A 57671-nucleotide genomic window follows, 5' to 3' on the forward strand; every position below is an offset into this window, starting at 1 on the left:
AAACTTCAGTTAGGTGAGCAAAGTACACGCGGTCTAGGTGCAGGTGCTAACCCTGAAGTAGGCCAGGTAGCAGCAGAAGAAAGCCGTGAAATTATTCGTCAGCACCTTGAAGGGACTGACATGGTGTTTGTAACCGCTGGTATGGGTGGTGGTACAGGTACTGGTGCAGCTCCGGTTGTTGCCGAAGTTGCTAAAGAAATGGGGATTTTGACTGTTGGTGTTGTAACAACTCCATTTAACTTTGAAGGCCGTCGTCGTCAAAAGTCTGCTGAGCGTGGTATTGAAGCGCTGGAAGCTCATGTTGATTCATTGATTATTATTCCTAACCAACGTTTATTAAGCGTTTATGGTGATATTTCAATGAAAGATGCCTATAAAAAGGCAGATGACGTATTGTTAAACGCTGTACGCAGTATCTTTGATCTTGTAGTTAACCGTGGTCACATTAACCTTGACTTCGCGGACTTGAAAACTGCAATGAGTACTCGTGGTTACGCAATGATGGGTGCTGGTTTGGGTCGTGGTGAAGACCGTGCGCGTCAAGCAGCTGAACAAGCTATCCGTAGCCCATTGCTTGATAATGTAAATATTATTAATGCGAAAGGTGTGTTAATTAACATTACTGGTGGCGATGACATCACATTACGTGAAACAGAAATCATTACTGACGTTGTTAACCAGATTGTTGACCTCGATGAAGGTGAAATCTTCTACGGTACAGTATTTGACCCAGATGCGCGTGATGAATTACGCGTAACTGTGATTGCAACTGGTTTAACACGTAATGCAGCTGATGCAGAGCCAAGAAAGCGTAATACAGTTAGCCATACATCAACTCAATCTGCACAATCTGTAGATGAAGATGACGTTCCTGCAATTAATAAACGCCAAAATGCTGAAAATGACGTGAATAATGCGCCAAGTTCAACACCGCGTTCTTCGCCAATGAGTATTCAAGATTACTTGAAAAATCAGCAACGTAAGTAATTTAGCGTACAATCTATTGAAAGGCAGTGTATAAACACTGCCTTTTTTTATTTTTGATCAATGACTAAATATGCTAACGTATAGCGGTTTTAAAAAAGAAGTTACAAAGCATGGTGAAACAGCGTACTCTCAATCGTGTGGTAAAAGCGAGTGGAATAGGTCTTCATAGCGGTCAAAAAGTGATGATCAATTTCATTCCACATACCGTGGATGGAGGTATTGTATTTCGCCGTATCGATTTGGATCCACCTGTCGATATTCCTGCTAATGCATTGCTGATTCAAGAAGCATTTATGTGTTCAAATCTTGTCACTGGCGATATTAAAGTCGGGACAATCGAACATGTGATGAGTGCGATTGCTGGTTTAGGAATCGATAACTTAATTGTGGAAGTGTCCGCATCCGAAGTTCCAATTATGGATGGTAGTGCTGGTCCATTTATTTATTTGCTCATGCAAGGTGGCTTGCGTGAACAAGATGCTCCTAAGAAATTTATAAAAATATTAAAGCCAGTTGAGGCTTTAATTGATGATAAAAAAGCAATATTCAGCCCGCATAATGGCTTTCAGCTTAACTTTACGATTGATTTTGATCATCCTGCATTTGCCAAAGAATATCAGTCTGCAACCATCGATTTTTCTACTGAAACGTTTGTGTATGAAGTCAGTGAGGCACGAACTTTTGGTTTTATGAAAGACTTGGATTACCTCAAAGCAAATAATTTAGCTTTAGGAGCAAGTCTAGATAATGCAATTGGCGTAGATGATACGGGTGTGGTGAACGAAGAAGGTTTACGATTTGCCGATGAGTTTGTTCGTCACAAAATTTTAGATGCAGTTGGTGATTTGTATTTACTTGGTCATCAAATTATTGCCAAGTTTGATGGCTATAAATCAGGACATGCCTTAAATAATCAGCTATTACGCAATGTTCAAAGCGATCCGAGTAATTATGAAATTGTAACATTTGATGACGAGAAAGACTGTCCAATTCCATACGTGAGTGTGACATAAGTCATTGTCTTTATTTGGCTATGTTATAATGTAACATTAATAAGTGTGATTTTTATCACATATTAAGAACGATTCTAATTAAGAAATAGAAAGCTCATCATTTTTTATTGCTTGCCAAACGTAGTAAAGCTTGGCTAAGCTTAGGGTCGCTCACGAAGTCGGCAGCACTACGTAACATTTCTTGTGTTTCCGGGGGGATGGATTTAGAAGGCTCAGATGAGGTCGTTACAGGAATAGTTTTATTTCTTAAGCGAACTTGAATTCTTTGTAGGTCTTTTAATCCTTCAAGTTGAGATAATTTAGATACATATTGGCTCTGTAAATAGCTGAGTTGACTAATCATTGCCTGATTTTCACCAGTAATAATTAAAGAGCCATTTTGATAACACACGACTTGCCATTGTTCCGGTTGGGGCAATAAGGGTTGGATTATTTTCGTAAGTCTTTGCCATTGCGCGACTTGCGTTGTTAGAAACGTAAGGTTTCCTGTTTTTATGTGTTTTCCGGTTTGTTGAAAAACGTTATCGGGTTTAGACATTGATCATTCTCAAATGGTTTCTTGTCCTAATCTTAAGCGTTCATTTCAACCGATATCAAGGAAGAGATCATAAGGAACTTGAGTAAGAACAGTTTCAAGAGGTTTTTATGCACACGCGTCGTATTTTATTAGCGTTTTCACTTGCCGCTTCGGCAGCATCGGTTGCTTTTGCAGATTATCAAAATATTAACCAATCTACTGATTCAGATCGATTGGAACAGTTATCAAAAACACTATCTCAAGGCTCATATACTCATCCTGATGATTTAGATCTTCCGGCGAGTGCAAAAGTTTCAGTGACTTTACGTGAGAAAACAGTTGAACTCAACAATGATTCACTGGCAAAGAAATACGGCACAACGACAGCTAAAAACTCATTTAAAACCTCTTCTTCAAATCCTTATTCTTGGTTAGTTTCTCATCCTCTTCCTGATACAGTACGTGTTTCTTCTAACTTTGGTGGTCGTACCATGGGTGGTCGTGCAGAGCATCATGGTGGTTTAGATATGGCTGCACCAAGTGGTACGCCAATCTATGCGACTGGCCCGGGTATTGTGACTAAATCAGGCTGGGGCACAGGTTATGGCCAATATGTTGAAATTAACCATGGTAATGGTTATTTAACACGTTACGCGCATGCTTCACGCTTAATGGTTCGAGTAGGTGATCAGGTTTCTGCTGGTGACCATATTGCTAATGTTGGTTGTACAGGTCGTTGTACTGGTCCACATTTACATTACGAAGTAGTTAAAGATGGTCAACGTAAGAATCCATCAACATACTTAGCAATGTTGCCTTAATTGCATTGCCTCAAAGGTCAAGGTTATTAAATTTATGAATTTGAAATTAACTTAAACCTTTTTTAACGTAATGATTGTATAAAAAAACGCCTTTATTGGCGTTTTTTTGTTATTTTGTTTACTGCTCGGTCAATGACTATTCATTCAGAAAATAATAGGCCCCCCCCACATTCACCCGTGGCAATAACTTGAAAGGGGTAAAACGTGGTAAAAATACAAAGTAGATTAGAGAACAAGGAACAGGTGAATTATGGCGTTTTACGGTGACTCCGACGCACAAGAAACCCAAGAATGGCAAGATGCATTCGATTCAGTTTTACAACACATGGGAACTGAGCGAGCGGCATTCTTGTTGGAAAAACTTTACCAACAAGCAATTGCTAAGCATGTTCCAATTCAACGTCTCAATACACCTTACTTAAATACAATTTCTGTTGAAGAGCAACCTGCAATGCCAGGCGACCAAGATATGGAACGCCGTATTCGTGCATTGATTCGTTGGAATGCCTTAGCAATGGTACTTCGCGCGAATAAAACAGGTGATGATTTAGGTGGTCACTTAGCGAGCTTCGCATCAAGTGCAACATTATATGACGTAGGTTTTAACCATTTCTTCCGCGCTAACAGTGATAACTTTGGCGGAGATATGATTTATTACCAAGGACACTGTGCTCCTGGTATTTATGCACGTTCATTCCTTGAAGGACGTTTAACTGAAGAACAGTTAAGTAATTTCCGCCGTGAAGTTGGCGGTAACGGTTTACCAAGCTATCCACATCCATATTTAATGCCAGACTATTGGCAATTCCCAACTGTATCAATGGGTCTTGGTCCAATCATGTCGATTTATCAAGCGCACATTCAAAAATATTTGATGAACCGTGGCTTGATCAAAGAAGAAGATCGTAAAGTTTGGGCATATCTCGGTGATGGCGAGATGGATGAGCCAGAAAGCTTAGGCGCGATCTCACTTGCTGGTCGTGAGAAGCTTGATAACTTAATTTGGGTAGTTAACTGTAACTTACAGCGTCTAGATGGTCCTGTACGTGGTAACGGTAAAATTATTCAAGAACTTGAATCAATCTTCCGTGGCGCAGGCTGGCGTGTCATTAAAGTAGTATGGGGCCGTCATTGGGATCCATTACTAGCTAAAGACACAAGCGGCGCATTAAAAGCACGTATGGAAGAAGCTGTTGATGGTGACTATCAGCGTTATCAAGTAAAAGGCGGCGCATAGCGAAAAATTCTTTGGTAAATACCCTGAAGCTGCGGAACTTGTAAAAGATTTAAGCGATGAAGATATCGATAATCTTAACCGTGGTGGTCATGACCCTTACAAAGTTTTTGCTGCATATGCAGAAGCGATGAAAGCAAAAGGTCAACCAACAGTAATCTTGGCGAAAACCATTAAAGGTTACGGTTTATCTGAAGAAATCGAAGCGGTAAACAAAACTCACCAAATCAAAAAGATGCAAATCGACTCTTTAAGATATGTACGTGACCGTTTCAACCTTCCATTCACAGATGAGCAATTAGAAGAGCTTCCATTCTATCGCCCAAGTGAAAACTCTCCAGAAATGAAATATATGAAAGCGCGTCGTGAAGCGTTAGGTGGTTACTTACCTGCACGTCGTCGTGAGAGTGAATCTTTAGCGATTCCTGATTTATCTGTATTTGATGCAGTGTTGAAAGGTTCGGGTGGCAAAGAGCAATCAACCACTATGGTGATGGTTCGTTTAATTGCTGCTTTACTTAAAGAAAAAGCAATTAAAGACCGCGTAGTGCCAATCGTTCCAGATGAAGCACGTACTTTTGGTTTAGAGGGTATGTTCCGTCAGCTTGGTATTTATGCCGCTCATGGTCAAAAATATACACCGGAAGACCAAGAGCAGTTAATGCATTACCGTGAAGCAAAAGACGGTCACATGTTACAAGAAGGGATTAACGAAGCAGGTGCGATGAGTGCATGGGCTGCGTTAGCGACAAGTTATTCAACCAATAACTTGCCAATGATTCCAATGTACATGTACTACTCAATGTTTGGTTTCCAACGTATTGGTGATATTGCATGGGCTGCGGGTGATGCACAAGCTCAAGGTTTCTTGTTAGGTGCGACTGCGGGTCGTACAACATTGAACGGTGAAGGCTTACAGCACCAAGACGGTCATTCTCACATCTTGGCGAACACGATTCCAAACTGCGTATCTTATGACCCATGTTTTGGTTATGAGTTGGCTGTCATCGTACATGACGGTTTACAACGTATGTATGTGAATCAAGAGCGTGTGTTCTATTACTTAACTGTAATGAATGAAAACTACGAGCATCCTGCAATGCCAGAAGGTGTTGAAGAAGGCATTAAACGTGGTATGTATTTATTCGAGAAAGATGAAAAAGCAACTGTTCAGTTACTTGGTTCAGGTGTAATCCTTCGCGAAGTGATTAAAGCTGCGAAAATCTTACGTGATGAATACCAAATCCATTCAAACGTTTGGAGTGTAACAAGCTTCAATGAATTGGCACGTGATGGTATGGCATGTGAAGAATACAACCGCCTACACCCACTTGCTGAAGAAGTTAAAGAATCTTGGGTATCTAAACAATTACGTGGTACGGAAGGTATCGTAGTTTCTGCGACCGACCATATGCGTGCTTACAGTGAACAAATCCGTGCTTATCTTCCAGATGGTCGCCCATTTGTTGCATTGGGTACAGATGGTTACGGCCGTTCAGATACACGTGCGAACTTACGTAGTTTCTTTGGTGTTGATGCTGCACACATCGTTGTTGCTACTTTGAAAAAATTAGCTGACGAAGGTGAAGTAGACGCACGTTTAGTGAAAGATGCGATTTCTAACTTTGAGCTAGATACTGACCGTCCGGTTGCATGGGCGCCGCAAGCACATCCGGAAGTTCAGCCAGTTGCTGAATACAATGAAACGCAAACAGGTGAGGGGAACTAAGCATGCAAATTAAGACCCCTGATATTGGTGTAGATAAAGCAAATGTCGCTGAAATTTTAGTAAAAGTTGGCGACCGTGTTGAAGTTGACGACAGTATCGTTGTGCTTGAGTCTGATAAAGCAACTGTTGAAGTGCCTAGCACTTCAGCAGGTGTTGTAAAAAGTATCTTGATTAATCAAGGTGATGATGTGACTGAAGGTGTTGCTTTGATTGAGATCGAAGCAGAAGGTGCGGCACAACCAGCACCGGAACCAACACCAGCTCCTGCGGCTGAAAAGCCAGCTGCTCCAGCACCTGCGCAACAAACTCAAGCTTCAGCTCAACCTGCTGCCGCTACATCAAGTGCAACTGTTGAAGTGACTGTACCTGACATCGGTGTTGAAAAAGCATTGGTTGGTGAAATCCTCGTTAAAGTGGGTGACCAGATCGATGTTGAACAAAGTATTGTGGTTGTAGAGTCGGATAAAGCAACTGTAGAAGTTCCAAGTAGTGTTGCTGGTACTGTAGAAAGTATTCAAGTGAAAGAAGGCGATACCGTTAAAGAAGGTGTTGTTCTTATTCAAGTGAAAACAGCAGCTGCATCTAATGCGCAAGCAGAAGCTCCTACTACTACACCAGCTCCAGCTGCGGTAGCAGAACCGGTTGCTGCAAAGCAAGAAACTGTGGCAGCGGTTCCAGCTCAGTCTGGTTCAGTTGATATCAATGTTCCTGACTTGGGTGTAGACAAAGCTGTTGTTGCTGAAATCTTGGTTCAAGTTGGCGATAAAGTTGATGTAGACCAAAGCCTTGTTGTTGTTGAGTCAGATAAAGCAACTGTGGAAGTTCCAAGTACCGTTGCTGGTGTTGTAAAAGCAATTCACTTGCAAGCAGGCCAACAAGTTTCACAAGGTGTATTGCTTGCAACAATTGAAGCTGAAGGCCAAGCACCTGCTGCTGCACCAGCGGCAAAAGCAGAAGCAGCCCCAGCTCCACAGGCAGCAGCACCTAAAGCAGCCGCTCCTGTTGCAACTCAGTCTGCACCTGCGGCGTCTACATCTGGTACTGATAAGTTAACGAAAGAGCAAGAAGCAGAAAACGCTAAAGTGTATGCTGGTCCTGCTGTTCGTAAGCTGGCTCGTGAACTTGGTGTGATCTTGTCACAAGTTAAAACTTCTGGTGAGCATGGCCGTGTTGTTAAAGAAGATATCTTTGCTTATGTGAAGAGTCGTTTAACTGCACCGCAAGCTGCACCAGTAGCTCAAGCTACTGCTGCTCCGGCTGGATTGCCGTCATTACCTGACTTTACTGCTTTTGGTGGCGGTGAAGTAAAACCAATGACGCGTTTACAGCAAGTTTCTGTACCACAGTTGTCTTTAAACAACTACATTCCACAAGTAACTCAGTTTGACCTTGCGGATATTACTGAGCTAGAAGCTTGGCGTGGTGAGTTGAAAGACGGCTTTAAGAAACAAGGTGTGAGCCTAACAATTTTGGCATTTATTGCAAAAGCAGTAGCACACTTGTTGAAAGAAGAGCCTTATTTCGCGGGTCACTTAGCAGATGATCAGAAATCTGTATTACTCCGTAATGAAATCCATATGGGTATTGCGGTTGCAACTCCAGATGGTTTGACAGTGCCTGTACTACGTAATCCTGACCAAAAATCAATTAAGCAAATTGCTGTTGAATTAGGTGAGTTGAGTAAAAAAGCGCGTGATAAGAAATTAACACCGAAAGATTTACAAGGTGCTAACTTCACGATCACAAGCTTGGGCTCAATTGGCGGTACAGCATTTACGCCACTAGTTAACTGGCCACAAGTTGCAATTTTGGGTATTTCACCTGCAACGATGCAGCCTGTATGGAATGGTAAAGACTTTGATCCACGCTTAATGTTGCCGTTGTCATTGTCTTATGACCACCGTGTAATTAATGGTGCGGATGCAGCGCGCTTTACAAATAAACTTACGAAACTTCTTAAAGATATTCGTACTTTATTAATCTAATGCTTTGAAAGAACATACTAAAACCTCGCTTCGGCGGGGTTTTGTTTTAATGTCTATTTGACTTAATTTTAGGTTAATCTACAGATTAAGCAGGACTTATCGAGAGTGAGGAGACATTTCTCGTTATTACGTAAAGGAGAAATAGTAAATGTTGGGTTTTCTGAAAATTATGTTGCCCTTGTTGTTGGTTGTATTTTTATTGATGGGAATATGGGTCAGTATTTTGCACTTCCCTTGGGAGTGGATGACTTATGTTGTCATGGGGATTGAAGTGTTTGTCGCTACTCTGATTTTACCCCTTGAATATCAAACTGGAACAAGTAGCAGCCATATTGGTTTTATCAGTATAAGTGCTTGTTTTGCAGTACTGTTAGGAATAGCCCGTTTATTCGTGTGGACATGGGTAAAATTTTTTGCCTGAATATTTGAAAAATAGATTTAGTCGAATATAATAAGCCCATACTTCATTGGGGAGTAGCCGCTATTCACAGCAAATGTGAATAGGTGATGGTCAACATAATTGTTCAACAGAACATGGTCATCATAGCTTAAACGTCTCATCGTTCCTGAGTTGGCAAGACCTTTGATTTACCACTCTGCAATCATTTTATGATATTTGGCTAGCAGGAGGGGTAGGTCATAGGCATTTATGCTAGCCAGAGAACCGACATGCAAGAATTTCTGATTTCTACCTCGATTGTTGCCCTCGCTGAAATGGGCGATAAAACTCAATTGTTGGCACTTTTATTATCTGCACGTTTTCGTAAGCCAATCCCTATTTTAATCGCGATTCTTTTAGCAACTTTAATTAACCATGGTATTTCTGCTGTGCTTGGGCAGTGGATTACAACGGTTTTAAGCCCTGAAATCTTAGTCTGGGTACTTGCGGTTGGTTTCATTGGTATGGCGTTCTGGATGCTTATTCCGGATGAGCTTGATGATGAAACAGCGAGTATTAATAAATGGCAAAAGTTTGGTGTTTTTGGCGCAACTTTTATTTTGTTTTTCTTGGCGGAAATTGGTGATAAGACCCAAATTGCAACAGTCGCTTTAGCTGCACGTTATGACAGCATTTTCTGGGTAATGTTAGGCACAACTTTAGGAATGATGATTGCCAATGCACCTGCTGTATTTATTGGCAATAAGTTGGCTGAACGTTTGTCTATTGCGCTCATTCATAAAATTGGCGCTGCTATTTTCTTCATTGTAGGTGTTTCTACGCTCGTACAGCATTATTTCTTCTAATGCATTTTAAGCTGCCAAAAAAACGCACTCGAATGGAGTGCGTTTTTTCTATAGGTAATTTTAATAGTTAAATTTCACAGTAAAGTTAATTTGGCGTGGATTGCCGAGTGTTACCAAATTTTCGTTGAGAGCTCCCGCATAGTAATCTTTATCAAATAGATTACGGATCGCAAGTTGAGCACCCCAATGCTCAGCATTATAACCAGCTTCTGTATCAAATACGGTATAGCCTGGAATATGGACATCTAGCTTATCCATAGTTTTATAGGTTTCACCTCGGAATCCACCGCCGATATACCAACCAAGTTTTGAGGCAGGGTCAAATTTGTAACGAGCTGACAAGCTATAAGCGTGTTCAGGAATATTGTCGAGCGCTTTCCCTACATTGCTTGCATTTGCATCTTTACTAATTTCTGCATCAATTGTGTAGGTATATGCAGCCGTTAATTTTAAACCTTCTAAAATTACTGCACTAAGTTCAGTTTCAATACCGCGAGTTAACTGTTCACCACGTTGTACTTTTTCATTTGGATTTACTGAATCATTAACTACAACATTCTGACGTTTTAAATCATACCAAGCGATAGCACCTTGAATTCGTTGATCGGGACTTTGTAGTTTCATCCCGACCTCAACCTGCTTTCCTTTTTCTGGCTTAAATGGGTTGCTATTTACATCAGTACCACTATTTGGGGTGAATGAAGTAGCGTAGCTCACATAAGGTGCCACAATGTCATTGAGGGTATACATGACAGAAGCACTGCCCGTAAATGCATTATCTGATTGTTTACTCGTATTGCTATTAACCAAACTTCTAGTTTGAGTTTGTGCCCAGTCTTGACGACCAGATAAGCTTAAAAGTAATTGATCATTAAGCTGAATGCGGTCACGTAAATAAAGTCCTAGATATTTGAGACGGTTGATATTACGTACATTTTCCGTCAATTCCACAGCTTGACCATAAACGGGGTCATAGATATTTAAATTACCAATATTATATTTATCATTGGTGTAATCACTTTTTTCCTGAAAAGCATCAACTCCAATATTAACGTCATGTTGCATGCCATATAGATCAAATTGTTTATTTAAACGGTTATCAATGGCGAAGCTTAAGTTATCAATAACTTGGTGTCGGCTGTTATTTCTACGGCTGATAGTCGTGTAATCAATTTCACCTTGTTTATCTTTTGCCCAAAAGTTACTACCTGTACGAGCAAAGACTGCTTTGCCATCCATTTCGGTTTTTTGTACGGCAAAATTCTGGTTAAAGTTCCAGCCATTATCAAAAGTATGTTTAAACGTATAACCAGTGCGATAAACATCTGCCTCATATTTACCGAAATTAGGATCGCCAATATATAAACTACGATCTATAGGTCCATTAGGGTTGTCTTTTAGTGTACCAATTACAGGTAAACCTTGCTGACGAATATATTCGCGGTGTTGATAGCTTGCGATTATAGAGAGGTCGGTGTTATCACCGAGGTCAAAATTATAAGAAGGCGAGATATAAAAATTTTTAAAATAAACATAATCGGTCGGATCATCTTGATCAGAGATACGTCCATTTAAACGGAAAGCACCTTTTTCACTATTGTTTGGGCTGTAGTTTAAATCGAATGTTCCTTCTTTAAGGCTGTAACTACCATAAGTCATGCTAGCACGTGCAAAGCTTTCTGCTTCCGGTCTTTTAGTCACTAAATTGACCATACCACCCGGAGCAACTAAACCGAAATTAATAGAAGCAGGACCTTTTAAAATTTGTACCTGATCCATTCCCGAAATTTCAGCAGCTACAGAAGGGGTAGGAGAACTTTGCCCAATTCTTAAACCATCGACATAAACCGAATCAGAAGAAGTTTGGCCTCGAATAATAAAGTCGTCCCAACCACGACGACCAAGTTTCCCAGCTTCTACGCCTGCAACACCTTCAAGCGCATCCGTAAGAGTTCTTGCTTGTTTTTGGTCAAGTTGTTCACGGGTGACGACAGAAACTGATTGAGCAGTTTTAAATAGAGGTGCATCTGATTTTAAAGCTGAATTTGCTTTTGTTGCGACATAAGAAGTGGGGTTTTCTTTTTGTGCTTGAATAGAAATAGTGGGTAACACATTGGTTGAATTTTGCTGTTCTGCCGTTTCTTCAGCATGACTTGTTGTCATTGAAGTAAAAATAGCAACTGCTAACAAAGTTTTTGAAGTTGAAAAAGCAAAGCGTTGAGTCATGGGAGGCCTAAACAGCACAAAAAGTAAATTTGATAATGAGAATTATTTTAATTTATTGCAGTTTAATTTTAAATAACATTATGATTCATTTATAAAATAAGAAAAGCAAAATCAATTTTAAAATATTATGAGAAAAATAGAGTAATTCATTGCATGAGTTATTGAATCCCATTATTTTATTATGGAAATAAAAATATCTAATATTTAAAGTTTTTTTGGGGAATTTTATGGGGTTTGAAAAAACAACATCACAGATATTATTTGATAATGGCGTACACAAATGTATTAGTTTTACCAGTTTGGTCAAAGGGGAAGGCATACAAGCCAATCAATTTTTAATTATTGATCATGAGCGTGCTGCCGTGATCGACCCGGGTGGTGATTTGACCTATGTTCCGCTGACAATGGAACTTAATAAATATACGCGCCTTAAAAATCTTGATTATGTGATGGCTTCGCATCAGGATCCAGACATTATCACCTCAATGCCCCGCTGGTTGGTTTATACCGATGCTAAAGTGGTGGCCTCAAGATTATGGGCACGGTTTTTACCTCACTTAAATTCATCATTTATGAGTGAGCGTATGAAAGGGAATTGGGAAGACCGTTTGATTGAGCTGCCTGATCGTGGTCAAGTGATTCAATTAGGTGAATCGAAACTTGTAATCATTCCAGCGCATTTCCTACATTCGGTGGGTAATTTTCAGTTTTATGATCCCGTTGCTAAAATTTTATTTTCTGGTGATATGGGGGCATCCATTGTAGATGATGCAAGTCAGCCTCTAAAAGATTTTGATAGCCATGTGATGAAAATGAAGGCTTTTCATCAACGTTATATGTGTTCAAATAAAGTCATTCGCTTATGGGTCAACATGGTCCGTCAGATGGATATTGAAATGATTGTCCCTCAGCACGGTAGTCCATTTATTGGTAAAGAGATGATTAATCAGTTTTTAGACTGGATTGAAACATTGCCATGCGGTGTAGATTTAATGACAGAACAAATTTTTAGCTGTCCAACATAAAAAATAATGTTCGACATATTGAGTCCAATTTGAAATTTTTTTAGGATTTCGCGTCGCAGAAAAATTTTTGATGACGAGAATTTGAATAAAAATGTTATCTCAAGTTGCGACTCCAGATGAATGCCTACGCTGTGGGGCATGTTGTGCACATTTTCGGGTTTCATTTTACTGGGCTGAGGCCGAGTTAATGGAAGAACATCTAGTTGAACCTTTGACACCTGTCTATTCATGTATGCGTGGAACCAATCAGCCTGAGCCCCGATGTCAGGCTTTGACGGGTGAAATTGGTAAAGAGGTGGGTTGTTCTATCTATGCGGTGCGTAGTTCTACCTGTAGAGAAGTGCAGATTGCGGATGAGCAGTGTAATAAAGCTCGTTTAGCGCACCAGCTTATTCCTCTTATTCAAGTTAGCCCGGCAGATTCAGAGAATGATCACGACTATGATCAGGTGAGTTAAATATAAGCTAACACAATAATAAGTGGGAAATATTTAGAGTAGGCGAATATCTATTGCTGAAAAAGGCAAAGATAATATGAAAATTGCATCGAAATTTGTTTATAATAGCTCACGGAATTTACCAGTGAGATTGTTATGCTGACCATCGTTCAAGAAGCGCTAACCTTCGATGATGTCTTATTACTTCCTGCCTACTCTACTGTTCTCCCAAAAGATGTCTCTCTAAAGACACGTTTAACTCGCGGCATTTATTTAAATATCCCATTAGTTTCAGCTGCAATGGATACAGTGACTGAGTCACGTATGGCGATTGCAATGGCGCAAAATGGTGGTATCGGGATTTTGCACAAAAACATGGATATTGCTGCTCAAGCTGCAGAAGTACGCCGTGTGAAAAAATTCGAAGCGGGTATGGTGAAAGACCCTATCACTGTAAGCCCTGAAACTACAGTACGTGAACTGATTGCAATTACCTCTGCTAATAACATTAGTGGTGTACCTGTTGTTAAAGACGGCAAGGTTGTTGGTATTGTGACAGGCCGTGATACGCGTTTTGAAACCAATTTAGAACAACCTGTTAGCAACATCATGACAGGCCAAGATCGTTTAGTCACTGTACGTGAAGGCGAGTCTAAAGAAAATATTCAAGCATTATTGCAAAAACACCGTATTGAAAAAGTCTTGGTCGTTGGTGAGAGCAACGAACTTAAAGGCTTAATTACAGTAACTGACTTCCGCAAAGCCGAGAGCTATCCAAACAGTTGTAAAGATGATCTTGGTCGTTTACGTGTTGGCGCTGCGGTAGGTACAGGTGCTGATACACCAAGTCGTGTGGAAGCATTGGTTGAAGCTGGTGTTGACGTCATTGTTGTTGATACAGCACATGGCCACTCTGCTGGTGTAATTGAACGTGTACGTTGGGTGAAACAAAACTTCCCTCAAGTACAAGTGATTGGTGGCAACATTGCAACTGGTGATGCTGCATTAGCATTATTAGATGCAGGTGCAGATGCTGTAAAAGTGGGTATTGGTCCTGGTTCTATCTGTACAACACGTATTGTGGCTGGTATCGGTATGCCACAAATTTCTGCAATTGACAGCGTTGCTAGTGCATTAAAAGATCAAATTCCTTTAATTGCAGATGGCGGTATCCGCTTCTCTGGCGATATGGCAAAAGCGATCGGTGCGGGTGCAAGTACGATCATGGTTGGTTCATTACTTGCAGGTACTGAAGAAGCGCCGGGCGAAGTTGAGTTTTTCCAAGGTCGTTACTACAAAGCATATCGTGGTATGGGTTCATTAGGTGCAATGGCGGGAGCAACTGGTTCTGCTGACCGTTATTTCCAGGATTCAAAAGCGGGTGCTGAGAAGTTAGTACCAGAAGGAATCGAAGGCCGCGTTCCATATAAAGGCCCAATGGGTAACATCGTTCATCAAATGATGGGTGGTTTACGTTCATCGATGGGTTACACAGGTTCAGCTGTGATTGAAGATCTTCGCCAAAATGCGAAATTTGTGAAAATTACTTCAGCAGGCATGTCTGAGTCACATGTTCATGATGTAACGATTACTAAAGAAGCTCCGAACTATCGTGTTGGTTAGATTTTGGTAACCAAAACAATCAAGAAAGCCGTCAGTACACTGACGGCTTTTTGTTTTTGGTGTAAAGTAAATCCGATGAAAAGAGATATGGCGGAATAGCCATATATGAAATGAGCCACGGCTGAAGTGGCGTAAAAATGAGATAAGCTATGAGTTATTTTGGAACGGATGGTATTCGTGGAAAATTTGGGCAAATGCCGATTACGCCAGAGTTTGCTTTAAAACTCGGTTTTGCTGCAGGGAAGGTATTAAAACGAACGAGTCCGAAAAATAAACCACTTGTTGTATTAGGAAAAGATACTCGTTTATCCGGTTATATTTTAGAGTCTGCTTTGCAGGCGGGATTAAATGCTGCTGGTGTATATGTTCACTTACTTGGGCCATTACCGACACCGGCTATTGCACATCTTACCCGTGCTTTACATGCACATGCAGGGATTGTTATTTCTGCATCACATAACCCATATTTTGATAACGGGATTAAGTTCTTCTCAAGTGAAGGTAAAAAATTACCAGATTCATTGCAGGAAGAAATTAATAAAGAATTAGAAAAAGATTTATTTATCGAAGACACTGCAAACTTAGGTAAAAGTGTTCGTGTGACCGATGCAAATGGTCGTTATATCGAATTTTGTAAATCTACATTCCCATATCATTTTGATTTAAATAATTTAAAAATTGTTGTGGATTGTGCGCATGGCGCTGCTTACAGCGTTGGCCCTTCAGTTTTCCGTGAACTCGGCGCTAAAGTTGTCGCTTTATACAATGAGCCAGATGGTTTAAATATTAATGAAAACTGTGGTTCAACTCATCCAGAGAGCTTACAAAAAGCGGTTGTGGAACATGGGGCTGACTTAGGTATTGCCTTTGATGGTGATGCTGACCGTGTAGTGATGGTTGATAAGTTCGGTAACTTAATTGACGGTGACCACATCTTATATATTTTAGCGACTCAGGCAAAAAATAAACCAGCAGGTGTTGTTGGTACGGTAATGAGTAACATGGCACTTGAAGTGGCACTTGAAAAAGCAAATGTTGGCTTTGTTCGTGCAAAAGTCGGTGACCGTTATGTGTTACAGGCCCTAGAAGAAAATGGATGGGTAACAGGTGGTGAGCCTTCTGGTCATATTCTGACTTTAGACAAGAGCACAACAGGTGATGCGATTATTGCAGCATTACAAGTGTTAACCGTGATGGTTGAGCAGAACAAAGCGCTGCACGAATTGGTTCACGACTTTAAACTGTACCCACAAGTTCTTGTAAATGTACGTTTGGAACAAATGCTTGATCCATATTCTATTCCTGCATTAGTTGCTGAGTTCAATAAAGCTGAAGAGCAGCTCAAAGGACGTGGACGTATTTTAATTCGTAAGTCTGGAACTGAGCCAGTCATTCGTGTCATGGTTGAAGGTGATAACGAGCAAGAAGTGAAAACTTTAGCTGAACATTTAGCAAATGCAGTTCGTTCACAGGCACAAGTCGCATAAGGTGTATGGCATGAGTGATGTCATTAAAGACTTAAGTGAATTGCGCTTAAGCTATGAACAAGGTGAGTTGTACGAGACTCAAGTTGCTAGCAATCCCCACGAGCAATTTCTAGGTTGGTTTAATCATGCTTTAGCAGCTAACTTGCATGAACCGTATGCAATGTCATTAGCAACTGCGAGTGCTAGTGGTCGTCCGCATGTCAGAACTGTGTTGTTACGCGGTGCGACAGAAGCGGGCTATGATTTCTATACCAACTATGACAGTCAAAAAGGTATAGATTTGGCAGAAAATCCATATGCTGAATTGTTATTTTATTGGCCAAGTCTAGAGCGTCAGGTACGAGTAGGTGGGCATGTTGTAAAAATTCCTGAACAGGAATCTACAGACTACTATCATAAACGTCCACGTGATAGCCAGATCGCAGCTCATATCAGTACCCCCCAAAGTGGCAAAATTGAAAGTCGCGAGTTGTTACAACAGCGTTTTCAAGACTTGCAACAACAAGTTCAAAGCCGTGAAGTACTCGATAAGCCGGAGTTCTGGGGCGGATATCGTCTACAGCCGGATTATTATGAGTTCTGGCAAGGGCGACCAAATCGTTTACATGACCGCTTGAGTTATGAAAAAATCGACGGTCAATGGACGTTGCACCGACTGATGCCTTAAATGACAAAAATACAAATTAAACAAAGACCTTTATTGACACGCCCTGAACAGTTTCAGGGCGTGCCTCCGTTTATTGCCGAGATTTTGGCAAGACGGGGCGTACAATCCGAGCAAGAACTAGAGTTAAAGCTTAAGAATTTACTGGCTCCTGAACTCAAGGGGTTGGACGCTGCTGTAGCATTAATGGATCAAGCCATCGATGAGCAGAAAAAAATAGTTATTGTGGGGGACTATGATGCTGATGGCGCAACCAGCACTGCTTTAATGATGCTCGTGCTTCGCGATATGGGAGCACAAGTCGACTATTTGGTACCGGATCGTTTCAAATATGGCTATGGTCTTACTCCTGCCATTGCTGAGCTTGCTCATCACACCTATCAACCCGATCTATTAATTACAGTAGATAATGGAATTTCTAGCCATGCTGGGGTTGATGCAGCACATGCTCTAGGCATGCAAGTGATTATTACTGATCATCACTTAACGACCAAAGAAACACCACTTGCAGAAGCAGTTGTTAATCCAAACCAATTAGGATGTGAGTTTCCAAGTAAGGCACTTGCCGGTGTTGGCGTTGCTTTTTATGTACTTGCCAATTTGGCGAGTCTACGCAATAGACAGGGTAAAAGCACAAGTAAAGTGACTCAATATTTAGATTTAGTCGCTTTGGGAACTTATGCCGATGTTGCTGTTTTGGATTATAACAACCGTATTTTGGTTGATGCCGGTGTAAAACGTATTCAGCAACATCAATGTCGAGTGGGAATCTTAGCCTTACTCGATATCGCTGGTCGGGAAGCTACTTCAATACGTGCTCAAGATTTAGGTTTTGTGCTCGGACCGCGCATTAATGCTGCTGGACGTATGGAGAGTATGCGTATTGGGATCGAGTGTTTATTAGCTGACACGATGGAAACTGCATACCCCATTGCCCAGCAATTAAATCAGTTAAATATTGATCGCCGTCAAATTGAAGGGGAGATGAAGCAACAAGCTTTATCTGCTTTAGACAGTTTACAACTCTCACAACAAGATATTCCCGCGGCGCTTGTTCTGTTTGAAGAAAACTGGCACCAAGGTGTCATCGGGATTGTCGCGGGACGTTTAAAAGAACAGTTTCATCGCCCAACGATTGTGTTTGCTCCAGATGAAGATGGTATTCATATTAAAGGCTCAGCACGTTCCATTGATGGGGTGCATATTCGAGATACCATTGAACAAGTTGCCGAACAACATCCTGAGCTGGTGAGTCATTTTGGTGGACATGCGGCAGCGGCAGGCTTAACGATTCGTAAAGAAAACTTTGAAGCTTTTAAAACCGTATTTAATGATTGTGTAGCTGCTATGGATGAATCAATCTTTCAAGCGACATTATGGACCGATGGTGAGCTACCTGTCTCTGCTTTGCAATTAGATACCTTAAACTGGATTGAGCGATTAGGTCCGTGGGGACAAAAATTTCCACTGCCTCAATTTGAAGGATATTTTAAAGTTATCGATTTTCGTTGGCTCAAAGAGACACATTTAAAGCTTAGATTAGCGATAGACCAATATAGTTTCGATGCTATTGCTTTTAATGCAGCAGGTCGCTTCGAGTTTGATCCGATGCGAGACCATGTGCATTTGGTTTATGAAATAGACCGTAATGTCTTTAATGGTAATGTGAGCTTACAGCTACGCATTGTGCATTTAAATCAATAAAAAAATCCGCTCAATTGAGCGGATTTTTTTTAATCTAGCTTAGATTAGAAGCGGTATGCTGCACGAACACCATAAGTGTTGTCGTTATCACCGAATCCAACACGACCTTCAACACTTACTTGCTGATTTAAGAATTTTTTAGCATTGATACCAAATTCATCTTTATCAGTTAAGTCGTTATTGTAGTAGTCCACACCTAAACTTAAAGTTTTATCGATGTAGTAGTCACCACGAACTTTATATTCGTCAAGGTCACCAAACGCACCATAAGCTTCAAGGTTTACGTCATGTTGACCAACTTGGGTTACATACTTGGCACGAACGGTAGGATCTGCACCGTCTTTACCGTCTTTCTCGTCGTAACCTTTAACACCTAGAGCAAGTAATAAACCAGGAGCTGGTAAATAACCTACTTCTGCAGCATAAGTAGTCACTTTACTGTCGATATTAGTGTTGTCGATTTCACGTTCGTTTCTGCCTACATCACCGCTAAGGTAAAAGTCAGAGTTAGGAACGAAGTACTCAACGCCTACGCCATATTGAGTGTCTTTTGTGCCGCTGTTATCGCCATAGTTAACATGTGCGTTAACGTTACTTGCACGGTTTAAGAATGCTGCTTCTGCAAGCGGTGCATTACGTGTTTGAACAGGGTTGAAATAATAAGTCCCATCAACACCGAATTTGCTTACGCTGCTGCCGTTATCTGGATCAAGATAATTGTAAGAACCACCAACTTCAGCTTGGTAAGCGTTTGCTGCGCCACTTACTGCAAGAGCAGATAAAAGAGCTGATGCAATTGCTAGTTTTTTCATGGAATCTCTCCCCTCTAAAAACGATTTTATAAATGTTTTGTTACAACTTTCAGTCTAGAGCAAAATCATTCACCGTCAATCTTGTCCAAGTAACTGGACTGTAACCATGTGCTTTTTATGTAACTATATTTAATTTAATATATTGATTTTAAATAATAAAAAAACAATGTTTTATTTTATTAAAAATGAGGAGATTTTGTGTAGAAACTTAAAAATGCTGGAAAAGTACCCAATTTTGTATGGGGATGTTACGAGTTAAGCTTAAAATCTACTGAAAGAAAATTAGCAAACTTATTCATTGAAATAAGAGTTAGCGATTAAAGCAGGTTCGAAGATAACCGTAGCTATGATAAAATATTCGACTGTTTATCTGCTTTTATGGGAACACTCGCGTGGAAATTAATCCTTATCTAAACCAATTGAAAGACTTAACTGATCGTAGCCAAACACTACGGGGGTATCTTTGACTACGATCTAAAAAAAGAACGTTTAGAAGAAGTTTTACGTGAGTTAGAAGACCCTGCGATCTGGAACGATCAAAACCGTGCTCAGGCAATGGCGAAAGAAAAGGGCGAACTAGAAAACGTTATTAATGTATTAGATGGCTTATCTACACAGCTTGAAGATGCAAAAGCAATGTTGGATTTGGCTGTAGAAGCTGATGATGAAAGCTTACTTGAAGATGTTCAGTCTGAACTGAGTACTGCTGAAGAAGAATTAGCAAAACTTGAATTCCGCCGTATGTTTAGCAATCCAATGGACCCGAATCCTTGCTATGTCGAGATTCAGGCGGGTTCAGGTGGTACAGAAGCACAAGATTGGGCTTCAATGCTATTACGTATGTATATGCGCTGGATTGAACGTCATGGTTTTAAAGCAGAACTTATGGAAGTGTCTGACGGTGACGTCGCAGGTATCAAATCTGCAACGATTCGTGTTGAAGGTGAATATGCGTATGGTTGGTTACGTACAGAATCTGGTGTACACCGTTTAGTACGTAAATCACCATTTGACAGTGGTAACCGTCGTCATACTTCTTTCTCTGCGGTATTTATTTCTCCAGAAGTCGATGACAATATCGAAATTGATATTAATCCTTCAGATGTTCGTACTGATACTTACCGTGCATCTGGTGCAGGTGGTCAGCACATTAACAAAACCGATTCGGCAGTACGTTTGACGCATATTCCGACTGGTATTGTAGTGGCATGTCAGAACCAGCGTTCACAGCATGCGAACCGTGATCATGCATGGAAACAGTTACGTGCAAAATTGTATGAATTAGAAATGCAAAAACGTAATGAAGCCGCTCAAGCACTTGAAGACTCGAAGTCTGATATTGGTTGGGGTAGCCAAATTCGTTCTTATGTACTTGATGACTCTCGAATCAAGGATTTACGTACGGGTGTTGAAAATTCAAATACTGGTGCGGTTCTTGATGGTGACCTTGATCGTTTTATTGAAGCGAGTTTAAAACAGGGGTTATAAGAGTCTTTTGAACTTTTAATTCTCTATGACTCTTAAATTTTTAGCGATTAAAACGGCAAAGCAGTTCAGTGTTTGGAGGTTAATCGGAAAAATACGATATGAATATCGAAAAAAATAGATATGAATATCGTTAAAATACGATATTATGTTTTCGAAATGCTGAACAAAGCTTTGTTCGTTTACAAGACGTGTTGAGCCTATGGATATTGATGCAATTAGCAAAGCCCTAGCCAATCCTCTGCGTCGGCAGATTCTGCAATGGTTAAAAGAACCGGAGCATTATTTACCGGTAGAAGAGTGTGGTGGTAGTTTTGAAAAAGGGGTTTGCGCAGGTCATATTGAACGTTTGGGTAAAGTAGCTCAGTCTACAATGTCCAATCATTTGTCTGTATTACAGCAGGCGGGTCTCATTCAGGTCCAAAAATATGGACAATGGTCTTATTTTTCACGTAACGAAGCTTTGATTCAGCAATATATCGAACATTTAAAACAAACACTTTAAAACAAATAAAGTGTAAGTCGAGGCGATCATGGCTGAACTCAATACTCCCTTAACAGTTGGTGATTTTGAAATTAAAAATCGACTGGTAATGGCCCCATTAACACGTGCGCGTAGTGGCGAAAGCCGTGTTCCAAACGAGTTAATGGTGGAATATTATCAGCAACGTGCAAATGCTGGTCTCATTCTCACTGAAGCAACAGTGATTGGTTCAAAAACCGTAGGTTATGCAGATACACCGGGACTATGGTCACAAGAGCAAGCACAAGCATGGAATAAGATTATTAAAGCAGTTCATGCTCAAGGTTCAAAAATTGTAGTTCAACTGTGGCATGTGGGTCGTATTTCACATCCAGAGCTTTTAGACGGCGATATTCCTGTTGCACCGAGTGCGATTCAACCTGCGGGTGAAGTAAGTTTATTACGCCCTAAACGTCCATATGTAACGCCACGTGCGCTTTCAATTGAAGAAATTCAGGAAATTGTTGCTCAATATAAACATTCAGCTGAATTGGCTAAAGCAGCAGGTTTTGATGGCGTTGAGCTACATGCAGCAAATGGTTATTTAATTGACCAGTTCCTTCAAAGTAATACTAACCAACGTGATGATGAGTATGGTGGTCCGGTTGAAAACCGAGCTCGCTTGTTATTAGAAGTGGTTGATGCCTTTATTGAAGTGTGGGGCGCTGGCCGAGTAGGTGTGCATATTGCACCGCGTGGCGACTCGCATGATATGGGTGATGAAAACCCGCTAGCGACATTTGGTTATGTGGTTGAACAACTTAGCCAACGTAATGTGGCTTTCATTTTCTCTCGTGAATATGAAGCAGCTGATAGTATTAGCCCACAATTACGTAAAAAATTTAATGGTGTATGGATTGCCAATGAAAATCTGACACCAGAGTCAGCAAAACGTATCTTGCGTGAAGGTCAAGCAGATGCTGTATCTTTTGGTAAAGCATATATCGCTAATCCAGATCTTTTACAGCGTTTAGAACAAGGCTTACCATTAAATGAACTTCAACCAACGACTTTATATGCTAAAGGCGCTGAAGGATATACAGACTATCCGGCTTTAGAAGCTTCATAAGTTCATAATATTATTTAAATTTACTATATACTGAACTTGCTCTTTTGTGAGTTCAGTAAATAACTTTTCTTGTATATGGTAGAGTTTAGGTATCGAAACTCTGCCATTTTTTTTATCTATGTTATATTTTCCGCAGTTTTTGAATTTTGACTATTTGAGGCAAACCGCTTGGCGACCCCATTTTGGTACAACACCGCACTTCATTTATTAAAACCGTTTTATCGTTGGCGGATAAAAAGACGTGCAGAAAGTCTAGAATTATATCAGCAGGAATGTCTGGAAAGATTTGGGCCGTTTGAAGCACCGAAGAATGTAAAAGCGATCTGGTTTCATGCTGTTTCAGTCGGGGAAACCAATGCTGCACAGCCCTTAATTGAATATTACCTAAAACTTGGGCAGCCAGTCTTAGTGACCAATACCACGAAAACAGGTCAGGCTCGTGCCAAGTCACTTTTTCTAAAAGAACCATATTTAGATTTATTTCAAGCCGTTTATTTGCCTGTAGACCAGAAGCCTCTTTTAAAAAAATTTTTTGAGTTATATCAGCCAAAGCTTTTAGCACTGGTTGAAACTGAACTCTGGCCAAATTTAATCGATCAAGCCAAATTACAGCATGTACCTTGTTTGCTGCTTAATGCTCGGTTGTCAGAAAAATCTGCAAAAGGATATGGCAAAGTCTCGGGTTTAACCGCAGGTATGTTAAAACAGCTGGACTGGGTGTTAGCGCAAGATAGTGCAACTCGTCAGCGTTATGTTGAGCTTGGTTTAGACGAACACAAAAGTCAGGTCGTTGGTAATATTAAGTTTGATATTCATGCGCCAGAGGCTTTTATTAAACAAGCTGCCCAATTGCATCAGCAATGGTATCTGGAAAATCGGCAGGTTGTGACGATTGCCAGTACACATGCACCCGAAGAACAACAAATTTTGGAAGCACTCGCACCTTATTTAAATTCAGATCGTGAGTTGGTGTGTATTGTGGTGCCTCGTCATCCTGAGCGTTTCGATGAAGTATTTGAAATTTGCCAAAATTTAAATTTAATTACGCATCGTAGAAGTATGGGCCAAAGTATTCATGCCAGCACGCAAGTTTATCTCGCTGACAGTATGGGTGAGCTCTGGTTATGGTATGCCTTAAGTCAGGTGTGTTTTGTAGGCGGTTCTTTAAATGAGCCGGGTGGTGGGCATAATATTTTAGAACCTATGGTTTTAAATGTACCTACTGTAGTTGGACCGCGTTATTTTAACTTTCAAACGATTGTCGATGAGTTCATTGATGAAAATGCTGTGCTTATTGCTCAAGATGCACAGCAGGTCGTTGATATCTGGTTAGCATGTCTGGCAGAACCTGAGGCGACTGAACAGTTAGTGGCACAGGCGCATAAAGTGTTGCAACGTAATCAAGGTTCCTTACAAAAACATATCGGGGTGATTAATCGCTATCTGGCCGAAAAATCATGAATATTGTTTTACTAGAGCCTGAAGATGTTCAATCGGATACATGGTCTATCCATTCAAAACGTCAATTACAGCATTTGCGTGAACATCTTGATATTACAGTCGGCCAGAACCTGAAAGTTGGTATTCGCAACGGCGCCCGTTATATCACTGAAATTGTTTCGATGAATGAGCATGAAGTCCGTATACGGCCTATTCGCGAAGAACCACTACCAGCAAAACTTCCGGTTCATTTAATTGTAGCTTTACCAAGGCCTAAAGTTTTACGCCGTCTAATTATGGACAGTGTGACCTTAGGTGTTGAAAGGATAAGCCTGATTCATAGTTATCGTGTTGATAAAAGCTATTGGCAAACACCTTTTTTACAGCAAGTAGACAACTACGTTACGCTGGGACTTGAGCAAGCAGGCGATACAATTGTTCCTGAAATTCAACTTTATAAACGTTTTAAACCTTTTGTTGAAGACGTCTTGCCAAGCTTAATTACGCAGGAAACACCTGTCTATGTGGCTCATCCTTATGCTGAGCAGCGTATGCCAATTAATATTAGCCATGCTTGTAGTGTAGTGGTCGGGCCGGAAGGAGGATTTATTCCTTACGAAGTAGATTTGCTCATAAAAAACGGTTGCCAAGCTATGAGCTTAGGCAACCGTATTTTAAGAACCGAAACGTCTATTTCTTATATTTTAGGTCGTTTGTTTAACTGATGTTTCAGGGTTTAAAGTTGGTGGATTAGACACCATTTTTAATTCCTGAATTGGGTAAGGAATATCAATATCATTTTCATTAAAAGCTTGTTTTACTTGAGCTTGAATATTACTAATAGATGAAGAAATATCAGTTTCAGTGGTATCAACCCACCAGCGTACAGTCAGGTTAACCGAGAAATCTGCTAAAGCTGTGACATTAACCGAAAATGCAGGCTGACTCAGTACATTTCGGTCATTGTTGAGAATATCTAAAATAATCTGTTTTGCTTTTTGCTCATCATCATCATAGCCAATTCCGACTACAAACTCACAGCGTCGTTGTTGATAAGCAGTATTAACAGTTAAGGCACTTGTATAAACCGTTGCATTTGGAATAACAATACGGCGACCATCCGGTGAGCGTAGGAAGGTTGCACGGATCTGGATGTCTTCTACAGTTCCTTCAAGTGAATTCACCACAATTGAATCGCCAATACGGAATGGCTCGCTCAATAAAATCAAAATACCTGAAAGCAGGTTTTGGAAAATATCTTTAAATGCAAAACCAATGGCGACCGAACCGATACCTAGCGCACTCATGAGCTGGCCTGGTGTGAACCCCGGAATCATAATGACGAGAGCTATTAAGAAACCAAAGAATAAAATCGCTGTACTACCGACACGGTTTAAAACTAAAACTAGATTTTGACGAGTATAAGAGCGATTTTCTAAAGTCTTACGAACAAAGAACTTAAATAATTTGGTCAGTAGCCAAAAAATAAGAAAAACAACAATTGCAATGCAGATATAAGGTACACGTTCCCAAAAACTATCTACGATTTTGTCGATAGTGGTATAGGCATCATGGTATTTCTCGGTATGCGCTAAAACTGTTTGAGTGGTTTTAGTACTTGCTTCTTGCAAAAGTTCGCCTGTATTTTTTGCAACATCCGTTAAGGATTTTTGTTCATCAGCCACGACAAGTCTCTAATTGAATAAATTCAGAAAGCCTTTTCAGCTTCCATCATAGTAGGAGATAAAATGTGCGCCTACTATAATGAGTTCATCTAAATAATAAAGTGTTTTTTAATTAAAAGTATTCCGTTCCTTTTTGTAAGATTTGTGTCGGGGTTTGAATAGTATCGGTACCAGAGAAGTAGTAAAAAAAGCCTGCTGTAGAAATAAGGCTAATTAAAATAGCGATTAAAATAAGCCAAGCCATCAGTTTTTCTATAAACGTTGAAGGCCGAACAGGACCATATTGATTAGTGCCGGCTGTACCAGAAGCAAGCAGTAAATAAAGCATAAAAAAGAACTGAACGACTGGAATAAATAACAGTAGTCCCATCCAGCCACTTTTATTTAAATCGTGTAGGCGTCGAACGACCAGAATAATGTTGAGATAGATCAGAAATAGCCAGAAAGCCCAGACCATTAAAGCACTTATACCGGAGAGAGAGCTGTAAAATTCAAAATTAAATAGATCACTTGAAAGCTGAAAACTTCCAAGAAACGAAGCCAGAATAAAATAGCCCACGATTGTGACTAAATAAATCAGACCATATCCACCTAAATAACTCATTCGGTTAAAGCGGCCATGAATTGAAAAAGGGCTGTCTTTAAACGGGAGTTGAGGTGGACGTGAAGAGGGAGTTTCGGCAAACATCTTATTTTATTCCTGCACTGCTTCTAAAAGCTAAAATAATCTTTGTTGATGGTCAAAACCATCAAAACTTAAAAAAATTATAAAAGTAAAAGCTATAGACAAATGTTTTAAATCAACTTAATTTTATAAAAATATTCACAATTTCGTATGCTTGAGTAAGTGATTAATATATGACCAAAGTCGCATTGTCTAGGCTTTGAAAGAGTCATCATACTGAAAAGGCAAACAAATAAGATCCAGTAAAATAATAGCCACAGTCTCGAGATGGGATGCACAAGATCAAGGAAGTTGCGTATGAATGAGATCTATCCAGTACCAGAGGAATTTAAAAAAACTGCTCGTACTGTTGAAGCAGACTACTTTAAACGTTATCAACACTCTATCGAGAACCCAGATGAATTCTGGGCAGAGCAAGCTAAAATTGTCGATTGGATAAAGCCATTTACCCAAGTTAAAAATACCAGTTTTGACAAAGACAATTTCAAGATTGAATGGTTTGCTGATGGTGAGTTGAACGTATCAGCAAACTGCTTGGACAGGCATCTTAAAGAACACCCTCACAAACCTGCAATTATTTGGGAAGGTGACCATCCTTCTCGTCATAAAATCGTTTCTTATAAAGAATTACATGACGAAGTCTGCCGTTTCGCCAACGTTTTAAAGAAATATGGCATTGGTAAAGGTGACCGCGTTGTGCTGTATATGCCAATGGTGACTGAGGCTGCAATTGCCATGTTAGCCTGTGCCCGTATTGGTGCGGTGCACTGCGTGGTATTTGGTGGTTTCTCACCAGACTCGTTGGCGAGTCGTATTGAAGATAGCCAAGCTAAACTTGTGATTACGGCTGACTCAAGCCTACGTGCCGGTAAGTTGTTACCACTTAAAGAAAATGTTGATTTGGCATTAGCATTGCCAGGCACAGAGTGCGTTGAAAATGTGATTGTGGTTTACCGTAATGCAAACCCGATCGAGATGAAACCGGGTCGTGATTTGTGGTATCACCTTATTATTATGGAGGTGGATGCAAACTGTCCTCCAGAACCAATGAAGGCCGAAGACCCTTTATTTATTCTTTATACCTCTGGCTCGACGGGGAAACCTAAAGGAGTGTTACATACTACAGGTGGTTATCTGGTGTACGTAGCGAGTACCTTTAAAGAAGTTTTTGATTTAAAACAAGATGATGTGTACTGGTGTACCGCTGATGTCGGCTGGATTACAGGCCATAGTTATCTAATCTATGGACCATTGGCAAATGGTACGACGACCTTAATGTTCGAAGGTGTGCCTCAGTATCCAACATGGGCACGTCTTGGTCATGTGGTCGATAAACATAAAGTCTCTATTTTATATACAGCGCCAACCGCGATTCGTGCCATGATGCGAGAAGGTGATTCGTATGTACGCGAAAGTAACCGTAGTAGTTTGCGTTTGTTAGGTTCAGTGGGTGAACCTATTAACCCAGAGGCTTGGAACTGGTATTACAACGTTGTTGGTGAAGGCCGCTGTCCAATTGTTGATACATGGTGGCAAACCGAAACAGGTGGTATTTTGATTGCGCCATTACCGGGGGCAACAGCTTTAAAACCAGGTTCGGCAACGCGTCCTTTATTTGGTATTCAACCAGCTATTGTAGATGGTGAAGGCAATGAACTAGAAGGCGCTGCCGAAGGTAACCTTGTGATTAAAGATTCATGGCCGGGCCAGATGCGTACCATTTGGGGTGACCCAGATCGCTTTATTGAAGCTTACTTCTCGACCTTTAAAAATACTTATTTTACAGGTGATGGCGCCCGCCGTGATGAAGATGGCTATTACTGGATCACGGGTCGTGTTGACGATGTCTTAAACGTTTCAGGCCACCGTCTAGGTACGGCTGAAATTGAAAGTGCTCTTGTATCGCATGAAGCGGTGGCAGAAGCTGCTGTTGTGGGTATGCCGCATGATATTAAAGGGCAGGGTATTTGTACTTTTGTGACTTTGCAGGCGGTTCCAGAGTCGGAAGAACTGCGAAAAGAGTTAATTAGCTGGGTACGTAAAGTACTTGGACCAGTGGCTTCACCAGATGCACTGCACTGGGCGCCGGCATTACCTAAAACCCGTTCGGGTAAAATCATGCGCCGTATTTTAAGAAAAATTGCAGCGAATGAACTGGATAGTTTGGGCGATACCTCAACCCTAGCTGAACCTGCTGTGGTGGATCAACTGATTGCGACAGTTTATCCTGATAGACAAAAATAACGTTTTAATAAAAAAGCCCCGATAGGGGCTTTTTTATTAAGCCTGTTTAAGATTTTGCAAGAAAGTCAGCAGTATTTTGTACGCTCGCAAACATACCAAGAGCAGCTAAAAAAGCAGTTTGTACATCTTCGGCTTTAACAGTTTTTCCGTTATGGCTTAAATCACGGGTCGCAGTGGCATCTCCAATTAAGATGGGTTGATAACCTAACTCTTTGGCTGCACGTGTGCCAGAATCAATACAAATATGTGTCATCATGCCTGTGATCACGAGTTGTTCAATTTGATGTGCTTTTAAAAGTTCTTTTAAATTGGTTTCTAAAAAACTGTTTGGATAATGCTTTGTCACGATTAATGAATCACCGCCAGCACTAAGTTCTGGATGAAGTAAAACACCTTCAGTATTTTCTTGAAAGAAGCTGGCTTGTGGCGGGTTAATATGTTGCACATAAATAATCGGTAAATCTTTTTTATTAAAATATTGCTCGAGCTGTTTTATTTTATCGAGCGCTTGATCTGGTCCAACCAATTCCATTTTGCCATTTTTAAAATAATCATTTTGTACATCGATAACTAATAGTGCTTGTTTCATGAGAATACTCTTGTTGGTATAAGATAAAACAAGGTTATTCTCTGCCCGCAAAATCGGCTATAGTCCTATGAAAGCATTATCGCCAGTTTTCTTTCGTTATGAAAAATGAATATTGAATTAGACCCTATTGATCTAAAAATTATTGCATTGCTCAAGCAAGATTCTCGCTTAACAAATAAAGAAATTGGGCAGCGTGTTCATCGGACAGGGCAGGCAGTAGGTGCTCGAATTGCTCAGTTAATGGATGCAGGTGTTATTAAAAATTACACCATTGCCGTGCAATACAGGCATAAACAATTTATTCATTTGCATTTAAATGAACTGCGCTCCTTTGAAGAAATTGAAAATTTAGTAAAGCAATATGAACAAATCGATGAGTGCTTTAAGGTTATGGGTAATGCGTGTTATATGATCGTTAGTCATTTCGAACCAGCAGAACTCAATGCTTTTATTGAAGTCCTCTCAAAATGGTGTCGTTACTCAGTTGAAACTGTTATTCGAGAAGTAGAGAAAGCTTAAAAAATAAAAGCTCCAAGCCGAGTCTTGGAGCCAATATGTCTTTATTTTTATTTATTGTTTTTATTGTCTTGCGCTGTTTTAACTGGAGGTTTTAGGCTGATTTAGCTTGAATTTCTACCTCCTTTTCCTGTTGTAGTTCTAACTGGCGAACGAGCGGCAGAACTTTTTCACCAAAGTATTCCACCTCTTCAATAAAGTGTAAGAAACCTGAAAGAATCAAGTCGACACCTACATTTTTAAGCGCCACAATCCGCTCTGCAATTTGCTGAGGTGTACCAATTAAATTGGTTTTAAAGCCATCATTATATTGAACTAAATCTTCAAAAGTTGATTTTGCCCAGTTGCCTTCTTGTTCTGGTGAAGCAGCACCCGCTTCGCGAGTTGCATCGCCAAACGCATTTACTGCTTCAGTATTGGCTTTATCAATAATTTCTTGAAGTACCGCTTTTGCTTCTTCTTCTGTATCTCGAGCAATAATGAAAGCATTTACCCCAATTTTAACTTGATGGTTATTGGCTTTCGCTTTATTACGAATGTCTTCGACCTGTTTTTGAATTTCTTCGACAGTATTACCGTTGGTAAAATACCAGTCAGACACACGAGAGGCCATGTCACGTGCGGCACGTGAACTACCACCTTGAAAGACTTCAATATGGGGTTTTTGCAGAGGTTTTGGTTTAAGAGTGTAATTCTGAAATTGGTAATACTTACCATCGAAACTATAGTTATCGGTGGTCCAGATTCCTTTTAGCGTGCGAATAAACTCTTCAGAGCGAACATAACGCTCATCATGCTCAGGCCACTCTTCACCAATCGCATCAAACTCGCCTCTGAACCAGCCACTTACCACATTAATGGCAATACGACCTTGAGTTAGATAATCAATCGTAGCCAACTGTTTAGCTGCAAGTGCCGGTTTCCAAGGGCCGGGCAGAATAGCCGCAATCACTTTGAGTTTCTCAGTTTTTGCAAGTAATGCATGACTGAAACTCACAGACTCATGCTGGTTTTCTGCCCCATAGCCCGCCGTAAAACGAATTTGGGTGAGCGCATATTCAAAACCATTGTTTTCGGCTGCCTGTGCAAGTCGAACATTGTAGTCATAACTCCAGTCTGTACGCTGTTCGATGTTACTTACGACAAGGCCACCGCTTACATTTGGTACCCAATAAGCAAATTTAATTGGTTGTTGTAATTGCGTCATGGTGCTCTCTCCCCATTCGTTATTTTTATTTAGCTATATTGCGCTTAGGCAACATGCGTTAATGATTTACCGGACTTATGATGCAAACGAGATTCTGCTGCATCGAGATTTGGTACAGCTGCTGAAGGCAATACTTCTTCTTGCTCAATTTGCTTGTTAATACCGAGCTCTTGATTCGCTTGCTGAGATTTAGGTTTAACCACTTCAGCACGTTTACCTTTCGCTGGCGCCCATTCTAAAATTGGCAATGCACGCGCTACGGCTAGCGTAATACGGTCAGATAACTGTTCACTTTTCACCGTATATTCAGGAGTAAAGTCGCGATCTGTTGCGTATACGCCAATTGGTAAAGTTTGTGCCTGAAAGAAGCTAAACAATGGGCGAAGCTGATGCTCTAGTACGAGTGCATGACGATCACTACCGCCTGATGCAGCTAAAAGTACAGGTACATCTACTAATGCAGTTTGTTCAACAAAGTCAAAAAAGTGTTTGAAAAGGCCTGTAAAAGAAGCACGGTAGACAGGTGTACCAACAATTAAGGCATCTGCTGCTTCAACCGCTGCAAGGTCATCTTGTACGCGCTGCGGGAGCTGGTTGCGATAAAATGCGCCGCCTAATAAGGGCCCGATTTCACTCAATTTAATAAAGTGAACTTTAATATCAATTGCTTCAGATAACTCATCAAGAATGGCCTGAACCAGACTTTCGGTTTTAGATGGCGTATTCAAACCACCAGAAACAGCAACAATATTTAAGGGTTTTGATGATGCGATACCAGTCATGATTTGGTTCCTAAGCCTAAAAAAGAAGATTGGACTTATTAATCAACAATGCTGGCGAACTGTAAAATAACGAAATTGGTCAACCTTATCAGTTTTAAATATAAAACCCGAATCGTTGATTTTTATTATTTAATAGCGAGTTAAATAACTGTTTTTATTTTATATAATTATTGACGATATATTTTTTAGAATAAAAATAAAGCTTATATAAAAAACAGATTAATTTTGATTAAAAGATAAAAAACATCTGAAAATCGAAGCAAAGGTCTGTATTTAACAACATTTTGCATAAAAATGGATAAGATGAGCATATCTTTCATCTAAATAGTAGGGTTACAATAGGCCATACTTATGCTCAAGATTACTTTAATCGCTTATGAATATTTTAATCGTTGATGATCATCCTTTGTTTCGTCATGCTTTGATTCAAGCAGTACGTTATAGCCTGCCGCAGGCACAAATTCATGAAACAGCTTCGGTTGATGAGTTTTATGAGCGTTTGGAAAATGGGGCAGAACCTGATCTGGTATTACTTGATTTAAACTTACCGGGTGCTTCAGGCTTTTCGGCTCTGGTCTATGTAAGAGCACAATATCCATCTATTCCTATTATTGTGGTTTCTGCACACGAAGAAGCGTCAATTATTCAACGTGCAATTGCGCATGGTGCAATGGGTTATATTCCTAAATCGGCTCATCCAAGTCATATTGGCGAAGCAATCCGTCAAGTGTTAGATGGGGAAATCTGGCTACCGCCAAACTTGCCATCAAATATTAATCTTGATCCGAGAGCGGCAGATGAAACTGCTTTGGCTGAACGTATTCAGTCGTTAACGCCTCAGCAATTCCGAGTTTTGATGATGGTTGCAGAAGGTTTATTAAATAAACAAATTGCTTATGAACTCGATGTTTCAGAGGCTACCATTAAAGCGCATGTAACGGCTATTTTTAGAAAACTAGGCGTACAAAATCGTACACAGGCTGTATTGGCAATTAGTGCATTAAATATTGAAGATAAAAAAATCTAAAATAAAAAAGACCTCAATTGAGGTCTTTTTTATATGTTCCCCTTAGGCAAGGCAATCTTGCTTAGGTGTTAGGCTGTCGCAGTACAGTGGGTTAAGAGCACATTGCAAATCATCAATTTGTTCTTGGGTCACATAGCCTTTGCTTTTTAAATATTCAGCCACGCGGTCATCACGCAAGCTTAAGAAAGCCGCATCATAAACACCTAAATCAACAAAGAGAGCTGCGGTTTCTAGGCTATTGAACCGGTCAAGGAAAATATCATTGCCATACATTAAGAAGATATGGTCAAGTTTTGCTTTTTCATCTACATGCAAACGTTCAGCAAGTTGATGTGGAGGTGTCTTAATAAACAGCAAGTCAGAAAGCTCATCGAACTGAGTCATATCTAACTGGTTTTCTCCGAGTTTGACATGACCAAGCCAAGCCTTGAAAACCAGAACAGCACCACCGCGTAGAAGCATACTCCAGATTTGATGGCGTGTCTCATGGTCAAGGTTTTCACTTTCAGCAGTAAGAACTTTTAAGAAGTTCTCTTCTTGTTGGGCTAATTTATCAAATAAACCCAAGCCTTGCGGATGATAGGCAGCAGGCGCAAATACATCAAAATTTAGATCATGAAATACATTAAGTGCGAGAGGTACAGCACACTGATAAATAGTATTGAGTGCTTTGATATGTGCTTCGCTAAGCTTGCTATGCGGAAAAATACTTTGCCAATCTAACTCAGGAAGTAAGGCATTGGCACTGTATTGACGATAAAATTGTTGAGACGAGAGTTGCCCTTGGGGGGTGTTATCAGAAATATTCATGGCAGTTATCCTTTGCATTCATTCTAGAGCAGTGAAACTATATAGATTGGAAATCGATTTGATAATTCGTTATACAATTTAAAAATTCGTTTTGAATATTTATGTGTCATGAAGAATGCAAGTAGAATACGACTAAAGTCGTATAAGGTGATTTTTCGTAAATAATCTATAATAAAAACAATTAATTATTAAATTGTAACTAAGTATACAAGTGTTCACTTACAAAAAAGGTGGGCTTTGCCATAGAAAAAAAGGCATTGGAAATTTTGGTCAATGATTTACCGGGTAAAAGTAGACTTTTTGAGCAGTTCTGCCTATTGGCTTAAATTCAGTCAAACATTTTTGCCAAGAACCGCTCCCCAAACTTATCAAAGGTTGGGAAGCGATAAATGATTAGTCTGTCGTGCTGGCAATTTTAAGCCCAGATAACCATGCTCTTAATGAAGCTGGTTTTAACGGCTTTTTGAGTAAAACAATATTCAGTTCTTTTAATTGCTGCGGTAACTCTGGGTGCGAGTCCGCTGTGATTAAGGCAACAGGAACATCTTCTTGACGATTTTGAGTAATAAAATCAACCCCAAGTTGATTGTGGTTTAAATGCTGGTCAATGAGCCAAACCTGAATATTCTCTTTTTGAATAATTTCTAGCGCCTGTTCAGGTTCAGTCGCTTTGAAAACTTGATAACCCCATCGTCCTAATAAACTACTCATTCCTTCAAGAATAGTTTCATCATTGTCTAGGCACAAAATACGGTAAGCTTTAGTTTTTAAAGGTACGGCTTGTACAGCTGGTGTTGCAACTTTTGGTGGCTCGACAACAGGTACTTCAATCATAAAGCATGAGCCTTTGCCCAACTCTGAGTAAACATGAACAGGGTAATTTAGCAAACCTGTCATACGTTGTACGATGGCAAGTCCTAGCCCTAAACCTTGTTCACCCCAAGGTGATAAATGCCCGCAGCGCTCAAACTCTTGGAATAGCTTAATTCGTTGTTCTTCGGCAATACCTGGTCCAGTATCCCAAACCCCAATTCGAATATGTCCAGACTGCTGCGCAGAGCGGAGTACACCCACCACCACTCGACCTTTAGCGGTATAACGCAAAGCATTACTGACAAAGTTCTGAATAATACGACGAATCCACTGCGGGTCGGTATCGATCCAGAAAGACACATCGTGGACTTTCAGTGAGATATTTCGCTGAGCAGCGATCGATTTAAACTGCAACTCAAGATCACTGAGCAAATCATGCAACGGATAAGGTTGTCTCTTTGGTTGTATGGTGCCGCCTTCCAAACGTGCAATATCGAGTAGGGCAGAGAGCATACTTTCTGCTCCATAGAGTGCTCGGTCAAGCTGTTGTAGGGTCTGGCGGTCTTCTTCGGTCGAAATACTTTGCTCAAGAACGGTACTAAACAGACGAGCAGCATGCATAGGCTGTAATAGATCGTGACTTGCCGCGGCAATAAATCGACTTTTTGACATATTGGCCATATCAGCTTGTTCACGTGCAAGCTGTTGTTCAGTTAAGGCATCGGCAAGCTGTTGTGTTCTATCTTTTACGCGGGCTTCAAGCACGGCTTCGTTCGCACGGAAGGCCGTAATATCGGCAAATGTCGTTACAAAGCCTCCACCTGCAATCGGATTTCCTCGCATTTGAATTACACGGCCATCTTTACGAATACGTTCAAATTCGTGAGCACTTCCCACTTTCATCCAGTGAAGGCGTTTACGCACATGTTCTTCAACTGAACCGGGACCACATTCACCGCGTTCGGCGTTATAACGAATGAGGTCGGCAATTGGGCAGCCCACATAAACGAGGTCTTTTGGGTAACCAAACAGTTTTAAATATTGATTGTTCCATGCGACCAAACACATATTTTTATCCACCACGCTTACCCCTTGAGTCATGTGGTCAATCATGGTCATAAGAAGGTTCTGATTAAAACGTTGCCACTGCGATGCTTGGTCTAAAATATTAGCCACTTGCCCTAAAGCGAGGCCGTTATTAATCATTGCTGTTGTGAGCAACGTACGTGCAGAAGCGGCACCGATAATACCGGCCAGATATTGCTCGGTAAAACGCCACCACATGCCATTGGCAATACTATTCGGGTTGAGGGTGAGGTGATTTTGCTCACAAAAATTTTCGAACGCTTGCGTAGTGGGTTGCTCACCCGTAATTCTTTTGGCTAGGGCAAATAAATCACCCACTTTTAAGCGGGCCGCATCATGAGGAAGATAGGTTAAATCAGTAGAGGTGTGCGGTGATGGTAAAGGCTTTGTTTCATAATAAAAGAAGCTTTCTGCCTGAATTTGCTCAGCGACGCTTGGCCGATAAATTTTTGAAATCCAGATATATAAAACAATATTTAAACCGAGTGACCAAATAACACCATGAGTTAAAGGTGCAAATGACTCAAAACCAAATAAAGATTCCGGGCGTAGGGCATTAATGCCGAAAGGACCGAAAAGTAAAATACTTTGAGCAGTTTCCTGATAGGCTTCAGGCAAGCTACGCAAAATAGTTGGAAATAGTAATGTATAACTCCACATTAAAAATCCAATAATAAGTCCTGCATAGACGCCTTGACGGCTTCCGCCACGCCAATACAAACCACCAATCAGTGCAGGTGCAAACTGTGCTACAGCACTAAAGGCCAATAAGCCGAAAACTGAAAGTTGGTTAATGTCATTAAAGAAATGGAAGAATAAAAAGCCAAGTAGCATCACCGCAACAATACTGATACGGCGGCTAAATTTAAGAACTTTAGGTAAATGCTTATCGTGACGTGACAGCAACTTAAATCGCCATAGAGCAGGCATAATCAAGTCGTTACTGAGCATAATAGACAATGCTACTGATGACACCAGTAACATACCTGTTGATGCAGAGAACCCGCCTAAAAAGGCCAGTAATGCCAGCCACTCTTGGTTATAACTTAAAGGCAATGACAGCACAGCCACATCAGGCACGGTCAGAAACTTCGGTGCGGCATGTAAAGCCCAGCTTGCAATCGGAATAATGGCAAGAATAGTTAAAATGAGATAAACCGCGAACCATTTACGGGCACCGCGAATATGCTTCTCATCGCGGAGTTCGACCACCGCCACGTGGAACTGACGTGGTAAGCAAATAATGGCTAAGCCCGCCAATAATGTTTGAATCCAGAAGGTTTCGGGTACACCAAAGAGCTGAACTTCCTGAAAAGTTTGGTTTACATCAGAGGTCATTTGGCTCAGGTTGGCCGGTGATTCAAAAATAAAAAATAAAGCGACACAAAGTAAGGCAAATAACTTCACAAATGATTCAAATGCAACCGCAAGCATGAGGCCGCCGTGTTGCTCCGTGTTTGCAATCTGCCTTGTACCAAAAATCATGGCTAAAATCGCAAGCACACTGGTGAGCAATAACACACTGTTGGTCGTCGTATGAATATGCGAGCTTTGCTCCATAATGACCGAGGTACTTAACGCAATCGCACGGAGCTGTAACGCGAGGTAGGGGATAATCGCAATAACTGCAAGAATAGTCACCAACGATGCGAGTACACCACTTTTACCATAGCGTGCCGCGACAAAGTCAGCGATTGACGAAATCGCATGATGCTGACGAACTCGACCTAGACGCCGCCAGATGTCATAACCAAACCAGACAAATAACAGTGGACCTAAATAAATAGGTAAGAAGATGACGCCTTCACGTACGGCAGCCCCAGTTGCGCCATAGAATGTCCATGAGGAACAATAGACACCTAAAGTTAAGCTAAATAAAAACATACGGCCACGCGTGCTAAGACGACTGGCATGCTTCTCACCAAAAAAAGCACAGACAAATAAAAGCGCAATATAAAGAGTGAGCACCCCAATAATCAGCCAGCTGTTCATATGACCTACATAAGTGAAACCTTATGCCTATCATAACCCAAGCTGAAACAAAGCTATAAATTGATTAAATTTTAACGACCAAAGTCTAAGTTACGACTGAGCTGGAATCTTGCTAACTTTAATAATGAAAAAATACATTAAAAAAAAGTGACCAAGGTTGGGCACTATGTAAGGAGTTTGGTTATGGATCAAAGCCAAGTAGAACAGATTCTACGTAATCCAAAGTTTCAAAAAATGGTCAAGAAAAAAAGTGCATTAAGCTGGACGCTCACAATCATCATGTTAGTGCTTTATGTGGGCTTTATGCTACTTGTGGGCTACAACAAAGAATTTTTGATGAGTTCCTTTAGTGGTGGTGTAACGACATGGGGGATCCCGCTAGGTTTAGGAATTATTGTTTTATCTTTCCTACTTTGTGGTGTGTATTCCTATATCGCAAATAATACCCTTGACCAATTGAGTGAAGAAGCGTTGAAGGAAGTTGAAGCCATCACGCATGAGAAAGGACTACACTAATATGAAATGGAATTCATTCAAAGCGAAAGCCTTATTGGCAGCAGCATCGCTATATTCAACTGTTGCTATGGCAAGCCCGGACTTAGGTGAAGCAGAACAGCAAGCTACCAACTGGCATGCCATTATCATGTTTATCATCTTTGTTGGCTTTACCTTGTTTATTACCAAATGGGCGGCTAAACAAACTCAATCGGCGCAAGACTTCTATACTGCTGGTGGTGGGATCAGTGGTTTCCAAAACGGTTTGGCGATTGCGGGTGACTATATGTCAGCAGCGTCATTTCTTGGTATTTCTGCAATGGTGTTTAGCTCAGGTTTTGACGGCTTGCTCTATTCACTCGGGTTCATGGTCGGTTGGCCAATCGTTTTATTCTTGGTGGCAGAACGCTTACGTAATCTTGGTAAATATAACCTTTCAGACGTAGTGTCATTCCGTCTTGAAGAAAAACCAGTTCGTACTTTAGCTGCTTTCAGCTCGCTTGTTGTAGTCGCGTTCTATTTGATTGCACAAATGGTAGGGGCAGGTCAGCTCATCAAACTATTATTTGGTTTGAACTATAACATTGCAGTTGTGATTGTCGGCTTGCTCATGATGGCATACGTTATTTTCGGCGGCATGCTAGCAACCACATGGGTACAAATCATTAAAGCAGTGATGTTATTAAGTGGTGCAACTTTCATGGCCTTTATGGTGATGAAAGCGGTTGGTTTCAGCTTTAGTAATATGTTCACCCAATCAATTGAAGTGTTCAGTAAAGTTCATGATGTAAGCTTTGAAGATGCTGCAAAAATTATGGGACCAGGTAAACTTGCCGCAAACCCGATTGATGCCTTATCTCTTGGCTTGGCACTCATGTTTGGTACAGCAGGTCTTCCACACATTCTTATGCGTTTCTTCACGGTAAAAGACGCAAAAGAAGCGCGTAAATCGGTTGTCGTTGCAACAGGTTTTATTGGTTACTTCTATCTTTTAACTTTCATTATTGGTTTCGGTGCGATCCTTTTCGTATCAAATAACCCGCAATTCCTTGATGTTGCGAAAATGGCAATGACCGGCAAACTTGAGCTTGTTGGTGGTAACAATATGGCAGCCGTGCATTTAAGTGACGCTTTAGGCGGTGACTTATTCATGGGCTTCATTTCAGCAGTAGCGTTCGCAACGATTCTTGCTGTTGTTGCTGGTTTAACGCTTTCAGGTGCATCTGCGATCTCACACGATTTATACGCTAACGTATTTAAAAAAGGTCAAACCACGCCAGCTTCTGAGCTTCGCATGTCAAAAATCGCGACGCTTGGTTTAGCAATCTTTGCCATGATTTTAGGTATTTTGTTTGAAAAGCAAAACGTAGCATTCATGGTAGGTTTAGCATTCTCTGTAGCGTGTTGTGCAAACTTCCCAATTCTTGTTCTTTCAATGTTCTGGAAAGGTTTAACAACTCGTGGTGCGGTCATTGGTGGCGTAGTTGGTCTTGTAACAGCGGTTGTACTCATTATTCTGTCTAAAGCAGTATGGGTAGATACTTTAAAAATCTCTGACACCCCAATTAACCCGTTCAATGGTCCTGCATTATTTGCAATGCCTTTGTCGTTCCTTTGCTGCTGGTTCTTCTCGGTAACTGACAGCTCAGCACGTGCGAAAAAAGAACGCGCTTCTTTCGATGCTCAATATGTTCGTTCAATGACAGGTATTGGTGCTTCTGGTGCATCAGACCACTAAAATCAAAACCACTTGAACATCTCAAAAAAGCCCTACGGGGCTTTTTTTATTTATCTCATAAAGTGTATTGAAAGAAGCTCCTTAATAAAGAACAACTTGTTTATCCTATTTTTTGTACAGTATGATTTTCTATAATCCAAAACATAATGAAAAAATGGAAAATAATTAAATGCGATCTATCATTGAATTCTGGTCGAGCTTTCGATTGTTGCCTTCTGCATGGCTGCTGTTGGTACAATTCATTTTACTTATTCTGGCTATGCTGACTTTTGATAACGAGGCTTATAGGACCTTAACTTGGGCGCTAGGGGTACTTGCATTACTCATTATTGCTAAAGTTATTCGCCAAACGCCCATGTTCACTTTTCTCGGTCTCGCATTTGTCAGTGGGGCAATTATAGCTTCGGTCTTTATTTTATTAGGCTATAGCAATTTAACCATCCAGATTTTTGCCCATAGCTGTGAAGCCTTAGCTTACTTTTCGGCTGCTTATGGTTTATTTCGCTATATGTTTGCCGACCGATATTTAACCCGCGATGAGTTGTTTGCAGCTGCCGCAGTTTTTACCTTGCTGGCTTGGGGATTTGCATTTTTATATAACATTTGTCAGTTACTCATTCCTAATAGCTTTCAAAATCCAAACCACATCCATCACTTACAAACTTGGTTAGATTTACTGTTTTTAAGCTTTAGTTTGCAGTCAGCTACGGGACTGTCTGACTTAATGCCCCTTAGTCCACCAGCACGTGTTTTAGCGATGTTACAGATGTTTTGTGGAGTGATGTATTTAGCCCTAATAGTCACGCGTTTAATCGCTTTACAATATATCAAGCACACGCCTAAAAAGAATTCTGATAAATAAAGAAGGAGGTGTTTTAATTTATTTACACCTTTGTAACTGCAATATTATTTAAGTTTATTTAAAGTATTATCGGCTTTCTCTATTGAAAGATATAACTTTGTTCATTCCTGAATGTCTTTATTGGCTTTAAGCCTGTCATTTTCATTAAAATAACATGGAGGATTTATGCCTTCCAAACAAGCGAGTTGGTTCGCAAATGTTAATCCCAATGTCTTTTTGGGTACGGTCATTATTATTGCTTTGTTCTTAGCAGTTGTTGTGATCGCTCCGAGTTCTTTTGAACTTCTCACGCAACAGTTAAAGCAGTGGATCACTGATTCTTTTAGTTGGTTCTATGTCTTATCGGTTGCCTTCTTTCTTATCCTACTCATTTATATTGCCTGTTCTGCGATTGGACGTATTAAATTAGGCCCTGACCATAGCCAGCCCGAATATAGTAACGGATCATGGTTTGCCATGTTGTTTACTGCGGGTATGGGTATTGGCTTAATGTTCTTTGGTGTGGCTGAACCTGTCATGCACTATGTCAACCCACCAAGTGGTGAGCCACAGACAATTGAGGCAGCACAACAAGCTTTACGTGTAACCTTTTTCCACTGGGGCTTACATGCATGGGCAATTTACGCCGTGGTCGGTTTAGCATTAGCTTATTTTGCTTATCGGCATAATTTACCGCTAAAAACCCGTTCAGCACTGTATCCACTGATTGGTAAAAAGATTTATGGACCGTGGGGCGACAGCATCGATATATTTGCGACCATTGGTACGGTATTTGGTGTAGCGACTTCTCTCGGATTTGGTGTTACCCAGATTAACTCTGGTTTACATTATCTATTTGGTATTGAGCAAAGCACTACTACTCAGGTTTTACTCATTATTTTTGTGAGTATTCTCGCTTCATTATCTGTGTTTTTAGGGTTAGATAAAGGGGTCAAACGTTTATCAGAGCTAAACTTAGTATTAGCTTTAATATTATTAGTATTCGTTTTTATCGCTGGTCCTAGTATTTATTTACTTCAGACCACTATTCAAAACACTGGGCAGTATATCTCTAACCTTTTTACCATGACATTCAATTTATATGCTTATCAGCCGAATGGATGGATTGGGGGATGGACGATTTTATATTGGGCTTGGTGGATTTCTTGGTCGCCATTTGTAGGTATGTTTATCGCAAGGGTTTCACGTGGTCGTACCATTCGAGAATTTATTGTCGGGGTACTCCTCATTCCAACAGGCTTTACCATTATCTGGATGGGCTTTTTAGGAAATGCTGCGTTATTTAGCATTATCCATGAACATCAAACCACTTTGATTCAGGCTGTTCAGCAAGACTCGTCAGTTGCTCTATTTGAGTTTTTAGGACACTTGCCATGGTCAGGTGTCATGAATATTCTGGCGACTATTTTGGTGGTTTTATTCTTTGTGACTTCTGCTGACTCAGGGGCATTGGTTACTGACTACTTAACAGCAAAAACAGAAAATTCACCTACTTGGCAGCGCCTGTTCTGGACAGTGCTTATGGCGGTGTTGGCTATTATTTTACTCTTGGTGGGCGGTCTTGCGGCGCTTCAGTCTTCAATCATTATGAGTGCGTTGCCTTTTACCGTAGTCATGCTGCTAATGAGTTGGGGCCTAATAAAAGCTTTGCATCTTGATGTCACTAAAATGATAGCAATTCAAGAAGCTCGCATTACACCACGCGCCATTCATAACCCTAGAAGCTGGCAGCAGCGCCTTGGTTTAATCATGCATTATCCTCATAGTGAAGAAGAGGTGAAGCAATATATTGAAAAGCAGGTTTCACGTGCTTTTGAAAATATTCAGCATGAGTTTAGACGCCGCCATCTTGAGGTGTCGATTAGTGAAGTGGAAGATGGTATGCAGCTTCGAGTCGATCATCATCATGAAATTAATTTTATTTATAAAGTTGTTTCACGTGAAACAGTACCTCCAAGTTTTTTAATTGGTCGTACAGAAGCAGAAGACGGTCAGTATTTTCAAGCTGAGGTATTTTTGAGAGAAGGCGGACAAAACTATGATGTAATGGACTGGACTCAGGAAGATTTGATTCAGGATATTATTGATCAGTACGAACGTCATTTACATTTCTTAAATATCGTACGCAGTTAATAGCCATAAAAAAAGGACTCAATTGAGTCCTTTTTTTTAATTCAATTTCTAAATTAAATTAGAAACGGAATTTAGCATTTAAGCCGATAGTTTGTGTATCGTAGCTAGACTTTTTAACGTCAGCTTTCATGTAAGATGCACCAACTGCTAAAGCAGGAGTGATGAAGTAGTTTACGTTACCACCCCAAGCTTGGCGGAATTCACCAAGGTCATTACCTTTGATGTCAGCTTCGCCATCGTTACCCACGAAAGTAGCGCCAACACTTAACTTAGGAGTTAAGTAAAGGTCAGTTTTTAAACCGTATTGGTTTTCTTGACCGAATGCACCAGCAGCTTCAAAACCGATTGCCATGTTAGTTCCATCGATTGGACCAACATATTTAGCACGTGCTGTAACAGCATCTTGGTCGTTTTGGATAGCAGCAGTTTGGTTAACAGCAGAGTAGATACCGTTACCGATGATACCGAAGTTATCTAAAGCGAATTGGTTAGCAACACTTGTATAACCAACAGTCATTAAGAAGTTAGGTAACAACATAGCACCAACTTCTAATGCATAACGGTCACCGTTGTCATCTTTAGAGAAGTTGTTTTTACCATCAACATCAGTGTGGTTGTAAGTTGCGCTAGCATATACAGGAAGGTAAGGAGTTGGAACGTATGCCTCACCTTTAACACCGTATGTACCAATGTGGTAGTTTACGTTGTTTTGGTCATATTGTTGATAGCTATAACCTAAAGACACGCTAGAAGCTTGGTTTAAGAAAGCTGCTTCAGCTAAAGGACCCTTAGCTGTATCAACATTTTTCAAATAGAATGTACCAGCAACGTCACCAGTGAAGTTTTTATCATTTGCAGTTGTGTCAACATATTCAGATTGACCTTGAACTTCAAATTGATAAGCATGAGCACCGGTCATGGCTAATAATACAGCAGTGGCTAAACCAAGTTTTTTCATAATCATTTCCAGCATTAACAAGAGATAAAGCTGGGGTCATTGTATTGTAACAATTTATGAAGTCAATAATAGATGAAACGTAATGTTAAGGAAATTTGACACTTATGTTAAAAATGGTTAAAAAAACAACAATTGAAGTGTATTATGTCAACCTGCTAAAAAAATGAACATTAACAAGAGTCTAAACCTTAAGTTTCATAGGGAATTGACACTAAATAGTTTAAAAATAATTACATTTACAATTGAAAAAAGCGATTTTATTAATCGGTTTTAACGTTAATATATTTGTCGACTTGTTTAATAAATAGCCACTCAAACATTATTCTTTTTTCAATTTTGCTGTATTTTGAGTAATAGTTAACACTATTTTGATAAGTTCATCTAAATAATCTATCTATTTTGAATTATTATATAATTGAATAAAGCAAAGAAAATATGTTTTTAAACTAAAAAAACGATTAAAAAATTAATTCTGATCAATTTAATCAACTTTACAAAATTAGAGATAAGTCACACAATTCAATTGCAAAGTTCACTATCTAACATTTTTAGAGTTGGAAGTGCTTTCCCAGATACGATGTGTTATCACATCAGACTTTACGAGCTCAGCTTTCCCCAAGGTTGAGCTTTTTTTTATCTATAAGAAAACATTAATATTTATTAAAAAAATACATGAAATTTCTTCTATTGAGTGTGTATAAAAAAGAACCCAGCTGAGGGCTGGGTTTAGGATGCTGGGAGAAACATCCAAGAGGAAAAAGAAGCTAATTATAGGATTGCGAAATTTACATCATCTGTAAAATGGAGTTTTGCTATAGCCATCATTTGCTCTTTCGATCAAATTTTTAAGAAATAGAAAAGATGAAAGCGTATATTGCGTTAATCGAACTTTGTTGCTGAACTTCTGTTCAGTAAAGTGCTAGGATGCGGATTAATTACTTCATTCTATAGTAGTGATCATGGTAGGACATTTACGGAGTACCAGCTAGAAATGTCAGGATTACGTTCAGAACATATCAGTAATCGACTGTTTTTCTTCATGTTGGTCATTATTTTGTCCTTACTGTTTATGGCGGTTCCGCTTATTGTCAGCAGTTATCAAGAGTACTTAAAAACTAAACAGGCTTTGGTTGAAATTAAAAGCTTAAGATCAATTGCTGAAGTTGCAAATAAAGTCTCTAAAGAACGTGCGCCCGCAAATAAATTAATGTCGAGTAACGCTGCCGATTTTTCAAAAAATCAAAAAAACTTAAAAGAATATCGCCTTTCTGTTGATCGCCAACTTAATGAAACTATTCATATTTTAAAAGAAGAAGGTTATACCGATTTAGCAAATACTTTAGATACTAAATTTAGAGATGATTTAAAACAGGCTCGCGCTGTAGTTGACTATTATGTTGCAACTCCTGAACAAGCGAGAAGCTCTATACAATTCGATAATGCAATTTTGGCTATGTTTGGAGCTTGGGATAGCTGCCGAGAAGTTTTACAAAATTTGATGCTACAGTTAAAAAGTAAAGATAGCCAAATTAACAATTACTTTACTTTGATTGTGGTGTTGACCGATATGCGGGATCAAGCTGGTCGTACCGCATCTAATGTTATTGCGCCTGTGACCTTTAAAGAAACCATACCTAATGATAATAGGGCGCGGTCTTTGCAGACTCAGCAGCAAGCACGCTACTTATGGGCACTTGTAGACACACTACAGTCAGAGCAAGCTAAAACTCCGGAATATCATCGCCTTTACTCAAGGGTTAAAACTGAATTTTTAGATAAAGGCGTACCTATTGTGGGTCAGCTTTTAGATGAAAGCCAAAAGCACCAAGCCTATCATTTAAATGGAACAGAACTGACAGACCAAATCGTTGATAAATTTACCACGGTTATTGATTTGCAAAAGTTTTTACTTAATAAAAGCGTCTTGATTGCATCTCAAGAAAACTATTTAGCAAAAAAGAAGTTTTTCCTTACTTTACTCATTTCAAGCATATCCTTAGCAGCAGCGTTACTTACACTAATTTATGCAAAGAGAAGGGTGTTTGAGCCTCTTATTCAGGCCCGTACCTTAATTCTTGATTTATCTCATAGCACAGATTACCCAATAGATGAGTTGAAACCTAAAAAAGGCGAATTTATTTCGTTGTTTGAAGCTATTGATCGTTTACAAAGGATGCTCAAGCAGCGAGATGCTTTTGAATTCCAGCTTAAAAATATTGCCAATACAGATCCATTAACGGGTGTATCCAATCGTTTGGCTTTATCTGAGTATTTAAAAATTGTTGAGAGTTACCCTCAAAAATTTTCTCAAACTTGTTTGATGATTATTGATATTGATCGCTTTAAACACGTGAATGATCAATATGGTCATATTGTGGGTGACCAAGTGATTCGGCGTATTGCAGATCAATTAAAAGCAAATGTACGGGCTTCTGATTTAATTGTTCGTTATGGTGGTGATGAGTTTTTAATTTTGTTAGAACAGGTGCAGTTTTTAGATGCACGTCTCTTGGCCGAAAAAATTCGTATTGCAATTTCTTTAGAGGAAATTGATCTATCTGGTACACAAGAAAAATTGCATGTATCGGTCAGTATTGGGTTTGCGATTGGAGCGACAAGCTGGATGGAGTTATTAGAGAACGCTGATCGTTCACTCTTAAGAGCTAAAGCTCGGGGACGGAATGTAGTAGAGGGATAGTTTTAAACCTTTGTAAACCTTATTTTGAAAAATCAAATTATTTATGTTTTATTAGAGTTTATTGGATTGAAATATATTGAATTATGAATGTATTAGATAAAGAAAAAAGATTAAAAGAATTATTAGAAAATAATATAAAGAATGAAAAAATTGGTGCTGTAATTGCAATTACAGGATCTTGGGGCATTGGTAAAACTTTTTTTTGGAGAAATTTTTTAGATAAACAATTATCTGATGAACGAGTTTATAAAAAAGATAATGTATTCAATCGGAAATATGCTTATGTATCACTCTTTGGATTAGAATCTTTAAGCGATCTCAAAACTCAAATTTATAGCAATATAGAAAGTTATCACTCATCAATAGAAATTCCTAAATGGATTAAAAGTCTACCTTCAATTTTTAAAGATACTCGTATTACACAATTAGGAATCAATGCGCCAGTTAAGTTGATTGATAGTTTAATGTTTGCACAAGTCAAAGATGCCATCATTTGCTTTGATGACTTTGAACGTATGTCTAATAAGCTAGATATTAAAGATGTTATGGGCTTGGCAAACTATCTAAAATTAGAAAAAAATTGTCAAATTATTCTAATTTTAGATGAAGATAAAACAGAGGCCGAAAATAAGAATAAATATGGTGATTACAAAGAGAAGTTAGTTGATGAAACAATAATCTTAAACTCTGTTGAACCTTTGATTCGGGAGAATACTAAAGGTATCGATGAGAAATTAATTAACCTAATGATTGATTTTTCTGAAAAATTAGAAATTCATAATTTTCGTTTTTTTCAAAAAGTGATTAAATTATTTCGACACTTTCTTACTGAGCTAACAAAAGATATTGCCTATTCAACAAAAGAAATTATCTTAATTCGGATTTTACAAGGTTACTTAATTCAAGATTTTCCAAACTTTGAATATAGTTGGGATGATTGTAAATATGTTACCGAAAAGGAGAGAGAAGCTTGGAGCCCTATAAAGAAAAAAATTTATGGAAAATTACAAAATATATCTTACTCATTCAATCGTGAGGATGAGTGGCTTATCGAATTTAAAAAATGGTTCGAGCAGAGAGATGTAATTAACTTTAGTGAATTGAGTAAGTTAGCTAACTCAGAATTAATATCTGAGGAAAATCAAAATGTACGTAATAAGATTTGGAGAATTTTTGAAAAAAGACATAATTTGGAATTGAATGAAAAAGATCTAGAGTATATTGCGTCTTTAGAACCTAAATATTTAGGAATAGAGGGATTTCGCAATTCTGCATTTATGTATGAAATTCTACGTAAATATCTACCAATCGAAGAGAAAGCTGAGAAATTTAAAGCAGGAATTATAAGTTATATTCACTCAGACTTAACAAGAGCGATTGCCCAAGCAAATAAAGAGCGGCAATTATGGGGATATGAAAGTAATATTTTTTATGAGTATATTGATGATTTAGCTAAAGATTATGTTGAAGAAAAAACTTTAAGTAATATTGCATCTTATTTTTTAAAGTGGGGTAATTTTGAGAGTGAAAATGATAAGGATCTGTTGCGAAAATTTTCATTTGATGAATGGTTTAAATATTTGACTGAAGAAATTTATAAGGAACCTTTTTTTATAGAGGGGGATGATAGCCTGATACAGTATTTAAAAAGATTATATTTAATAACCAGAGAAGATGATTCTATAGATTCAATAATTATAAGGGTTCTACAGAAAATTGGTCAGGAATCAGAATTTAATAAAAGATATATGCAGGATATTATTGAAAATCATTTAATGACAAAGACTTAAACTTTTTAAATAATTGATTATCCATTTTCTTCTAACCTCATCCATTAAAGAATGAAATTAGAAGAAAAGGAGTAGAAAATCACTTCAACATCGGTTTCAAGAAACGACCCGTATGGGAAATTTCAACCTCAGCCACTTGTTCAGGTGTACCTTCGGCAATGATCATACCACCGCCCGAACCACCCTCTGGGCCTAAGTCGACAACCCAGTCTGCTGTTTTAATGACATCAAGGTTATGTTCAATTACCACAATGGTATTACCCTTGTTGCGTAGCTCATGTAAAATATCGAGTAACTTGGCAATATCATGAAAATGCAGACCTGTTGTTGGTTCATCCAAGATATAAAGCGTTTTACCCGTATCACGTTTCGCTAACTCACGAGCCAGTTTGACACGCTGTGCTTCACCACCAGATAAAGTAGTAGCCGCCTGACCTAAACGAATATAGCCTAAGCCAACCTGAGTTAAGGTTTCTAAGCGGCGGTGAATAACTGGAATAGCACTAAAGAACTCAGCAGCATCTTCAACCGTCATTTCTAAAACATCAGAAATGTTTTTGCCTTTATAACCGACTTCAAGTGTTTCGCGGTTATAACGTTTGCCATGACATGCATCGCAAGGTACATACATGTCTGGTAAGAAGTGCATTGCGACTTTGATCATACCGTCGCCTTCACACGCTTCGCAACGTCCGCCTTTTACGTTAAACGAGAAACGACCCGCACTATAACCACGAGCTTTCGCTTCTGGTGTTTGAGCAAATAACTCACGAATTGGCGTAAATAACCCTGTATACGTTGCAGGGTTAGAACGTGGAGTACGTCCAATTGGACTTTGATCAATATCAACGACTTTGTCCAGATGTTGTAGACCATCAATCGAGTCGAACTTTTCAGCTGTTAAGGTCGTTGCACCGTTGAGCTGTGTTGCAGCCAGTGGGAGTAACGTACGGTTAATCAGTGTTGATTTACCTGAACCTGAAACACCAGTCACACAGGTCATAATGCCAAGTGGGATGGTTAAATCGACATTTTTTAAGTTATGACCCGCTGCACCTGAAAGTTTAATTTTTTCTTCAGGTTTAGGTGGTTGAGTTCGCTGTTTTGGCACTTCAATTTTGAGTTTGCCTGAAAGATATTGACCTGTAAGCGAGTCGGCATGTTTAGCCAGCTCATCATACGTACCTTCAGCAATGACAACGCCACCATGCACACCAGCACCAGGGCCGATATCAATAATATGGTCAGCTGCACGGATTGCATCTTCATCATGTTCAACGACTAGTACCGTATTGCCCAAATCACGTAAGCGAATTAGCGTTTGTAATAAACGGTCATTATCACGTTGATGGAGACCAATTGATGGTTCATCGAGTACATACATGACACCCATCAAACCTGCACCAATTTGCGAAGCTAGACGGATACGCTGGGCTTCACCACCCGATAGTGTTTCGGCAGAACGAGCCAGACTTAAATAGTTCAGGCCAACACTCACCAAGAAATGTAAACGCTCACGAATCTCTTTAAAGATTTTATCTGCAATTTCACCTTTGGCACCTTCAAGGTTTATACCTTGATAGTAACTTTCGGCATCTCCAATCGACATGCGGGTAATGTCGGCAATCGTTTTGTCTTTTACACGCACATGACGTGAAATTTCATTGAGACGTGAACCGCCACATGCATCACACGCTGCATTAGAGAGATATTGAGCTAAATCGTCTCGTACATAGTTACTTTCAGTTTCACGATAGCGACGCTCAAGGTGTGGCAAAATTCCTTCAAAAGGTTGCACGCGTGTATGTTTACGGCCACGTTCATCGATATAACTTAAATCGATTTTTTCTTTGCCAGTACCTTGTAAGAATTTCTTTTGCGTGTCTTTATCTAACTGATTCCAAGGTATATCAAGTTGAAAACCAAAATGGTCGGCAACTTTTTGCAGCATTGAATAGTAATAAGGACGTTGACGATCCCAACCACGAATAGCACCTTCACTAATTGCGAGCTCAGGGTTGGGAATGAGTTTTTCAGGACTGAAATGGCTACGTGTACCTAAGCCATCACAGACAGGGCACGCACCGAACGGGTTGTTAAATGAAAATAAACGTGGCTCAAGCTCTGCGACTGCGCGATCACATTCAGGGCATGAGTGTTTTGCAGAAAAAACGCGATCAGGGTGTTCGCCATTCATCCATGATAAAACAGCAATATCACCACCTAAACGTAGTGCAGTCTCAAATGATTCAGCAATACGGTTGCCTAAGTCATCACGTACTTTAAAGCGGTCAACAACGACTTCAATGGTATGTTTTTTCTTTTTGTCGAGTTCCGGTGGTGTATCAATATCAATGATTTCGCCATCAACACGGGCACGAACAAAACCTTGACCTTGTAGTTGTTCGAATAAGTTGCTGTATTCACCTTTACGCTCACGAACAACAGGGGCAAGCAACATGAGTGCAGTGCCTTCCTCAAGGTTTTTTACCGCATCGACCATTTCAGAAACAGTTTGCGCAACCATAGGTAAGTCGTGTTCAGGGCAATAAGGCGTACCGACACGTGCATAAAGCAGACGCAAATAGTCATAAATTTCGGTAATCGTACCAACCGTTGAACGTGGGTTATGGCTAGTAGACTTTTGCTCAATTGCAATGGCTGGCGATAAACCTTCAATCGAGTCAACTTCAGGTTTTTCCATTTGCGATAAAAACTGACGGGCATAGGCCGAAAGTGATTCGACATAACGGCGCTGTCCTTCGGCATACAAGGTATCAAAGGCAAGAGAAGATTTTCCTGAACCTGATAGCCCCGTAATTACCACAAATTTGTCGCGTGGAATATCGAGTGACACATTTTTTAAGTTATGGGTGCGTGCGCCTCGAATACGGATATGACTTTGGCTCATAAAACATCTCAATTGTGTATTGATGAAAATTTAGGTGTTGAGTGATCAGCCGCAGGGAGGTGTGACTGGTTATAAACAACAGACCCTATATATGATAACGATTTAAAATTGTTCAAGTGGTATAAAATGATTTAAAGCGACAAATTGTGACGGTTAAACGACAAACGACAAAATTTGTTTAATTAAGCAGGTTGTATTTTTAACATTCCTCATTCTACATTTCTACTCTAAGCAAATTTTAACCAGCAACATAATTTTGCTAGACGACTGGTCTAATAGTTGTTTATGATGAATGCATGAAACGATTAAATAAAAGCGAAACTACACGACAACACATTTTAGATACCAGTTTTGAACTGGTACTACATAAAGGTTTTGTCGGTGTTGGTTTGCAAGAAATTTTAAAGGCTTGTGACGTACCTAAAGGTTCGTTCTATCACTACTTTGCTTCAAAAGAGGCGTTTGGCTGTGCGTTGCTCGAGCAATACATGGCCAATTATAAAGTCCGTATGGAACAGCTTTGGCAGCACAGTGAGCAAAGTGCCCATGCCCGTTTAATGGCTTTATGGCAGGCGTGGATTGATGATCCGGTACATGGTAGCTGGGCTGAAAACTGCTTGATTGTGAAATTGGCAGCCGAGGTTTCGGACTTATCAGAAGATATGCGTCAAATTCTCAATGACGGTGTGCACAAACTAACCCAACGTTTGGCTTTACTAATCAAAGAAGGGCAACAAGAAGGATCAATTCCAAAACATATTGAACCTTTGAAAACTGCGCAAGTCATGTATCAGTTATGGTTAGGTGCTGCTTTACTCACAAAATTGTCGCAAGACAAAGCACATCTACATCTAGCCTTAGAAACCACCCAACAACTCTTAAAACCGATAGAGGAATAAAGCATGCGAAGTATTATCCATCGTAATTTTGGCGAACCTGTAGACGTTTTAGAGCAGGCGGATATGCCAAAGCCTGAACCAAAAGCAGGCGAAGTGCGTATTAAAACCATCATGTCTCCGATCCATAATCATGATGTATGGACAGTACGAGGAAGTTATGGCTATAAACCAACCTTACCTGCGATTGGTGGCAGTGAGGCAGTTGGTATTGTAGATGCGTTGGGTGAAGGTGTTGAACATGTACAGGTAGGGCAACGTATTGCCGTTGCGGCTGTACATGGCAGTTGGGCTGAATACTTTATTGCGCCAGCGCAAGGGATTATTCCACTCAATAATGAAATTGATGATGAAACAGCAGCGCAGCTGATTGGTATGCCAATTAGTGCACTCATGCTACTCGACTTTGTTAACGTTCAGCCGGGTCAATGGCTCATTCAAAATACGGCGAATGGTGCAGTCGGTAAAACAGTTGCCATGATTGCGCAGGCACGTGGTTTACCTGTGATTAATCTGGTTCGTCGTAGTGATGCAATTGCTGAGATGCAGGCATTAGGCATTCAACATGTTGTGGCAACTGATCAGCCTAACTGGAGAGAGCAAGTTAAACAGATTCACGGTGACCAACCTCTTATTGCCGGTGTGGACTCGATTGGTGGAACCGCAAGTGGCGAAATGCTGCACTTACTCAGTGAAAATAGCTTGCTCGTTTCGTTCGGTAGTATGACTGGCGAAACCATGCAGATTTCATCGGGTGATCTAATTTTCAAACAAGCGACAGTAAAAGGTTTCTGGGCGAGTGTGGTTAATAAAGAAATGCCAGCAGCTCGTAAAAAGGAACTGATCGTTGAGCTGCTAACATTAGCGACTCAGAAAAAATTAATCTTGCCTGTAGAAGGTGTTTTTAGTTTTGATGAGATTAAAACTGCCGCTCAAAGAGCAACGCAAGGCGCTCGTCAAGGCAAAGTATTATTAAAGCCGTAAAACACTAAAAGATCAGTCGAGAGACTGATCTTTTTTCATATCTTTAAAATAAAAAGGAAAATTGTATGATCGGACAAATATTGATTGCGCTTATCGCAATATTACATGTCTATATTTTAGTGTTAGAGATGTTTTTGTGGGACAAACCTTATGGCATGAAAGCCTTTGGAAATAATGCAGAAAAAGCAAAACTCACCAAAGTCATGGCACAGAACCAAGGTCTTTATAATGGCTTTTTAGCAGCAGGTTTATTTTGGTCTTTATTGGCTGATGCACCATTTGCAATATCAATTGCCAACTTCTTTTTAGGCTGTGTACTGATTGCTGGTATTTATGGTGGTCTAACTGCCAGTAAAAAGATTATTTATATTCAGGCGGTTCCGGCATTGATTGCTTTAGTCGCTGTTAATTTTCTTTAAAAAGCGCAAAATACAGCGTTTTGAAATGGAAATGACCAGATAGGAACAGCGCATGTGGGCGTTATTTTTAAAGTGTATGTTGGGGGCCGGGGTTGTCCTCATTATTTCGATTTTATCGAAAAGTAAGGCATTTTATATTGCGGGTTTAGTTCCGCTTTTTCCAACCTTCGCTTTAATTGCTCATGTGATTGTCTATCAGCAAAAAGGAGCCGAAGCATTACAGAAAACGGCTTTATTTGGTCTATGGTCACTGATTCCTTATGCCATTTATTTAGCTGCTGTTTATGTGCTGGCAACGCGTATGTCAATGTGGTCTTGTCTAGGAGTCGCAACGCTATGCTGGGTTGTGGCTGCGGCAGGTTTGATTTACGGCTGGCAATTGTTTCAAAGTTAAATTAAAGACTGACCATTTAACGAAGTAAATGGTCAGAGCTCATCTTGATTTAGATCTGATCTAAACCTAACCATTGTCTTTGATGGTAGGCACTATCCCAAAATAACCATTCAAGTTTTGCACCCATGGTATAGGCTGCATGCATTTTCTCTAAAGTATCTGCATCACAACGTGCGGCAACTTTATCTACCGTCGCAATCACATTACGAACGGCGGTATGGAATTCTTCACCTGCGTAGGTATCAATCCATGCCTGATAAGGATTGTTCGGGACAGACTTACTCACAATGTCTTTACCGACTTCGGCATAAATCCAGAAGCAAGGTAATAGAGCCGCAAGTACAACAGGGTAGCTTTCAGACCAAGCAGTTGCTGTCAAAAATGAAGTGTAATGATGGCCTGCCAAGGTCAATGGGGTATTTTTAAATTCTTCTTTAGTTACCCCAAAGTTTTTCATAAAGTCGTCATGCAAACTGCGCTCGACCACAATTGCAATTTTAGCTGCATCTGAAAACTGCATAATATCGTCAGCATCAAAAGCTTTAGCTGCTGCAACAGCCAGCACACGGCCATAGGCCACTAAATATTGAGCATCTTGAATAACATAATGACAAAAAGCTTCTTTATCTAAAGTACCGTTAGCAAGTTCCTGATTAAAAGGCAGGTCGAGAATTTTTTGATATAAATTTAAATTACGTTGCCAGAGTTCTTGAGAAAAAAGCATAAAAACATTCCATTTAAAATAAGACAGCTAAACCCGATTTTAAATCAATTTTAAAATACAAAAATAATAATGATAGATATATCGCAAGAAAATATTTAATACGATTAATAAGTTAATGAAATATTATAAATTTCTTTATTAAACAGTGAGATAAAGTAAAGTGAATAACGGCACAAAACAACATCGTTTTGTGGTTAATTATCGATATAATAGCCGCGGTTTTAAGAAAGATTAAATTTAGTTCTTGGTATAGGTCTGATCCATGAAGCATTTCCGATTTTCGATATTTTTTACGGTGGTGTGTTTAGCACTATCCGCTTACTGGGGTTTTACCCATGGACCTGAAGCGGGCGTGTCAACCATGCTTAAAGCTTTAACCATTACCGCGATTTTAGCTGTGATGGAAGTTTCTTTATCTTTTGACAATGCGGTCGTGAATGCATCGGTTCTACGTAATTGGGACCCGTTCTGGAAAATGATCTTTTTAACGGTAGGTATTTTAATCGCCGTTTTTGGTATGCGTCTGATTTTCCCAGTCGTGATTGTTGCAGTGACTGCTGATATGGGTGTTATTGAAGTAGCCAAAATGGCACTTAATGATCCGAAAACCTACTCTGAACGTTTAATGGCACATCACGCTGAAATTTCGGCTTTTGGTGGAACATTCCTATTATTGGTTTTCTTAAACTTCTTCTTTGATGACGAAAAAGAAACGCATTGGTTTAGATGGCTTGAATCTAAACTTGCAAGCTTGGCAAGCGTACCGGCAATGTCTGTATTTCTTGCTTTGATTGCTTTAATCGTGATGGCAGGTTATGTCGATGACCATCAACGTTTAGCTGTAACTATGGCCGGTATTTGGGGCATTGTGGTTTACATTGGCGTTGAAGTGCTCAGTCATTTGTTAGGTGGTGAGCCTGAAATTGATGAAAATGGTAATGCTGTATTACAAGATGGAACAGGCGCCGCTTCTGGTGTTGTAAAAGCCGGTTTAGGTGGTTTCTTATATCTTGAAGTGTTAGACGCATCATTTAGTTTTGATGGTGTAATTGGTGCATTTGCGATTACTAGCGACGTTGTCGTGATTATGCTCGGTCTTGCAATTGGCGCTATTTTTGTCCGTTCAATGACAGTTTATCTTGTAGAAAAAGGCACACTAGATGCCTATGTGTTCTTGGAACATGGCGCGCATTATGCGATCGGTGCTTTAGCATTCATTATGATTGCAAGTGGTACAGGCGTGCATGTACCGGAAGTTGTTACAGGTTTAATTGGTGTAGCGTTCATTGTTTGGGCGGTTATCGCTTCAATTCAATATTCGAAGCGCGAGCAACAGTCGCCTTAAGCTAATTTTCAGCAAACTTCGATAAACTAAAGAGGCTAAACGCCTCTTTATTTTTTTAAGCCCAAATCGTTATTTTAAATAAGGTGTCCCGTATTTTTAGAAACGAATCGGCTTATAATTTACTTAGTTTGATAACGTGTATTGATATGATGAATGCTTTGGAACGTCGCTCAACTTTTGCCTTAAGTAGTATTTTTGCACTACGCATGTTGGGCTTGTTCATGATTATTCCTGTCTTTTCTGTAGTTGGGCAGTCATATCAATATGCGACTCCAGCACTCATTGGTTTGGCTGTAGGTATTTATGGTTTAAGTCAGGCCATTTTACAAATTCCATTTAGCTTACTTGCTGACCGTTTTAGCCGTAAACCGCTTGTGGTCTTTGGTCTATTGCTCTTTGCTATTGGTGGTGCAATTGCCGGATTATCTGACACCATTTATGGCGTAATTATTGGCCGTGCTATCGCTGGGGCGGGTGCAGTTTCGGCAGTAGTCATGGCGCTTTTAGCCGATGTGACGCGTGAAGAGCAGCGTACTAAAGCCATGGCTGCCATGGGCATGAGTATTGGCCTATCTTTTGTAGTCGCTTTTAGTCTTGGGCCTTGGCTCACAAGCCTTGTAGGTATTTCTGGTTTGTTCTTTGTGACAACCATCATGGGTTTGATCGCGATTGCGATGTTATTGCTGGTGCCTAAAGTTACTCGTCACCATCGTAATTATCAGCAAGGCTACATGGCACAGCTTAAACAAGTCATTCAAATGGGTGATTTAAACCGTTTACACGTTTCGGTTTTTGCATTGCATTTATTGCTGACTGCCATGTTTATTTATGTGCCGTCACAGCTTATTGAGTTTGCGCATATTCCTTTGGCGAGCCACGGTTTGGTGTATTTGCCACTCTTGGTTATTAGTCTGTTTTTTGCATTTCCTAGCATTATCATCGCTGAAAAATATCGCAAAATGCGCGGCATTTTCTTAACAGCAATTACAGGCATTATTGCAGGTTTGCTTCTTCTTATATTTGGTTATCAATCAAAATATGTATTACTCGCTGGCTTAGGAATTTTCTTTATTGCCTTTAATGTCATGGAGGCTTTATTACCTTCTTGGCTGTCAAAATCCGCTCCAATCCAGTCGAAAGCCACCGCTATGGGGGTAAATGCCAGTAGCCAGTTCTTAGGTGCCTTTTTTGGTGGCACACTAGGTGGTCAATTATTGATGTTACATAATACGATTGGATGGAGTGTCTTAGCAGGGATTGCTATAATATGGCTGCTAATTAGTTTTGGTTTAGCTCAGCCGCGGTATTTGTCATCTATTGTGCTGCCATTGCCGCAAGTGCAACAGGTGAATGAGTGGACCACACAACTATTGGCAATTCGTGGTATCGAAGAAGTTGTGGTGATGCCTGACCAGCAAGTTGCTTATATTAAAGTCGATAAACAGTCTCTTGATGACGCTTCGCGACGTGATTTAACGCAGTTGTTCGGTAAAGAGGTAGCCATTTAAGCATAACTCTTATAAAGTAAAACATAGAAATGTATAGGATGAAGACAGCTAATGCGTGGTGTAAATAAGGTTATTTTGGTTGGTACTTTGGGTCGTGATCCTGAAACAAAAACTTTTCCAAATGGGGGCTCGTTGACCCAGTTTTCTATCGCAACAAGTGAAGTTTGGACCGATAAAAATACAGGTGAACGTAAAGAACAAACAGAATGGCACCGTATTGTTTTGCATAACCGTTTAGGGGAAATTGCTCAGCAGTTTTTACGTAAAGGTTCTAAGGTTTATATCGAAGGTTCATTACGTACACGTCAGTGGACAGACCAAAATGGTCAAGAACGTTACACTACAGAAATCCGTG

46 protein-coding genes, 1 pseudogene and 1 riboswitch (1 of these 48 running past the window's edge) are annotated in these 57671 nt (G+C 39.9%); of the genes and pseudogenes, 34 read left to right on the forward strand and 13 right to left on the reverse strand.

The genetic code is table 11. The annotated features are described in order from the left end of the window. Window positions 1–987: cell division protein FtsZ (ftsZ, locus tag C1642_RS05270; RefSeq protein WP_103236018.1), on the forward strand; the 987-nt coding region annotated here is incomplete at its 5' end. Window positions 988–1097: 110 nt separating this feature from the next. Then, window positions 1098–2000: a UDP-3-O-acyl-N-acetylglucosamine deacetylase gene (gene lpxC / locus C1642_RS05275; RefSeq protein ID WP_000240700.1), complete on the forward strand. Its 903-nt coding sequence runs from the start codon at window positions 1098–1100 to the stop codon at window positions 1998–2000. A 97-nt stretch (window positions 2001–2097) separates the two neighbouring features. Here the strand turns inward: lpxC and C1642_RS05280 are convergent, their stop codons facing one another. Then, the gene (locus tag C1642_RS05280) at window positions 2098–2538 is read right to left on the reverse strand and encodes a DciA family protein (RefSeq protein ID WP_000042455.1); all 441 of its coding nucleotides are present in this window, start codon (window positions 2536–2538) and stop codon (window positions 2098–2100) included. Window positions 2539–2645: 107 nt separating this feature from the next. Here C1642_RS05280 and C1642_RS05285 point away from each other — a divergent pair, with 107 nt between their 5' ends. The 5 genes and pseudogenes from C1642_RS05285 to C1642_RS05305 all read left to right on the forward strand — a co-directional run bounded on the left by C1642_RS05285 (window position 2646) and on the right by C1642_RS05305 (window position 9531). Then, on the forward strand, window positions 2646–3338 hold the full coding sequence (locus tag C1642_RS05285; protein WP_000557460.1) for a M23 family metallopeptidase: 693 nt from the start codon (window positions 2646–2648) through the stop codon (window positions 3336–3338). 250 nt (window positions 3339–3588) lie between these two features. Next, window positions 3589–6301: pseudogene (gene aceE, locus C1642_RS05290) on the forward strand (pyruvate dehydrogenase (acetyl-transferring), homodimeric type). Window positions 6302–6303: 2 nt separating this feature from the next. Further along, window positions 6304–8286: a 2-oxo acid dehydrogenase subunit E2 gene (locus tag C1642_RS05295; protein ID WP_103236019.1), complete on the forward strand. Its 1983-nt coding sequence runs from the start codon at window positions 6304–6306 to the stop codon at window positions 8284–8286. A 148-nt stretch (window positions 8287–8434) separates the two neighbouring features. Next, complete coding sequence (locus tag C1642_RS05300; protein WP_000900285.1) at window positions 8435–8707, forward strand: hypothetical protein; 273 nt, start codon at window positions 8435–8437, stop codon at window positions 8705–8707. A 36-nt stretch (window positions 8708–8743) separates the two neighbouring features. Further along, window positions 8744–8940: riboswitch (yybP-ykoY riboswitch) on the forward strand. 15 nt (window positions 8941–8955) lie between these two features. Then, on the forward strand, window positions 8956–9531 hold the full coding sequence (locus C1642_RS05305; RefSeq protein WP_001154984.1) for a TMEM165/GDT1 family protein: 576 nt from the start codon (window positions 8956–8958) through the stop codon (window positions 9529–9531). 60 nt (window positions 9532–9591) lie between these two features. Here C1642_RS05305 and C1642_RS05310 read toward each other — a convergent pair whose 3' ends face one another. After that, window positions 9592–11757: a TonB-dependent siderophore receptor gene (locus tag C1642_RS05310; RefSeq protein ID WP_103236020.1), complete on the reverse strand. Its 2166-nt coding sequence runs from the start codon at window positions 11755–11757 to the stop codon at window positions 9592–9594. A 227-nt stretch (window positions 11758–11984) separates the two neighbouring features. On the opposite strand from C1642_RS05310, the gene C1642_RS05315 reads away from it, so the two are divergent. The 6 genes from C1642_RS05315 (at window position 11985) to recJ (ending at window position 18696) form a co-directional block, all read left to right on the forward strand. Continuing rightward, window positions 11985–12782, forward strand: coding sequence for an MBL fold metallo-hydrolase (locus C1642_RS05315; protein ID WP_000505326.1), 798 nt, complete (start codon window positions 11985–11987; stop codon window positions 12780–12782). Between the two features lie 91 nt (window positions 12783–12873). Continuing rightward, entirely contained in the window at window positions 12874–13239 is a 366-nt protein-coding gene (locus C1642_RS05320; RefSeq protein ID WP_000952249.1) for a YkgJ family cysteine cluster protein, read from the forward strand. A 135-nt stretch (window positions 13240–13374) separates the two neighbouring features. Continuing rightward, window positions 13375–14841 (forward strand): IMP dehydrogenase, encoded by a 1467-nt coding sequence (gene guaB / locus C1642_RS05325; protein WP_000956023.1) that lies wholly within the window; start codon window positions 13375–13377, stop codon window positions 14839–14841. Window positions 14842–14990: 149 nt separating this feature from the next. After that, a complete protein-coding gene (gene glmM / locus C1642_RS05330; RefSeq protein WP_000119868.1) occupies window positions 14991–16328 on the forward strand; it encodes a phosphoglucosamine mutase in 1338 nt (445 codons plus the stop codon). Window positions 16329–16338: 10 nt separating this feature from the next. Then, on the forward strand, window positions 16339–16995 hold the full coding sequence (pdxH, locus tag C1642_RS05335; RefSeq protein WP_001286115.1) for a pyridoxamine 5'-phosphate oxidase: 657 nt from the start codon (window positions 16339–16341) through the stop codon (window positions 16993–16995). Continuing rightward, window positions 16996–18696: a single-stranded-DNA-specific exonuclease RecJ gene (gene recJ / locus C1642_RS05340; RefSeq protein ID WP_000161616.1), complete on the forward strand. Its 1701-nt coding sequence runs from the start codon at window positions 16996–16998 to the stop codon at window positions 18694–18696. 44 nt (window positions 18697–18740) lie between these two features. Here recJ and C1642_RS05345 read toward each other — a convergent pair whose 3' ends face one another. Next, on the reverse strand, window positions 18741–19508 hold the full coding sequence (locus tag C1642_RS05345) for a putative porin (protein ID WP_000731728.1): 768 nt from the start codon (window positions 19506–19508) through the stop codon (window positions 18741–18743). Between the two features lie 392 nt (window positions 19509–19900). Between C1642_RS05345 and prfB the strand changes: the two genes are divergently transcribed. From prfB to C1642_RS05370, 5 genes are all read left to right on the forward strand, one after another. Continuing rightward, window positions 19901–20996 (forward strand): peptide chain release factor 2 gene (gene prfB, locus C1642_RS05350; RefSeq protein ID WP_096640204.1). Its coding sequence is split into 2 segments (ribosomal slippage): window positions 19901–19972 and window positions 19974–20996, totalling 1095 coding nucleotides; the frame shifts between segments, so codons are not numbered across the junction. Between the two features lie 199 nt (window positions 20997–21195). Beyond that, entirely contained in the window at window positions 21196–21498 is a 303-nt protein-coding gene (locus tag C1642_RS05355) for an ArsR/SmtB family transcription factor (RefSeq protein ID WP_000350419.1), read from the forward strand. A gap of 28 nt (window positions 21499–21526) precedes the next feature. Continuing rightward, complete coding sequence (locus C1642_RS05360; RefSeq protein ID WP_057065532.1) at window positions 21527–22585, forward strand: alkene reductase; 1059 nt, start codon at window positions 21527–21529, stop codon at window positions 22583–22585. Between the two features lie 168 nt (window positions 22586–22753). Then, window positions 22754–24046, forward strand: a complete 1293-nt coding sequence (locus tag C1642_RS05365) for a 3-deoxy-D-manno-octulosonic acid transferase (protein WP_032022990.1) — start codon at window positions 22754–22756, stop codon at window positions 24044–24046. Continuing rightward, window positions 24043–24750, forward strand: a complete 708-nt coding sequence (locus C1642_RS05370) for a 16S rRNA (uracil(1498)-N(3))-methyltransferase (protein WP_103236021.1) — start codon at window positions 24043–24045, stop codon at window positions 24748–24750. Before C1642_RS05365 ends, C1642_RS05370 begins: the two co-directional genes overlap by 4 nt. Here the strand turns inward: C1642_RS05370 and C1642_RS05375 are convergent. Together C1642_RS05375 and C1642_RS05380 are read right to left on the reverse strand one after the other, a co-directional pair. Continuing rightward, window positions 24730–25710 (reverse strand): mechanosensitive ion channel family protein, encoded by a 981-nt coding sequence (locus C1642_RS05375; RefSeq protein ID WP_103236022.1) that lies wholly within the window; start codon window positions 25708–25710, stop codon window positions 24730–24732. The genes C1642_RS05370 and C1642_RS05375 overlap by 21 nt on opposite strands. Before the next feature lie 112 nt (window positions 25711–25822). Then, on the reverse strand, window positions 25823–26398 hold the full coding sequence (locus tag C1642_RS05380) for a DUF805 domain-containing protein (protein ID WP_000457175.1): 576 nt from the start codon (window positions 26396–26398) through the stop codon (window positions 25823–25825). A 294-nt stretch (window positions 26399–26692) separates the two neighbouring features. Between C1642_RS05380 and acs the strand changes: the two genes are divergently transcribed. Next, window positions 26693–28639, forward strand: coding sequence for an acetate--CoA ligase (acs, locus tag C1642_RS05385; RefSeq protein WP_103236023.1), 1947 nt, complete (start codon window positions 26693–26695; stop codon window positions 28637–28639). A 46-nt stretch (window positions 28640–28685) separates the two neighbouring features. On the opposite strand, the gene C1642_RS05390 is transcribed toward acs, so the two are convergent. After that, window positions 28686–29228, reverse strand: a complete 543-nt coding sequence (locus tag C1642_RS05390; RefSeq protein ID WP_103236024.1) for a cysteine hydrolase family protein — start codon at window positions 29226–29228, stop codon at window positions 28686–28688. A gap of 105 nt (window positions 29229–29333) precedes the next feature. Here C1642_RS05390 and C1642_RS05395 point away from each other — a divergent pair, with 105 nt between their 5' ends. Continuing rightward, window positions 29334–29747 carry an Lrp/AsnC family transcriptional regulator gene (locus tag C1642_RS05395; RefSeq protein WP_001019413.1) on the forward strand — a complete coding sequence of 138 codons (414 nt, stop codon included), beginning with the start codon at window positions 29334–29336 and terminating at the stop codon, window positions 29745–29747. Window positions 29748–29838: 91 nt separating this feature from the next. On the opposite strand, the gene sfnG is transcribed toward C1642_RS05395, so the two are convergent. Further along, on the reverse strand, window positions 29839–30951 hold the full coding sequence (gene sfnG, locus C1642_RS05400; protein ID WP_000192767.1) for a dimethylsulfone monooxygenase SfnG: 1113 nt from the start codon (window positions 30949–30951) through the stop codon (window positions 29839–29841). Between the two features lie 44 nt (window positions 30952–30995). Next, a complete protein-coding gene (gene msuE / locus C1642_RS05405) occupies window positions 30996–31733 on the reverse strand; it encodes an FMN reductase (RefSeq protein ID WP_000145704.1) in 738 nt (245 codons plus the stop codon). Between the two features lie 376 nt (window positions 31734–32109). On the opposite strand from msuE, the gene C1642_RS05410 reads away from it, so the two are divergent. Next, window positions 32110–32760 (forward strand): response regulator, encoded by a 651-nt coding sequence (locus C1642_RS05410; protein ID WP_001023261.1) that lies wholly within the window; start codon window positions 32110–32112, stop codon window positions 32758–32760. Window positions 32761–32802: 42 nt separating this feature from the next. Here C1642_RS05410 and C1642_RS05415 read toward each other — a convergent pair whose 3' ends face one another. Both C1642_RS05415 and C1642_RS05420 read right to left on the reverse strand, forming a co-directional pair. Further along, window positions 32803–33570: a hypothetical protein gene (locus C1642_RS05415; protein ID WP_001026735.1), complete on the reverse strand. Its 768-nt coding sequence runs from the start codon at window positions 33568–33570 to the stop codon at window positions 32803–32805. 393 nt (window positions 33571–33963) lie between these two features. Then, window positions 33964–37461: a PAS domain-containing hybrid sensor histidine kinase/response regulator gene (locus C1642_RS05420; protein WP_047482090.1), complete on the reverse strand. Its 3498-nt coding sequence runs from the start codon at window positions 37459–37461 to the stop codon at window positions 33964–33966. Window positions 37462–37644: 183 nt separating this feature from the next. Between C1642_RS05420 and C1642_RS05425 the strand changes: the two genes are divergently transcribed. The 4 genes from C1642_RS05425 (at window position 37645) to C1642_RS05440 (ending at window position 42689) form a co-directional block, all read left to right on the forward strand. Next, window positions 37645–37977: a DUF485 domain-containing protein gene (locus tag C1642_RS05425; protein ID WP_000372818.1), complete on the forward strand. Its 333-nt coding sequence runs from the start codon at window positions 37645–37647 to the stop codon at window positions 37975–37977. Window position 37978: 1 nt separating this feature from the next. Further along, the gene (locus C1642_RS05430; protein WP_000871878.1) at window positions 37979–39694 is read left to right on the forward strand and encodes a cation acetate symporter; all 1716 of its coding nucleotides are present in this window, start codon (window positions 37979–37981) and stop codon (window positions 39692–39694) included. Between the two features lie 169 nt (window positions 39695–39863). After that, complete coding sequence (locus C1642_RS05435; protein WP_001256565.1) at window positions 39864–40556, forward strand: ion channel; 693 nt, start codon at window positions 39864–39866, stop codon at window positions 40554–40556. A gap of 165 nt (window positions 40557–40721) precedes the next feature. Continuing rightward, complete coding sequence (locus tag C1642_RS05440; RefSeq protein WP_001139472.1) at window positions 40722–42689, forward strand: BCCT family transporter; 1968 nt, start codon at window positions 40722–40724, stop codon at window positions 42687–42689. Window positions 42690–42747: 58 nt separating this feature from the next. On the opposite strand, the gene omp33-36 is transcribed toward C1642_RS05440, so the two are convergent. Continuing rightward, window positions 42748–43647, reverse strand: a complete 900-nt coding sequence (gene omp33-36, locus C1642_RS05445; protein WP_000733005.1) for a porin Omp33-36 — start codon at window positions 43645–43647, stop codon at window positions 42748–42750. A 991-nt stretch (window positions 43648–44638) separates the two neighbouring features. On the opposite strand from omp33-36, the gene C1642_RS05450 reads away from it, so the two are divergent. Continuing rightward, entirely contained in the window at window positions 44639–46345 is a 1707-nt protein-coding gene (locus tag C1642_RS05450; protein ID WP_000016119.1) for a GGDEF domain-containing protein, read from the forward strand. An 83-nt stretch (window positions 46346–46428) separates the two neighbouring features. Then, window positions 46429–48135 carry a hypothetical protein gene (locus tag C1642_RS05455; RefSeq protein ID WP_031961480.1) on the forward strand — a complete coding sequence of 569 codons (1707 nt, stop codon included), beginning with the start codon at window positions 46429–46431 and terminating at the stop codon, window positions 48133–48135. Window positions 48136–48214: 79 nt separating this feature from the next. Here the strand turns inward: C1642_RS05455 and uvrA are convergent, their stop codons facing one another. Beyond that, complete coding sequence (gene uvrA / locus C1642_RS05460) at window positions 48215–51046, reverse strand: excinuclease ABC subunit UvrA (RefSeq protein ID WP_031961479.1); 2832 nt, start codon at window positions 51044–51046, stop codon at window positions 48215–48217. 296 nt (window positions 51047–51342) lie between these two features. Here uvrA and C1642_RS05465 point away from each other — a divergent pair, with 296 nt between their 5' ends. From C1642_RS05465 to C1642_RS05480, 4 genes are all read left to right on the forward strand, one after another. Continuing rightward, window positions 51343–51945 (forward strand): TetR/AcrR family transcriptional regulator, encoded by a 603-nt coding sequence (locus tag C1642_RS05465; protein ID WP_000826318.1) that lies wholly within the window; start codon window positions 51343–51345, stop codon window positions 51943–51945. Window positions 51946–51948: 3 nt separating this feature from the next. Further along, window positions 51949–52926, forward strand: coding sequence for a zinc-binding dehydrogenase (locus tag C1642_RS05470; protein ID WP_103236025.1), 978 nt, complete (start codon window positions 51949–51951; stop codon window positions 52924–52926). A 65-nt stretch (window positions 52927–52991) separates the two neighbouring features. Further along, window positions 52992–53345, forward strand: coding sequence for a DUF1304 domain-containing protein (locus tag C1642_RS05475; protein ID WP_000580163.1), 354 nt, complete (start codon window positions 52992–52994; stop codon window positions 53343–53345). A 52-nt stretch (window positions 53346–53397) separates the two neighbouring features. Beyond that, a complete protein-coding gene (locus C1642_RS05480) occupies window positions 53398–53739 on the forward strand; it encodes a GlpM family protein (protein ID WP_000263329.1) in 342 nt (113 codons plus the stop codon). A 49-nt stretch (window positions 53740–53788) separates the two neighbouring features. Here C1642_RS05480 and tenA read toward each other — a convergent pair whose 3' ends face one another. Further along, entirely contained in the window at window positions 53789–54463 is a 675-nt protein-coding gene (gene tenA, locus C1642_RS05485) for a thiaminase II (protein WP_000899418.1), read from the reverse strand. Window positions 54464–54725: 262 nt separating this feature from the next. Here tenA and C1642_RS05490 point away from each other — a divergent pair, with 262 nt between their 5' ends. The 3 genes from C1642_RS05490 to ssb all read left to right on the forward strand — a co-directional run. Beyond that, the gene (locus C1642_RS05490) at window positions 54726–55808 is read left to right on the forward strand and encodes a DUF475 domain-containing protein (RefSeq protein WP_004833586.1); all 1083 of its coding nucleotides are present in this window, start codon (window positions 54726–54728) and stop codon (window positions 55806–55808) included. Between the two features lie 146 nt (window positions 55809–55954). Beyond that, entirely contained in the window at window positions 55955–57316 is a 1362-nt protein-coding gene (locus C1642_RS05495) for an MFS transporter (protein WP_103236026.1), read from the forward strand. Between the two features lie 51 nt (window positions 57317–57367). Next, a protein-coding gene (ssb, locus tag C1642_RS05500; protein WP_001215080.1) for a single-stranded DNA-binding protein crosses the window boundary here: on the forward strand, window positions 57368–57671 show its 5' portion. Its footprint extends 278 nt past the window's final position; only the first 304 of its 582 coding nucleotides appear in the window; it begins with the start codon at window positions 57368–57370; its stop codon lies beyond the right edge, outside the window.

Source organism: Acinetobacter sp. AKBS16, from assembly GCF_002899995.1.
GTDB lineage: Bacteria > Pseudomonadota > Gammaproteobacteria > Pseudomonadales > Moraxellaceae > Acinetobacter > Acinetobacter baumannii.

Bases quoted from the DNA above. Each gene is read 5' to 3' on its own strand.
- pdxH (WP_001286115.1), top strand. From the start codon at position 16,339: ATGAGTGATGTCATTAAAGACTTAAGTGAATTGCGCTTAAGCTATGAA.
- C1642_RS05425 (WP_000372818.1), top strand. From the start codon at position 37,645: ATGGATCAAAGCCAAGTAGAACAGATTCTACGTAATCCAAAGTTTCAA.
- C1642_RS05355 (WP_000350419.1), top strand. From the start codon at position 21,196: ATGGATATTGATGCAATTAGCAAAGCCCTAGCCAATCCTCTGCGTCGG.
- C1642_RS05310 (WP_103236020.1), bottom strand. From the start codon at position 11,757: ATGACTCAACGCTTTGCTTTTTCAACTTCAAAAACTTTGTTAGCAGTT.
- C1642_RS05395 (WP_001019413.1), top strand. From the start codon at position 29,334: ATGAATATTGAATTAGACCCTATTGATCTAAAAATTATTGCATTGCTC.
- acs (WP_103236023.1), top strand. From the start codon at position 26,693: ATGAATGAGATCTATCCAGTACCAGAGGAATTTAAAAAAACTGCTCGT.
- C1642_RS05345 (WP_000731728.1), bottom strand. From the start codon at position 19,508: ATGAAAAAACTAGCAATTGCATCAGCTCTTTTATCTGCTCTTGCAGTA.
- C1642_RS05430 (WP_000871878.1), top strand. From the start codon at position 37,979: ATGAAATGGAATTCATTCAAAGCGAAAGCCTTATTGGCAGCAGCATCG.
- C1642_RS05440 (WP_001139472.1), top strand. From the start codon at position 40,722: ATGCCTTCCAAACAAGCGAGTTGGTTCGCAAATGTTAATCCCAATGTC.
- C1642_RS05480 (WP_000263329.1), top strand. From the start codon at position 53,398: ATGTGGGCGTTATTTTTAAAGTGTATGTTGGGGGCCGGGGTTGTCCTC.
- C1642_RS05435 (WP_001256565.1), top strand. From the start codon at position 39,864: ATGCGATCTATCATTGAATTCTGGTCGAGCTTTCGATTGTTGCCTTCT.
- C1642_RS05360 (WP_057065532.1), top strand. From the start codon at position 21,527: ATGGCTGAACTCAATACTCCCTTAACAGTTGGTGATTTTGAAATTAAA.
- recJ (WP_000161616.1), top strand. From the start codon at position 16,996: ATGACAAAAATACAAATTAAACAAAGACCTTTATTGACACGCCCTGAA.
- sfnG (WP_000192767.1), bottom strand. From the start codon at position 30,951: ATGACGCAATTACAACAACCAATTAAATTTGCTTATTGGGTACCAAAT.
- C1642_RS05495 (WP_103236026.1), top strand. From the start codon at position 55,955: ATGATGAATGCTTTGGAACGTCGCTCAACTTTTGCCTTAAGTAGTATT.
- uvrA (WP_031961479.1), bottom strand. From the start codon at position 51,046: ATGAGCCAAAGTCATATCCGTATTCGAGGCGCACGCACCCATAACTTA.
- C1642_RS05370 (WP_103236021.1), top strand. From the start codon at position 24,043: ATGAATATTGTTTTACTAGAGCCTGAAGATGTTCAATCGGATACATGG.
- C1642_RS05315 (WP_000505326.1), top strand. From the start codon at position 11,985: ATGGGGTTTGAAAAAACAACATCACAGATATTATTTGATAATGGCGTA.
- C1642_RS05450 (WP_000016119.1), top strand. From the start codon at position 44,639: ATGTCAGGATTACGTTCAGAACATATCAGTAATCGACTGTTTTTCTTC.
- C1642_RS05475 (WP_000580163.1), top strand. From the start codon at position 52,992: ATGATCGGACAAATATTGATTGCGCTTATCGCAATATTACATGTCTAT.
- C1642_RS05420 (WP_047482090.1), bottom strand. From the start codon at position 37,461: ATGAACAGCTGGCTGATTATTGGGGTGCTCACTCTTTATATTGCGCTT.
- C1642_RS05285 (WP_000557460.1), top strand. From the start codon at position 2,646: ATGCACACGCGTCGTATTTTATTAGCGTTTTCACTTGCCGCTTCGGCA.
- msuE (WP_000145704.1), bottom strand. From the start codon at position 31,733: ATGACTGGTATCGCATCATCAAAACCCTTAAATATTGTTGCTGTTTCT.
- tenA (WP_000899418.1), bottom strand. From the start codon at position 54,463: ATGCTTTTTTCTCAAGAACTCTGGCAACGTAATTTAAATTTATATCAA.
- C1642_RS05490 (WP_004833586.1), top strand. From the start codon at position 54,726: ATGAAGCATTTCCGATTTTCGATATTTTTTACGGTGGTGTGTTTAGCA.
- C1642_RS05320 (WP_000952249.1), top strand. From the start codon at position 12,874: ATGTTATCTCAAGTTGCGACTCCAGATGAATGCCTACGCTGTGGGGCA.
- C1642_RS05455 (WP_031961480.1), top strand. From the start codon at position 46,429: ATGAATGTATTAGATAAAGAAAAAAGATTAAAAGAATTATTAGAAAAT.
- C1642_RS05280 (WP_000042455.1), bottom strand. From the start codon at position 2,538: ATGTCTAAACCCGATAACGTTTTTCAACAAACCGGAAAACACATAAAA.
- C1642_RS05305 (WP_001154984.1), top strand. From the start codon at position 8,956: ATGCAAGAATTTCTGATTTCTACCTCGATTGTTGCCCTCGCTGAAATG.
- C1642_RS05390 (WP_103236024.1), bottom strand. From the start codon at position 29,228: ATGAAACAAGCACTATTAGTTATCGATGTACAAAATGATTATTTTAAA.
- lpxC (WP_000240700.1), top strand. From the start codon at position 1,098: ATGGTGAAACAGCGTACTCTCAATCGTGTGGTAAAAGCGAGTGGAATA.
- C1642_RS05380 (WP_000457175.1), bottom strand. From the start codon at position 26,398: ATGTTTGCCGAAACTCCCTCTTCACGTCCACCTCAACTCCCGTTTAAA.
- guaB (WP_000956023.1), top strand. From the start codon at position 13,375: ATGCTGACCATCGTTCAAGAAGCGCTAACCTTCGATGATGTCTTATTA.
- omp33-36 (WP_000733005.1), bottom strand. From the start codon at position 43,647: ATGAAAAAACTTGGTTTAGCCACTGCTGTATTATTAGCCATGACCGGT.
- C1642_RS05465 (WP_000826318.1), top strand. From the start codon at position 51,343: ATGAAACGATTAAATAAAAGCGAAACTACACGACAACACATTTTAGAT.
- C1642_RS05415 (WP_001026735.1), bottom strand. From the start codon at position 33,570: ATGAATATTTCTGATAACACCCCCCAAGGGCAACTCTCGTCTCAACAA.
- glmM (WP_000119868.1), top strand. From the start codon at position 14,991: ATGAGTTATTTTGGAACGGATGGTATTCGTGGAAAATTTGGGCAAATG.
- C1642_RS05470 (WP_103236025.1), top strand. From the start codon at position 51,949: ATGCGAAGTATTATCCATCGTAATTTTGGCGAACCTGTAGACGTTTTA.
- C1642_RS05300 (WP_000900285.1), top strand. From the start codon at position 8,435: ATGTTGGGTTTTCTGAAAATTATGTTGCCCTTGTTGTTGGTTGTATTT.
- C1642_RS05410 (WP_001023261.1), top strand. From the start codon at position 32,110: ATGAATATTTTAATCGTTGATGATCATCCTTTGTTTCGTCATGCTTTG.
- C1642_RS05295 (WP_103236019.1), top strand. From the start codon at position 6,304: ATGCAAATTAAGACCCCTGATATTGGTGTAGATAAAGCAAATGTCGCT.